Raw genomic sequence first — 52,764 nt, 5'->3', positions numbered from 1 at the left:
GTGCGCGACGCGCGCCGACGAGTTGCGGGTGAACGGACGAATGCGAATTCATAACGGGCCTCCAAAAATTATGTCTGTCGGAAATACGTGGAGGTCCAATGCGCAGTGCCCAAGGCTTTGTCACACTTTGATTCAATTGACGAATTCGGCCGGTTGCTTGCCAAGGTGGCGAAAACGGGCGCCCGCAGGTACGGCTTAGGTTGAAATGGGCTCTATTCTGACCTAGGTGCCGTTGCAGCTAGGCGCCCTGCCCCGCAAATAACTAACACGAACGGCCCATTCCGGACCTTGAGTCAAGGATCGTGATGCCGCGGTGCGCCCGTCATACCGGCCATTCGCTGCGCTTGCGAACTCTGGTCGGCGTCGGAGGTCAGGTGCGCGGACAAAGTTCGCTTTCGCTGCGGTGTTTATGGGCTCGTCAAAGACGCTGTACAACTAATAGAACTAGTGGAGCTACATGGGTGTGGGCTAGCCCTGACCCGTGCGCACGTGCTTGAACATCCGCAAATCCGCACGAACAAAACCTAGTTGGAATTTGATCATCCATTGGCTGGCCGACTGCGGCAGGCAGATGCTGTGGCCCGGTTCTCGAAAACTTCTGCCACGATACAATTTGGTGCCCTCGCTTATGGCGCAGATACCGAATCTGTTCTTGCTGAGTTCGGTGTTACAAAGTGAACCAGCGCCAACGCAAATCATTGAGAGCATCGTAACATACTGAATTAAAACATTTGTTAAGGGGAGTAAAAAAGGGTTGCAATGCTATCTACCTATCGATAGGTAGATAGCACGAAACGCAAACCCCGACGGAGGTACTCAGATGAAGATTTATGATGTCGAAGGGTTCCCGAACCCTGCCCGTGTTCGTATTGCGCTGGCTGAAAAAGGCGCGACAGACAATGTTGAATTCATCCCTGTGGATGTGATGGGCGGCGAGCATCGTACGCCTGAGTTCAAAGCCAAGAACCCCGACGCCGCGGTGCCTTGTCTGGAACTGGAAGATGGTTCGCACATCGCACAATGCAACGCGATTATTGAATATATTGACGCAACCTTCGATGGCCCATCATTGACCGGCGTGACTGCGCAAGAGCGTGCCCGCATCTCGATGATGAACCTGCGCGCGGAAAACGGTCTGTTGAATGCGGTAGGCACCTACTTCCACCACGCTACACCTGGGCTGGGCCCCGATCTTGAAACTTATCAATGCGCCGAATGGGGCAATAAGCAGAAAGAGGTCGCCGGAAACACAATGGCCTATCTGGACTCGGTTCTCGCCGAAAATGAATACTTGGCCGGAGACACATTCTCGATAGCTGATATCACCGCCTTTGCAGGATTGGCGTTCGCCGATTTTGCCAAAGTTGAAATTCCTGAAACCCTGACCAACCTGCAAGTTTGGCGTGCTAAGATGGCGGCCCGTCCATCTATCGCCGCCTAAGCGAGAACTGCCATTTAAGTCGAAAGGACCTCTCCCATGGAGCTCAACTCGGACTTCTCTTCGCGCGTCGTTGTTCACTCTGATCAGCTTGAGTGGCAGGCCTCGCCCATGAAGGGTGTGGACCGGCGCATGCTGGACCGAATTGGTGGCGAAGTCGCCCGCGCCACCACCATTGTGCGTTATGCGCCCGGCAGCAAATTTTTGGCCCACACGCATACAGGCGGTGAAGAGTTCATCGTTCTGGACGGCGTCTTTCAGGATGAGCATGGCGATTTCCCGGAAGGCACTTATGTGCGCAATCCGCCCACAACCGGGCATACGCCCGGCTCGGAACCCGGCTGCACGATCTTCGTCAAACTCTGGCAGTTCGACATGGATGACCGCAATCAGTTCCGCAAAACCATGGCCGACGAACTGGCCGCACCCGTGAACGGGGTCGCCACTGCGATCCTGCACAAGGATGACCGCGAGGTTGTCACTTACAGCCATGTTGATGCAGGCGCCGAGGTTACCTCGGATGCGCCAGGTGGTATCGAGCTGTTGATGATTGGCGGATCGCTGTCCTCAGGTGGTGACGTTCTAAAAAAGAACGACTGGCTACGCCTGCCCGAAGGCGAAGCGCTGTCTGCAGTTGCGGGTCCGGACGGGGCGAAGGTCTGGATGAAAACCGGCCACCTGCCCTTTGCTCAACCACCGGCGGTGTGATTCATGAATTCTGACAAACCTCTGGCGATTGTCGCCGGTGCGGGGACTGGCCTTGGCCAGTCCCTTCTCGCGCGGTTTCAGGCAGGTGGCATGACGGCCATTGGTCTTGGACGGACGCAGCCGCAGGAAACGATCGCGCCGTTTCATCAGGTCGATCTGTCCGATCCGAGTGCGGTTGCGCCAGTGATTTCTGAATTGATCGCTGCGCATGGCCCGCCGAAGATCGTGGTACACAATACGGCTGAACTGGTGATCGCGCCATTCCCCGAAACCACATTGGAGGACTACCAGCGAACGTGGACATCAATGGTGCAATCTCTGGTCGTGCTGGGGCAATTTGTTCTGCTACCGATGGTGCGCGGCGGTGGTGGCGCGCTGATCGTTTCCGGGGCCACAGCGTCGCTGCGCGGCGGCCCACGGTTTTCCGCTTTTGCGTCGGCTAAGTTCGCCTTGCGCGGGCTAACACAATCGCTGGCACGTGAATATCAACCGGCTGGCGTACATGTCTCGCACGTCGTTCTGGACGGGATCATCGATACGCCCCGCTCGCGGGATTTGCACTCGCTGGATCCGTCGAAGATGATGAAACCGGACGAGATTTCCGAGGCCTACTGGCAGTTGGCTCATCAACCGCAATCCACCTGGACCCATGAGCTGGACCTGCGCCCGGCATCTGAGGGGTTCTGATCGATGCAGACGCAAACTGTGATCATTGGCGCAGGCCTTTCTGGCCTCTGCCTTGCGCGACAGCTACAGGCACAAAACCATGACTACCTGCTGGTCGAAGCGCGGGGTCGTCCGGGCGGACGTATCCGGACGGAAAGGCTGGAGGGTGGGTATTTCGACATGGGTCCGGCCTGGTTCTGGCCCGGGCAGCCGCGTATTGCAGCGTTAATAAAGCGGCTCGGACTGGAGTGGTTCGAGCAATATTCAACAGGCGCGCTCAGCTTTGAAAACGAGATCGGCCAGGTCGATCGCGATCGCGGGTTTGCCTCGATGCAAGGGTCTTATCGACTGAAAGGTGGTCTGGGTGCCCTCATTGATGCGCTGGCCGCTGAGATACCGCAGAAGCGGCTTATCTTATCCGCGCCTATCGTCGGGTTAGAGAAGTCTGCGTCTGGGATCACCGCGACCGCTCAAACTGGGCAAGTCATCCATGCTCAGGAAGTCGTGCTGGCCCTCCCTCCTCGCGTGGCGAGCAAGATCGTGTTCTCACCCGCTTTACCAAATGAAGCTTTAGCGGCGATGACCGGGATCGCGACTTGGATGGCCGGACAGGCCAAAGCCATCGCTGTCTATGATACCCCGTTCTGGCGCACGGCCGGGCTGTCCGGTGACGCGATGAGCCGCAGGGGGCCGATGGTGGAAATACACGACGCATCCCCTGCCGAGGGCGGACCTTACGCGTTGTTCGGCTTTATCGGCTTGCCTCCCCGCGCCCGCAGCAACGAAGAACGGCTGCGGCAGGAGCTCAAAGAGCAACTGTCCCGGCTGTACGGCGCCGAAGCTGCGGAGCCAAAGACACTCTTTGTCAAAGACTGGGCCTTTGACCCGTTCACCTCTATCGAAGCGGATCATCAGCCGTTATACGCTCATCCGCAATACGGGCTGCCCCATGCGATGACCCGTCTGTGGGATGGCCGACTAATCTTTGGCGGGACCGAAGTTGCACCACAGTTCGGGGGCTATATAGAAGGCGCTCTGGAGGCTGCGGACAACACGCTGGCCCTGGTCATGACGGAAAAGGTTTAAGCACGTATGACGAGTGATACCAAGACTGCCCTTCTGGATGTTGCCGAACACGCCGCACGGGCGCGCGGATTTGACGGGTTCAGCTATGCCGATCTGGCCGAGGCAGTGGGCATTCGCAAAGCGTCGATCCATTACCATTTCCCGACCAAAGCGGCGCTGTCGGCGGCACTCATGGATCGCTATAGTCTGACCTTGGAGGCAGAGTGCAACCGCATCCGGGTAGAACACAAAACCGGGGCCGAGCAATTGCTGGCCCTGATCGACCTCTACCGGGATGCACTCAATGACGGGAAAACCCTGTGCCTCTGCGTGTCGCTTATCAGCAGCCGTGAAAGCCTGTCGGATGACGTGATCCAAAAGATCCGGAAATTCCGCGCCATGATGGTTGCCCAAATCGAAGAGATCCTGAAGCTTGGCCAAGAAGACAAGTCAATCACCGGCATCACCGATCCGATCTCGGAGGCCCGCGCGACACTGGCCCTTTTGGAAGGCGCGCATCTGACCGCACGCGCAGAAGAGAATGTGAATACCTTCGATGAGGCTTTGGGCGTCTTAAAGTCCCGCTGTTGATCTTCGCCCCGACACATCGGATCGTTGCCGCAAGCAATTCATTTGATATTCGGAGCTTTCCTTATGCCCAAAGTCTTTCTGATCACCGGCACGTCAACCGGCCTTGGTGTTCAAATCGCCGTACAAGCGGCCCTAGCGGGCCATACTGTCTATGCTACTATGCGAAACCTCGCCAAACGCGGCATCTTGGATGTGGCCGCCTCTGACGCTGGCGTCAATTTCAACGTGCTTGAGTTGGACGTGCAGGACAGCGCCAGCGTAAACGCCGCAGTCGACCAGATCATCGCGAACGAGGGCCGGATCGATACGTTGATCAACAATGCGGGTGCTGGATTTGTCCGCACAACCGAACAAGCCAGCGAAGAAGACGTCGCCTGGGTCATGGATGTGAATTTCATGGGTGTCGTGCGCTGCACAAAAGCGGTGATGCCACACATGCGCGCGGCGCGCTCGGGCCACGTCATCACAATCTCATCCGTAGGCGGCCTTGTGGGTCAGCCGTTCAACGAGATCTACTGCGCCACCAAGTTCGCGGTTGAGGGGTACACTGAGGCTCTGGCCAGCTATGTCACGCCCAATTTCGGCGTCCATTTCTCAACGGTTGAACCGGGCGGTATCCAATCCGAGTTTGCCACCAATGTGCTGAAACATGTCGAGGCCACGGGCGGGATGCTTGAGGATGAGTATCTGCCCATTCTCCAGAAGTATATCGGCGGCGCGCAGGCGCGAATGGATGGCAGCGATATCTATCAAACCTCGGAACAAGTGGCATCCGTTGTCATGAGCGTGGTTGACGCCTCTGACCCGCCGATCCGGATTCGCACCTCAAACTGGAGTGAGGCGTTTACACGTCTGAAAACCGAAGCTGACCCGGATGGCAAAAAGCAACAGGCAGCCGTGATCGAGCAGTTCTTAAGCTGAGAGCCTATTCGTGCGATGTTGCTCGGATTGTGGCAACATTGCTTCGGTTGCCGCAAGTTTCCATGCTGCTTCACCGGCGACGTTCGCTTTTTGAGATGTCGCGGAACACCAGCACGCATCGATCAAACGCGCATTCCCTGATCCGTTTCGGATCAGTTTCTGTCAGCAAAGTCGCAAAGCTTTGCGCGGCCAGCGCCATGAACGCCTTAGGCGACATCTCGGTCGTCTGTGCAGTCAGAGCGAACCCCAGAAGGCGACCGGCAATCTGCCCAGCTACAATGGAAGTCGATCTATCATTGTGTGCAGTTGTGCTTCACAGGCATACAGCTCGTCGAGGCACTTAGAGACACAAGGACGGCCCATACCGGTCGTTGACCGTCGGCAACCGATGATATGACGCGGTCCGTCGAACCTGCCGTTCGCTGCGAGCGCAATATCATCGGCTTACTGACGTCACGCAGTGCGGAACTAAGCCGATCTCCTTTAGGTGCGCACCAATCTCGGCCTTGAGTCCAAGTCGACTGGCCATGATCGGATCGCTCTACTAGTATTTGACCAAACTCCCACTTCGAGGTGTAATTTTGACCACCACTTTTTGCAAACGTTTCGGAATTGAGAACCCAATCGTCCTGGCACCTGTCGGTGGAGTTTCGTCGCCTGAGCTTGTCGCCGCCGTAAGCAATGCCGGAGGGCTCGGAATTGCGCCGGTCTGGTACCTGGAGCCCGACGGTCTGAAAACAGAGGTGCAGCGGATCAAATCGCTGACAGATAAGCCCTTTGGCGTCAATCTCAACATGAACTTTCGAAGTGAAGCTCAGCTTGAGACGTGCTTTGAGGAAAACATCGAGATCATTTCGCTATTCTGGGGTGATACAGGCGATTTCGTCCCTCGCGCCAAAGCAGCGGGCTGCAAAGTCATCATAACAGCGAGCACGGCAGAAAAAGCACGTGCGGCGGTCGCTCTCGGGGCCGATGCGATCTGCGCGCAGGGCTACGAAGCTGGCGGTCATGTTGAGGGGACGGTCTCGACGATGGCCTTGGTACCTGCCGTCGTCGACGCAGTCGGTGATATTCCAGTGATTGCGGCAGGTGGGATCGCCGATGGTCGCGGGCTCGCGGCGGCACTGGCGCTTGGAGCTTCGGCCGCATGGGTTGGAACGCGCTTCTTAGCGGCGGAGGAAGCCCCTGTTCACCCAACCTATCGCGCGCAACTGCTGGCGGCCTCGGAGGACGATACGGATCGTTACGATGATCTTTACGATCTGAGCTGGCCGAATGCACCGCATCGGGCTTTGAAAAATACGACCTCAAAAATGTGGGGAGCTGCTGGCAAACCGGCTCTAGGCCAACGCCCTGGTGAAGGCGACGTGTTAGCGCATCGTCAAGATGGGAGTGAAATCGTACGCTATACTAGCGCTTCGCCAAATGCCGCCTTAGAGGGCGACATTGAAGCATTATCAATGTGGTCCGGTCAGGGTGTTGGCCTTGTAACAAAAGTCCAGCCGGCGGCCAAGATCGTTGCGGAGATAGTCGATCAGGCTCGAACAATCGTGCAATTCTGAGACATTCACTAACTCGGCTATCCTAAGCATGCTCTCAAATAGTATCCACTTCCAGTTGGTGTATCGAAGCGGACAATTGTCGAGGACGCAGCATTGGTAAAATGGGCTCTTTGAGACCTCGGTGCAGAAGCAGCACAAGCCCTTGCCCCGTTTTCAGGGACTTATCTAAACGGCCCAATGCAAAGTTGAGACCGGCAGGCCGCTGCGGCGAGCAACGTCTCCGACCGAAAGAAATTTCTATGCCATTGATTTTCTCCTCTTGACCTCAACCATTGTTGAGGTCGTAGCAAAGGGGCTGTCAACACGTTGGAGATAAAGATGGCCGCACCGGGTAGCGACAATAGCGCCGGCAGTTTTGTTCCATGGCGAGAGTTCCTGACGAGCGCTTATGTGCCGTCTCTTGCACTGGTTTGCCTCGCCGTTTGGCTGCACGCCGCTGACGGGCTCATCGTGGCAACCATGCTCCCCTCGATTGTCTCCGACGTTGGCGGGGCTGCGTTGGTCGGATGGTCTGTGTCGCTTTATGAGATCACCTCTGTTGTGGCCGGAGCAGCCAGTGCGCTCTTAACGATGCGACATGGGCTGCGGCGTCCGATGAGCCTTGCGGCAGCCTTGTTTGGGATTGGATGCCTGCTCAGTGCTGTAAGCCCTTCGATGGCCCTGATTCTTGCCGGACGTGCTATGCAGGGGTTGGGCGGCGGCGGGCTTGTCGCCATGGCCTTCGTGGCAGTGGGTTCGATTTTCCCAACACGATACACGGCACGCGCAATAGCTATGGTTTCAACTTTCTGGGGTCTATCCGCGTTTCTTGGCCCGTTGATCGGAGGCTTCTTTGTCGAATATGCGACATGGCGCTGGGGGTTCGGTTTCTTCGCGCTTCAGGCTTTCGGATTGTCCGTCTGGATTGGCCTGCGACCGGATCAGGCGGCATCTAAAAAGACGGAGCCCGGCAAGTTTCCCCTAAGGCGACTGGCGTTACTGTGTCTGGCGGTCCTGTTGGTGTCATCGGGCGGGGTTGAGGTCAAGCCAATACAAACTTCGCTTCTGGTAGCGATGGGTCTGTCGTGTCTGGTGATTTTCCTTCGCCTTGATGGCCGCGCCGGGACAGACAGGTTGTTGCCGAACCACCCGTTCGGCCTGGGCACGACGACGGGAGCCGCGCTTCTGATGATATTGTCACTATCCATCGCTACCGTCGCCCTGACCGCCTTCGGCCCGCTTCTGGTGATCGCCATTCATGGCGTATCCGCCTTGACCGCGGGCTATATCATTGCCTGCTCTTCCATCGGTTGGTCGATTGCGGCGGTGCTTGTGAGTGGCTCACCGGAGCGATTTGATCGTCTGATGATCGCTGCCGGGATCACCCTGGTGGTATTGAGCATTGCAGGCTTTCTTTACGCTGTTCCCAACGGGCCTGTCTGGCTGATCGCGGCATTCGCTGCGATGGATGGAGCCGGGTTTGGCGTGGCCTGGACCTTCATTCTTCGCCGCACCACATCACTTGCCGAACCGGGTGAAGTGCAACGAATCTCAGGTGCGATGCCCACAGTCCAGAGATTGGGATACGCGTTGGGAGCCGCCTACATTGGGATTGTTGCAAATGCCTCAGGTTTCGTTTCCATGAGCACGTCAGAGGCAGCATCAGATGTTGCCAGATGCGTATTTCTTACCTGCTTGCCGTTTGGGCTTTTGGCACTCATGGCGATGTTCACTCTGGTGCGGAAACAACCTGCTTCGCAGGAGGTGTCTGCGTAGACGTCTTTCTAAAAGCGGCATTCCGTCAACGGGCGTTTTTGATGCGCATCTCGCTCGTTGGTCAAAGGATTCACGCAGCGCTTTGAATGATGAAACGGGATTTCCTTGCCGTGAAACACCACTAAACGCACTTGGACACGTTGGGAAAAGCGCTTCGATGAATTCAAAATACTATGGTAAACATCCGGGAGCAGAGGAGATCTACATGCTGACTGAAACGAGATTCACCAAACTCCTCGGCATCAAATACCCGATCGTTCAGGCTCCTATGATCCTTCAAAAGCCACTAGTGCCTCTAGCGGCAGCCGTAAGCAATGCCGGTGGGCTGGGCTCACTTGGTTGCGCAGAGATGCCGATCAGCGAACTGGAACAAAGAATCTCTGAAACGAAGGAGGCGACGGACAAACCGTTCAACCTCAATTTCTTTTTGCATGAGGCACCGACCTTTGATCCTGAACTAGACAAACAAGCGCGTTCGCTCGTTTTGCCGTTTTACCAGCGGCTTGGCTTGGAAGTGCCTGCAGATAACTCAGCAACAGAAGCAGAAACCTTTGATACGGACAAGCTTGCTCTCCTCGTTTCAGAAGCACCTGCCATGGTTAGCTTCCACTTCGGCTGCCCGCCTACCTCGGTGGTCGATGCCTTGAAGGGCGCGGGTGTGGTGGTGGCAGCTACCGCCACGATGGTGAGCGAAGCAGTCGCATTGGAAAATGCCGGGATTGATGTTGTTGTTGCTCAAGGATGGGAGGCCGGAGGTCATAGAGGTTCCTTCGAGACCAATTTCGAAGACGTTGGAGTTGGCACCCTCGCACTTGTTCCGCAGATCTGTGACGTGGTTGATTGTTTGGTTGTTGCCGCCGGAGGGATCGGTGACGGGCGCGGGATCGCGGCCTGTCGAATATTGGGCGCCGATGCAGCGTGGATGGGAACCGCATTTCTAACTTGCACAGAAGCACCTATCACAAAAGTACATCGAGAAGCGTTATTGTCTGCCAAGGATGTGGACACTCACGTGTCTCGCGCCTTTTCCGGACGCCCCTGTCGAGCTCGAAAAACGACGTATTCAATCGAAATGGCAAAAGGGCGACCAATGCTCCCCGCGTTTCCACTGATGTACAACTACAGCGGCCCAATCAAGAAACATGGCATCGCCCATGACGATCTGGACAACCAGTTTTTGCTGTACGGACAAGCCGCTTCCTTGAACAGAGAAATGAAAGCAGCGCAATTGATGGAGAAACTTGTCCAAGAAATGAAAAGCGCTGCGCAAACCAACTGAATCGATGGGCTAGGATTTGGGCCCTTTCCGGACCTTATTCGACCAACACTAGTTTTGAATTTGGCCCACACGCGATCTTAGCCATTGAGAACGTAGGGACGCAGTCTTTACGCTGGCGCTATAGCATTCCGCACTTTTACTTGACATAATCAAGCAACTCCATATTACTTGAATTTGTCAAGTAAGTGAGATTGCATTATGGATCACATCTCGACAATTCGCGCCTTCAATCGGTTCTACACACAGAGGATGGGTTTGTTCTCCCCCGACTACGGCGGTAGTGGAATGAACCTCACAGAACTGCGGGTTTTCTATGAGATCGGAGTGCAAAATGGCTCAACTGCCCGGTTGATCGCCAATGCCCTGGACCTCGACGAAGGCTATGTCAGTCGTATCCTGAAGAACTTTGAGCGATCCGGATGGATTCTAAGAAAACCTTCTGAACATGATGCACGGCAAAAGGAACTTGATCTTACTGAATCTGGGCACCAGAAGTTTAGCGAGCTTGTCGACCGGATGGCGCTTGAGGTCCACAAGCGATTGGATGGGGCTAATGCGGGGCGCGTCGCCCGCGCTTTGGAGCGGGCGATGAGATCATTTGACCTGCCGGGCCCGGTCGAATTTCGCGAATTGACCCCAGGCGACGCCGGATGGGTCGTCAATCGGCACGCCGAGACCTATTACACGGACTATAAATTTGATTATCGCATGGAAATGCTCGTCATGCAGATCCTGGCGGCGTTTTTACCGGTCCAAGGCATTGATGGAAACCGGGCCTTTATTGCTCATTGCGGCGAAATGCGGCTGGGATCAATTTTTTGCATGAATACAGAAGAGCCCGGCGTCGCGAAACTGCGATTATTCTTTCTGGAACCCGAGGCCCGCGGAATGGGCTTGGGCAAGCGTTTAATGACGATCTGTCTGAATCACGCGCGTGCATCAGGGTTCAAACGCATGACGTTAATGACCCACGAGACACAGGTAGTCGCACGCGCGCTCTACGCTCGTGTCGGATTCACTTTGACAGAGCGTATTTCCGGGTATCACTTTGGCAGTGAGAGTGTGCAAGAAACCTGGGACCTAACACTTTGATCTCACAACTGGGCTTACGCTAAGTGCGGCCGCTCATAGACAACGAGACATTCGCCGCACGGCGTCGTATGAGCAAAATGGGCTCACTGCAGACCTCGGTGCAGAAGCAGCACAAGTCCCTGCCCCGTTCTACACAACCTATCCAACGGTCCATAGCGGACATTTACCATACTGAAAGTGCCGCGTCGCAGCGTTATCAAAACGGGCCTCGGTTGGCTGCAGAGAACGTACTGGGATACGTTCCGTATACCTCAATTCCTGACTGTTCAGACGCGAGTTATTCACGTCTTTCAGACCACCCCCTTCTGAATGAAGTTGGCGCTTCGCCGTAGCGTTTCTTGAATCGTACCGTAAGTTGTGTAGCGCTGCTAAATCCTGTGGCTGCCGCGATTTCCGCAACCGCCATCTCGGTTTCGCTGAGCAATGCGTAAGCCCTCGAAACGCGCAGTTCGATATAAAACTGTACAGGCGAAGTTTCGACATACTTTTGAAATAGACGCTCCAACTGGCGACGAGATATCTGCACGGCTTCTGCTATTTCAGAGATATCTAACGGCTCTTCCAGGTTTTCTTGCATGATCTGCATGGCGTTGATCAGGTACTGGTTGCGACTGCCCAAAGCCACCGAAAAGGCTGATTTCTGTAGCGTTTTACTATTGTTGGACCGAAAGTGGATGCACATGTCCGAAACTATGACCGCCAGGTCATTTCCGAAATCGGACTCGATCATATCCAACATCATGTCGGTTGCGGCATTTCCGCCGCCACATGTCATAAGCTCATTGTCGATCTCATACAGGTTTGGCGATGGCCCCAAGTCATCAAAATGTTCGATGAACGCAGGGTGGTTTTCCCAATGCAATGTGAATCTTTTACCTGACAGAACTCCGGCCTTGGCAAGGGCGAAAGCTCCCGTGCAAATACCACCCAGATTACATCCAAAGGTTCTTTGGCGGCTGATCCACGACAGGACTTTGGGGTTAGTACTTTCCGCCGGTTCAATACCCGAGCAAACAAACAGCCGCGACGATCGCGGTAGGTTGTGCAACGCAAAATCCGGCGTAATTTCAATCCCATTCGAACAGGAAACCGGGTTTCCATCTTCGGTGATCAGAAACCATTTATACAGTTCTTTGTTTGAAACCTGATTTGCGATCCTCAGAGGTTCCACTGCGGCACTAAAGGCCAGCATCGTCAGCTTAGGCAGTAGCAGGAAATAGATTTCCTTGGCCGATCCATCGTAGTCTATGCGATAGCTGGCCGCGCCCTTTGGGACAAAGTTTCTCGGGTCCATATGCTCTCCTCCCAGTATCGATCAAGGCGGATGAAGGGCACCAACACCTCATTTGGTGTTGGTGCAGAACGATCAGGTACTCATCTGCGCAACAGGTTCACCACTTTCCTCCCAGGAGCGGATTTCTTCTTCGCTTGCTTTAGGCGAAAAGAGCCCTGTCATGGCATAGAAGATACCGATGACCGGTGACAACCAGCAAGCGAATGCAAGCGGAATATACAGCAGGTTTTCGAAGTTGCCGTCTGCGATACCCAAGCCAAGCGCCGTGATGACAAACGCGCCACCCGCGTTCCACGGGATCAGAGGGGACACCAGAGTTCCGCCTTCCTCGACCGCCCGGGATAGGTTCAGTGGGGAATAGCCCATCGCGCGATAGACCGGTGCATACATCCGCCCTGGCAGTGCAATTGACAGATAGGGGTCACCTGCAACGGTGTTGGTCGCGACAGAGGTCAGGATGGCTGAGGTTTGAATTCCGGCAAACGTTTTCACCTTCGAGATGACAACTTTGATGATGGCCTGAAGGCAGCCTACGCGTTCAAGCGCTCCGCCAAACCCCAAAGCCAGCAGCACCAGTGAAATCGTCCACATCATCGACTGAATACCTCCGCGGTTCAGCAGGGGATCGATCTCCGGAACCCCAGTATCGATCGAATAGCCGCTGTTGGCGAAGGTGAACGTCTCATGCAGTCCAGCCCCCTGACAGAAGATAGCCATGATGCCGCCCGCAACGGCGCCTGCAAACAGTGACGGGATCGGAGGTTGTTTCATGACCGCCAGCACGACGACCAGAACGGCCGGAAACAGCATGATCGGCGAAATCCAGAAAGCGTCGTCCAGCGCGGTGGTGATCGCGTGAATACGGTCAAACGATACCTGGGACGTGTCGATCAGAGTGAAGCCGACGACAAAGTAAATTACCAGTGCAATCAGCATGGAAGGAACAGTGGTTGGAAGCATATTCCGAATGTGATCGAACAGATTAGTCCCCGTCACGGCAGGTGCCAGGTTTGTCGTATCCGATAAAGGCGAGATCTTATCTCCAAAGAATGCACCAGAGACTACCGCCCCCGCTGTCCAATACATTGGAATGCCGAACCCGGCTCCAATCCCCATCAGCGCTAATCCGACTGTGCCTGTCGTTCCCCACGAGGTGCCCAAAGAAACGGAAACAATGGAGCAAAGGACCATTCCTGCAGCGAGGAAAAGCTCGGGCGACAAAATCCTGAGACCATAGTAGATCAGCGTCGGGACGGTGCCGCTTGCGATCCACACACCAATGATCATTCCCACTGTGATCAGAATCGAAACTGAAGGCAGTGAGATATTGATAACGTGGAACACGCCCTCTTCGATGCTGGGCCATTTGTGACCCAGCATGAGGCCAACGATGCCGGTGATTGCGATCCCGAACGCCAGTGGGATGTGTGGAGTAAAGTCACCGAAATAGAAAAGTTGCAACCCAAGCACAAACAGGGTCAGCACTATTGGCACGAGTGCCAGCACCAAACCGGGCTGCCGTATGTTGTCTTCATTCCCAAACATATGGGTCTCCTCCTTTGGAATGGTCCAGAACCGTGATGATCTGCGGAAGAAACCAAGTTTGGCGGTGTGAGACTGTCGGTCAGAGCGCACATCTTGTTAGAATTTGCGACATTGGGGCGTCGGATTTCGGCGTCTTCGAATGAATTGAAAGCCAACCAATGCGATCACGCCAAACAATTTTCCTGCGTTTAGGCCATCTCACCTCCTTTATTGGAGAACCTTAAAAATTTTGCTCGAATTGGAGTAGTTTTGTTGGTCGCGGCCCATAAGCGACATTCGCCACTCAATGTCGATGCTGCGGTCGCAGCCCGCTTTGCTGCCATTCGCTGCAGACGCGAAATCCGATGGTCGTCGAACAAGCAATTTGCGGATATATGTGAGCGGCTCAGGCCAAGTGTCGAAAGCGGCAACGCCTTTGAAAGCGCCAACATGTCCGATGTAAAAACCGACGTTGAAGTAACCTCAATCACTTAAGGTTTTCTGAGATCGCCAGTCCTTCTTTTCAGACCCAGTGAATTCCAGTTCACGTCAGGATGTTGCGTGTTTGCTTGTCGTGCCGGGTCGGCAAGACAACAGGATCAGGACCAGAAAAGACAGGTTCAGTACGACGTTGAAGGGCGCCCCTACCAGAATGGAGCCTGAGCTGTCAGCGCAAAACCAGGACCATGCCGTAATCTGAGCGGTCTTGGTTACGGCAGCCGCCGATACTGGAGCAACATATGTTCCCAGTGCCCACTGCATTCCCCCCAAGCCAACCGTCAGGCCACCGGTGATCACCAGCAGTAAAGGCGACGGAACCATCAGCTCCGCGGGAACATCGTGAATTGGCCAATACGCGATTTGCAGAAAGATATGCGCAACGGGATGAAGAAACTGAAACGCGGCCAGCGCAAAAAGCGCCCCGGTTGCAACAAGAATACCGCCTGAAATTCGCATTGCTGACTGTTGTTGAGTCATGACCTTCTCCTTTCGATATGTGCTCTTCATGCGGCTAACGGCGGACGCAAATCAATTACCTCAGTGGTAAGTGATTTCCGTTCGGACCCTTGTTAAAATCAGGTCATGACACCCTATCCCGGCATGCTGAAAGAGTGGCGAAAACGACGCAGGATGAGCCAGCTGGACCTTGCAGTCGAAGCCGAGGTCAGCGCGCGCCATATCTCCTTTCTTGAAACCGGGCGGTCCCGGCCCAGCCTGGACATGATCCTTCATCTGTCCGAGGTCATGAACCTTCCGGTCGAAACCCGAAATCAGATGATGCGCTCCGAAGGGTTCGCGCCGCGTTTTGCAGCAACGCCGATTGATGACGCGGCGATGTCGCCCATACGGGATGCGGTCGAATGGACACTTCGGCAGCATGCCCCTTACCCAGGAATGGTACTGGACCGGCTCTGGAATGTTGTGATGCTCAACAGCGGCGCCAAAAGGCTGTTCAAGTCACTGGGGATCGGCGAGGGGCAAAGCCTGCTGGATCTGCTGACCAGCCCGCTGATGCCTGAGCTTGTCGAAAACTGGCCCGAGGTCGCGCATCACACGATGTTGCGGCTGCGCTCAGAAAGCGCCAATGCAGGCGGCATACCGGAGTTGGACGCTGCGGCGCGCGCGTTGTCGCGACAGGGGCACGTCCGCAGTGACGCGGTGATCGGACCGACAATTTCTACGATCTACCGCTTTGGGGGTCAGCGGCTTTCCATGTTTGGAACGATTGCGCAATTCAGCACTGTCACGGACGTCACGCTGGACGATTTGAAGATTGAGCTGTTTTTTCCGGCCGACGATCAAAGCGCCAAATTTCTGTGTGACCTTGCCCACGTGGCTGCCAATTAGACGATGGTCTGGCTAGAGCCCACCACGTCCCGGTGAACCCCGCTCATTGCTGACCTTGGCAGGGTTCGCCAAACAGCTGCAATAACTGGAGGTGAGTTCAAAGTGGTTCCGTTACGCAGTAGAAGATATTTAACTTGACCAACGATGTCGCCCATCTGATCTGGGTAGGTATAGACCTTTGAGCTGTTCACAATCTATGCCTCCGTGTTGGAGTACGAAACTGACACCAATGGGGCCGCTGCAATTCGCTGACCAGACGGTGAAATATGCTTACTTCAGGTGTACGTCAGAATAGGTATCGAATTCCGGTGTTTTCAGGCAAGTTATAGTTCGAATTCGAGGCGTGGCAGATATCTTCCAGGTATCGAACCTGATGGCACATTTCCCGCTTCGAGACAGCCCATTGCTTTGTAGAACGGAACAGCGTCGGGATCAGCTTTAACAACCAAACGCATAGCTTGCCGAAGAGGTGTCCAACTTGTGTTTTGGCGGTCCGAAGCGAAACCGCCTGTTTATCACCGCCTCAACCAGCGTTTACGCGGTTCTCCTGCCGACGACCGGAGCACCGATTTTCAAGAGACCAATGCGTTCACGCTAACGGCGCGTGCAGACCAAGCGCTTCGGTTACTACGGGCGACGATGTTAAACATGCGGGCGAGTGTCCGGGATGCAGAAGCGTTGCTCGGGGATCACAGACACTGGCACCAATTCGACAAGCAAACCAGGCGCAACAAGACCGGACACCTGGATCAGGACGCTGGCCGGCGCGCAATGTGGTGCGAACTTCTCGGTTCGGACAGCCTGAATGACAGGTAGATCGGCCGGGTTCACAAAATAAATCGTCAAAGAAACGATATCTTCAAGTTGCCCGCCCGCTTCTTCGAGGATCCTTTCGACACCCTCAAAACAGGTACGAATTTGCACCTCGCAATCGTCTTCTCCAACTATGGTGCCTTTGTTGTTCCAAGCAACCTGCCCGGTCATATGGAGCACCCTGCCTTCAGGTTCGACGACGCCGTGATTGAAGGCTCGACCATTCTGTGGCCAGCAACCATCGGGGTTGAAGCGTTGTGTCATCCAGATGATTCCTTCCAAAAATTCACTTGAGAATTGTCCTTCGTGCGCGCGCAAAAACTTCTGTGTGAGCTAAATAGTTCTGACGGCGTCAATTTTATGGGCCGCTGCGTTTTCACGTTTTCTTCAATAGTTCCGGCTCCATTACTGTGTAGCTTAGCGCCCATTTTATCTTTGCGTCGTTCTGCGACAGCAGACGCTTGCCTTCCGTGAAGTCGGAAATATTCGCGTTGCGAATTTTTAGAGGCACGACGCCATCGACCCCATAAAGCCAGTGTAGTTTTTGGCGTCCTAGCGAGATACGTCACGCGTATCGCTGTTGCCCTTTTTGTCGCACTGCGCCGGGCTTAAAATGCTTCTGCATCCGCGCCACCTGGATGATCACGTCGCCCGGCGCCTTCACTTTGATCCTCTCAACAACTTCGTAGCCGTTAGCGCCATATAACAACTCACCGACTGGGGTGGCGATCAATTCCAAGCGAGATATCCCTGCTAAGCGGGCGGAGGTCTCGCAGAAAGACAGAACGCTCTGGCCCAGTCCCCGCCGCGAATAAGCCGGGTCCGTGTACATCGCCCGAATTCGTGCCGTCCCGGTCTCTTTACTCTGCGCTGGCCGAGATTGAGCGTTGGGGTCGTGGATCAGAGGAGTCCTGCCGCTCCATCCGCCCGAGGCGCGGAGCACCCCGTCGACTTCGAGAACATAGTAAGTACCATCCTCTATCAGCCATGGATCGAGCGGGGTGAAGGTCAATGTTACCTCCCGTTGCTCGGCCGATAGGAATGGGTTGAGCAAATCGCGCGTAGCGCGACGTGCCAAACACTCTATCGCCGCAAGGTCGGCTCCGGTCGCCGGTCTGATGCAGACTGACGCCGGAGCCTGGGGCGTGCTGCGGTTACCAGATCCGAATGGTTTCAAAACCTGACTCCGAGAATGTGACCTCTCGATAAGTTCCGTTCGCATCGCCTCCGATCGTGAATTCAACTGCACTTGCGCCGACATAATCGATCTCGCCACCCTGCGCGAGAATGTGCATGCCTCTCTCAATCTCACCTGGGCCGATCTTGATACCCGGCGTGTTCGCAACACGAAGCATAGCTTCTGATACAGCGTTGCTGTCAGTTGTTCCGGCCGCTTGCATCGCCAAGGTCAGAACCGCCGCAGCGTCATAAGCCTCGGCGCGAAACGGTGCCCGGCTGGTGATATCGTGCGCCTGCAACATGCGCTCAAATCTATCGATGCTTTCATTGTCGCCACCTGGCAAGGTCCCGATCGATCCAACCAACGCTGCGCCAAATTCCTCAATCAAGGAGTCCGAAACCATGCCGTCAGGCAGCACAAACCGATCAAATGCACCTGTATCAAGAGATGCCTTAATGATGGCGCGTCCGCCCTGGTCGGCATATCCAGCGACCAGCAGGATATCGGCACCACTGGCTGCGAGGGTGGCAACTTCAGCCGCGTAGTCCGCTTTGCCATCCACATGAGCAGCTGCCACAAGAACCTCACCACCAAGTTCTTCGAAAGCGGCGGCAAAGGTAGAGGAGAACCCGACGCCGTAGTCGTTGGAAGTATAGGTCACTGCAATCCGCCGAATGCCCTTTTCGATCAGCAATTTGGCAATAACCTCACCCTGCCGTGCGTCAGATGGTGCGGTTCGGAAAAAGAGCCCGTTGTCTTTTACTTCGGTCAATCCGGGTGATGTGGCAGTGGGCGATATCGATAAAACGTTGTGGGGAAGTGCGACATTCGCCAGAACGGCCGCGGCTGCACCGGAACAGCCAGCCCCGATTATCGCGGCGACATTGTCGGCCGTCACCAACCGTTCCGCTGCCGCAACCGCTAAGGACGTATCCACGCAGGTGCTGTCGGCCCGGACGGGGACGATGTCGCGGCCACCTAGAAAGACGTCAGAGTCCGCAGCCTCGCGCAAAGCCAGTTCTGCGGAATCGGCGATAGCAGGCGTCATCGACTCAATCGGCCCGGTAAAGCCAAAGAGAACACCGATATGTACCGGATTTTCTTGGTCTGCGGATGCAACCGAGGCGCTTGCGCATATTGCAGTGGTCAAGAGTAAGTTTTTGGTCATTGAATCCTCGCTTGGGTCGTACGAGAGGAGGCGCGAAGGCCAAAGGAACGCTCTACTCGATGCTGAGCAATCGGAATATTGCCAGTTAATTGGGAGCCGATCGGCTACGGTTCCAAACTAGTCGGAGCAACCATGTGATGCTTGTAGACGATCTGCAGAATTCCGGGAGAAATCGGGGATTTTTGACCAATCAAATAGGCTGATGATTTCCTATCTCGCATCACACACAGACAGAACGGGCAACCATTTGACGCTTCCGCCGCTGCCTGACAGAATCCCGTCAGATCGGCAGAGCAAAAAACTGGGCGACCCCGAGAAAGCGAAACGTGCTCAGACGGAGCGGACCATGATTTATGGGTTTGGCGACTTCGAACTCGACACAGATGCATTTGAACTTCGCAAAAACGGAGACAAGGTTGCGGTAGAACCCCAGGTCTTTGCCGTCATTCAGTTTCTGATCAAAAACAGAGATCGAATGGTTTCGAAATCAGAAATAATGGATGCCATCTGGAATGGGCGGATCGTTTCTGAGGCTGCAATCAGCAGTCGCATTCGCTCCGCGAGGAAAGCGCTGGGAGATACCGGCAAGACGCGGCAAATGATACAGACGATCCACGGCAGAGGTTTTCGGTTCATCGCCCCAGTGACTGAAGCGGTTTCCTCAGCTGCAATTCACTCACAACAAGCCAAACCGACTGCGCATTCCTTGGCATTGCCTGAAAGAAAGGGTCGGCCAGCAATCGCAGTGCTGCCTTTTGAGAATTTTGGCTCCGACCGCGAAGACGATTATTTTGCTGCCGGATTAACAGAGGAGATCATAGCGAACCTCTCTCGGTTCCGCGACCTCTTTGTATTTTCGCGCTCGACCACAGCTGCACTCTCGCGCGAGCAGGCAACCATCAGCGACGTCAGGCAAACGCTTGAAGCAGATTTTGTAATAGAGGGAAGCGTACGAAAGTCAGATACGAAGGTTCGCATTACTTTTCAGCTTATTGACACAGAGACAGACGGGCACATTCTTGTCGAAAAGTATGATCGTGCATGCACGCTCGAGAACATCTTCGATATCCAGGAAAAGATCGCTTTGCTTATCGCGGCTCGAGTCGCAAATCGGCGCGACTTACTGGACGACGCGGCCACACATTCTGGTCGCCATAGCCGACCAGCAACCTGGCAGACGTATCGATCAATCGCCCAGTACTACGAATATGCCAGAATTCGAGATCCCCGGATGCATGCTGCGGTGCAGGACGAATTGCGCAATGTACTTTCAAAGGATCCAACTTCTTCGGATGCTTGTGCAGCCCTTGCCGTCGTGCTGCTCGACGAATACCGATTTCCAGTTAGGGCAAATGACAGTAGCTCCATTTTGGGTGAGGCCTTTAGATACGCCCGACACTCTGTATCGCTCGATCCGGACAATGCATTTGCCCATCAGGCAATCGCGATGGTTCAGTTCTATCGCGGCGAATTCGAGAACTTCCAAAACGCGGTGGAGAAGTCGATTGCTCTCAACCCCGGCAAGTCGGATGCGCTAGCCGAGTTCGGATATTGCTTCTACATGGCTGGCGACATTGATCGCGCGCTTCACTTTCTTGACCGGTCTTCCGAGCTCAACCCACTGGAGGATCGCATCCCTCGCCTTTTCCGCGCTGCATGCTATTTCATGCAGGACAGATATGAGGATGCGATGGTTGAAATCAGCAGGTCGCCGATGGCAGGCGCATACTGGTATCACGCGTACGCGCTCGCCATTTCGCATGCTGCCGGTAACCTCGAAAAAGCAAAGAAAGAAGCCGCAATAATGCAAAAGAACTTCCCAAAGTTCATGACGGAACGGTTGGCAATAAATGCAGCCTTGTGTGTCTCGCGCGATATCGACGAGAAATTCGCGCGAATCTGGCAGCTTTATCTTTGTTGAAAGTAATCAGCTTTCGGTTGAGGTCGCATGCTTCCGGCCCAGAACTGCCGTTGAATCAAGGGTACCGTCGCTGCGGTGCGGCCCATCAGAGGAGATATCCGCTGCAGTAGCGAAGCTTGGCGGCTGCCGAATGCAAACACAATGCAACAATGGATGAGTTCGCCGCGGTTACCAAACCGGCCTTGCGCTGCGAACCCGCCACTCACTTTGAGATATCGAATGGCGGGTACCGGCTTTTGTTCATGATCAGGAATGGACCTCACCCGTGTTGCGAGGTGTCCCACCAATGTGGCTGCATGAACTGCGGGATCGCCGCGGTCTTGCCGCTCAGTTTCTCTACTGACCCATTTGTCAACTCAAGCGCCATCCACGCCTCTGGTGCTGTCATCAGGTTCGGGTATGGCGTCTTCTTGTCCGTCGGTACAAATCCGTACCGAGGATAAAATGTCGGGACGCCCAGCACGAACACCGCATCCGTGCCAATGGAACTGAGATGCTCAATGCTCGCCTCCATGATCTCATTCCCAACCCCGAGGCCCTGATATGCTGGCAGCACTCCGCAAGGTGCCAGCAGGTAACATTTCGCATCTGAATGGTCTACGAAGTTAAACGGAGTGAAAAGCACATTGCCTACGATCTTCCCGTCGCGTTTGGCGCTGATAGATATCGTGTCGGGGTGGTCGAGGAAGCCCTTAGCGAGTTGAGCAATATCGTCTCCTTCTTCTGTTCCAAAGGCTATCCGGTGGACGTCTACAATGGCGTCAATTTCTGTGTGGCTCATGGTTCTTTCCTATCTTTGATTCATTTGGGCGCGCACGGATTTGATCCCCAACGAGGAGGCGCGATAGGGGTTGCCGTTTTTTGAACGGATAAAGCGCTTTTTCAGTAAACGTTGGAAAACGCTGAGGGTGCAGTCAGACAGCACAAAGCCGTCACGCGTATAACAAGTGACGTCATGGACTTTTCCGTTTTCTAAGCGCTCGAAGTGGATCGACCCGCCGAGGGCGAGTTCGTGCAAAACACGTTGCTCGTGCTTTGAGATATTCATTGGGATGTCTCGATTTTACGAAAGCACAACAAACAGCACACTCAGCATCGCGCGTGAGTATGCCGATCAATGTTGATGTTCCTGAATTTGGGTCGCCAGGAACGGGCGTTAGGCCCGGGTCTCTTTCATAAAATCTCCGTTGAGTGAGGCGCACCGCCTCATACGTATGGCGCACATAGGCCTTCAAGCGAGACGGGTCAATATCTCTTAAGTTCCGAGCGCCTTATTTGAGCAGTCGTGCGCACCGCCTCCCGCGCGCGCCAGCACCCAATCGACGCCTCGCAAAAAGTCGTCGATTGTTAATGGGTTGTCTTCGCCGCTTGACGCGGAGAGTACGAATCCATGCGTGTAGTCAATGAGAAGATGCAAAAGCACATCATTCTTGTCACCACCATCTAGCTCCTTCGTACAGGCCCGCAGCCTATCAGTGATTTCCAAGAGGTCTTTGCTGATGAGGGTGACATCTTCCAGAACTGCGCGCAGTAAGTTGGCATTCGGCAAGGCCCGAAAATAGTAGGCACTTAGTATGCTACGCGCATTTGCGCTTGCTCCTTCTTCAACGGTGCCCTGAAGCGTGTTCGCAAAGGCCAGTTCAATTAGGTCAGCCATCAGCTTTCGCTTGCTGCCAGAATGGTAAGTTACCGCCATCGGCGTGACCTTTAGCTTATCCGCCAGTACCCGAAACGAAAGCGCACCGGTTCCCTGCTTTTGAACAATGGGCAGGGCAGTCTGCAGGATAAGCTGTTTCGACAGACGTTCTTTTGATTTTTTAGGCCGTCCGACGGCCAGTGTATTGGTCATGCATTTTGCACCTTGTAGACCAGATCGACCATACCTGATGGAAAGGGTGTGGCGGAGATAAGTTCAAGATCAACATCGCCGTCCGTTTCACCGAAAATGCGAATGCCATCTCCCAGTAGAATAGGAACCAACGTAATCTTCATGTCATGTACAAATCCGGCCTGAAGGAACGACCGTATGATTGCGCCGCCATCGACATACACGCGTTCATAGCCGCGCTTGCGAAAGATCTCCCATAGCTCTTCTGGACTTGCAGTCGAGAATTCTACTTTGTCATGCAAATGTTCAGGTACGTCCTGTTTCGTCATGGAGCGGCTGAGTACCACGACGGGTTTCTCATATGGCCATTCACCAAATCCCAGGACAGTTCGTAACGATCCGGTTCCCATAACAAGAGTATCCACGCTGTCCATAAATTCGAGGAACCCGTGGTCTTCATTGTCAGCGGGCTGCTTGTTCAACCAATCGAGCGAATGGTCTTGTCTGGCGACGAAACCGTCGAGGCTCATGGCCATCATGATGTGTCCGCTAGGCATGGCGTCCTCCGATTAGCAATAATTATATAATGTATAATTATTTAGAACGAAGCTTGCGGATTGATCACTTCAGATGCGACACTTTTGCGAAGAAAGTAGACACTTTCCCACCCAACTACCCTGTTGAGACGCGCTTGGAGTCAGTCTTGGGAGCGGTGCAGCATTGGGCTGTTGCGGTCCTTTTAAGGAGGACAGTCGGCCCAAAGCCGACCTTGAACATGGGGAGACGATGCTGCAGCCGCAGCCCGCATTACCGCTGTTCGCTGCGACGCAAAATCCGGATCAACTCGAACAAACGCATCGAGGATGCAGCGGACACTATATTTCCAGTGCCCGGTTTAAGTATTCAAACCTTTGTCGCCCATTTTGACACGACGGCCCGGCCAACGACATTCGTCCAGCAACAAACGGCGGTCGAGAAAGGCTAAGCCTTTGATTTTGAAACATTCAATTTTTCATTAACGCACAGGTCTTGCCATTTACGACTCAAATGTTTTCCTCTCAGCTATCGATCCCGCTGCTACAGTCCTATTCTGACTGAAAGTGAAATAGGCTGGATCCTAGCGACTTGCAGCAAGGATTGCTAAGCAGTCAATTTTGTAGAACCGGAAAAACATGGCGCTTGAAGAACCTTTCACAGACCTCAAAATAAGAACTCAGCGGACTGGCTTTTACAAAGGATATAGCCTGCCGATTGCTCTAGTCAGCAAACTCTCGGTTTCTCTGCTTGTTCTCTGGGCGCTGGTTTGGCCACTATCAGCGAACCATACACTGCGATCTTGGAAGTCAGGAATGCTGTCCGAGTTCAATACCTTCTACAACCTTTCCGTTGGATTATTTGTACTCTTCCTCTTTCTTGTCGCGCTCATACCATCAACTGGCCGAATAAGGTTGGGCTTAGAAGATGAGAAACCGGAATTTTCGAACTTCTCATGGTTTTCGATGATGTTTGGGGCGGGTCTGGGCGTGGGCCTAATGGTCTATGCAACCGCTGAACCACTTGGCCTTTGGGAAACCAATCCATTGACTATTTCCGGGGAAATCACACCCAAAAGCGAGGAAGCAATTCAAGGAGCCTACCGCTATACATTTTTGCACACCGGATTTCACGCCTGGGCAATATATGTCGTCACCGGCCTTAGCCTTGCCTATTACGCGTTTACAAGAGGCATGCCGCTAACAATCCGCACCGCACTGACCCCATTGCTCGGAGAATACTCAAACGGTGTTGCAGGGCATGTGATCGATGTGCTCGGCGTCGTTGCGACAATACTCGGCGTGGCGGTAACGATCGGATATGGCGTTTCTCAATTAGTGGACGGTGCGTTTCTAATTACTGGTGCGAATTGGCTTGTGGAGAAAGACGTAACCAAAATGGTTCCGTCGACCGCCGGCCTAATTACGGCGTTGATCGTTGTTATGATTATGTCGACACTCTCAGCCGTCTCTGGCGTGGGGCGTGGTGTCAAGTACTTGTCAAACATTAATCTTCTCTTTTCAATGGTATTGCTGGCGGTATTCATTGTTTATGGCTCATTCGCATTTGCGACGACGACCTATGCTACAGCGCTGGTTGACTATATCAAAAACTTTGTCCCTCTGAGTTTCCAGGCTTTTCGACCGATTTCCGAAGTCGAGTTTGCCTCCGTATTGCCAGCAGAGGCGGCCCCCTTCGTCGGAGAGCTCTTCACAGGTGCAACTGATCCTTGGGGAACAAAAGCAACCTTTCTTGAAGGTTTGACCAACGATACTGCCGGCCTTCCCGATGTAACCAAGACTGCAGCTTATGACGCGGGCACACGAGGCAGGTTGTTCGGATGGCAGGCCGGGTGGACTACATTCTACTGGGCATGGTGGATCGCGTTTTCACCCTTTGTCGGCCTATTTCTGGCGCGTATCTCCAGAGGGCGAACCGTTCGCGAGTTTATTCTTGGAGCGGTCATTGCCCCGTCCCTCGTTTGTTTCGCCTGGATGGCCATTCTGGGTGGGGCCGCCATTGATTTAGAACTGAATGGAGATGCCAATGGATCGATCCTTGCCGCATCAACAACGGCAACACTGTTCGTCACCTTGGGGGAAATGATATCGGGTGACTTGCTCACGGTAGTGAGCGTCATGTGTGTTCTGTTAACTATGACATTCCTTGTTACATCCGCCGACTCTGGCATCCTTGTGATGAACACGATCATGTCCGGTGGGTCTGAAGACACAGGCTTGCTTCATCGAATCATCTGGGGCGTTCTTCTGACCCTTGTCATTGGAACTTTGCTTATCGCGGGCGGCGGCGGGTTAGAGGCTTTGACCAATTCCATGATAATCGGCGCGCTGCCGTTCAGTGTCGTCTTGCTGCTCATGTGCATCTCTCTGGCCAAAGCAATGATAAACGACCTGCGCCGATTGAACCACGAGGCGCGAACGGGTTCGTGATTAACCGTAGTCCGCTCCCAATGTTTTCAGTCGCGGTCACATGCGAAACGACTGTGTCACAAAGTGCTTCGGAAACATTGACTGCAATACATACAGACAGATCTTCAAAGCCTCCTCGGGTTTGAAGATTTCTGAGTGCAAATGGTAGTCGGTCCAGAGTCCTTCCAGCAAAGCAATCAAAGCGTCTGTTGCAAGTTTGGCGTCGATGTCTTCGTACTCACCTTCACTCTCAATTTGCTTCAACAGGTCTTGGATCACCGCTCGGAAACCTTTGTCTCGCGAGTCGATGAAAGGAAAAATGTGTGGATTCGAGAGCGCTTCGGCCCGAAACGAAAACCAGATCGCAACGTCCCGCGCATTAAGGACCAACGGGTCGAAATCAGCCTTTATGATAGAGATCAGCTTGTCCGCAGGGCCAAGCTCGGGATTATCTGCGATTGCCTTCCATTGCCTTGCGTAGCGCGCTGATAGCTCCTCTGCCACGGCGAGCAGCAGCTTCTCCTTTGAGCCAAAGTGCAGGTTCACCATTCCCCGTGACAATCCTGACAGTTCCTGAATTCTTGCCGAGGTCGTCCCGCGAATTCCGTACTTATGGATGGCGTCTGCTGCCGCCTGGATCAGCTGCTTTCGGTTCTGCAGCTTACTCAGATCTCGTGCATTGGTTGGGATATCAGTCTCGGCAGAAATGTCTTTTTCCTTTGTTGAAGAACGCGCCTGTTACTTCTCGCATCTAGGGGAGCAGAAGTTCAAGGATTGACATTGAATGAATGTATGTTCATTTTGTGATAAGTGTTTCACACAGGTTCCAAATGACACTCTTGAACTCAGATTTTCAGTCTGTACGTGACTGGGACAACAAACACTTCCTGCACCCGTGGGAGGGGATGTCGTACCTAGGCCAAAATGAACGAACCTTTGCCGAAAGCGGTCTTGGTATCCACGTCGTAACAGAGGACGGAAAGCGCCTGATAGACGGGCCTGCCGGGATGTGGTGCGTTCAACTGGGCTATGGAAACACCGAGATCGCCGATGCGATGGCCCAGCAGGCGAAAGAGATGGCGTATTTTTCGCCGTTCAACAACGCCAATTCCGCACCGGCCCGACTGGCACATGAGATTGCCAAGAGAACGCCGGGCGACCTCAACCACGTGTTCTTCACAACTGGTGGGTCGACGGCGGTGGACAGCGCACTTCGCTTCGTCCAATTCCGAAATAACCTGTTGGGTAAACCTGAAAAGAAGATCGTGATCTCACGGCAGAAGGCCTATCACGGATCGACTTACCTAGCGGCCTCGGTTTCCGGAAAAGAGCGCGACAAAGGTTGGTTGGACCAAGCCTCCCACTTGACGCGTTTCTTGCCGAATGTGAACCCGTATACGCGTCGCCCCGATCAGACGATTGATGACTTTTTGGACGAAAAAATTGCAGATCTGGAGAACACGATCCTGCAGACCGGGGCAGACAAGGCCGCCGCTTTCATCGCTGAACCGATCCTGTGCTCTGGTGGCGTCATTGTGCCTCCGCAGGGGTATCATCAGCGCTGCCTGGAAATCTGCCGGAAATACGATGTCCTGTATATTTCAGACGAGGTCGTAACCGGATTTGGGCGGCTTGGACATTGGTTTGCTTCGGAAGACGTCTTTGGAATTCAACCTGATATCATCACCTGCGCCAAAGGCATGACGTCAGGGTATGTACCCATGGGGGCCTGTATTATCTCTGACCGGCTGATTGCAGATGTGAGCGGAGACAACGGGCAAGATGCCACCTTTTCAAATGGTTTCACGTATTCGGGCCACCCAGTGAGCGCGGCGGCAGGTTTGAAAACCATTGAAATTATGGAGCGTGACGGCGTTCTGGAACATGTCCGCGCGATCACGCCCTTGTTCGAAGAGCGTCTTCAGGCTCTGGCCGACTTGCCGCTGGTCGGCGATGCCCGCGGTATGGGACTGGTTGGTTGCGTTGAGTGCGTTGCGGACGCCGAGGCTAACAATCCATTGGATCTTGATAAGTCCGTTGGTGCGATGATTGATCAATATTGCCAGGAAAACGGCCTGATCTTGCGGCCCATCATCAACATGTGTGTGTTCTCCCCTCCGCTGATCATCACGGAGGGCGAGTTGAACGAGATGTTTGACATCCTTGAAAAAGGAATCCGGCTAACAACCGAAGACCTGTCGCGCCAAGGCGTATTCAAAACTTAGGCACAACCGCGCCCGCCCTACGCTCAGCGGCGCTTACCCAGCGCGCATTGCCTCGGGGGGCAATTTGATCGGGAACCTGGACCGAACCTCTTCGTCCACCTTGCTGCCAAAGTAGTTCGGATAGTGATTGGACAGAATGTCATCCACAACGGATCGGCTCCGTTCGAACATGTCCTGACGACCGGCTTTCTCCCAGGTATCGGTCAGCTCTCGGTCCAAAAGTGTCGGGTAGACATATTCGGTTTCCATGTATTGCAAGGTCTGCGGGTTGCCGAGGAAGTGACCGGGGTCGATTGCACAATCATGGATAACGTCAACCGAAAGCGTGTCATCGCTCACCTCAATCCCGCGAAGCGTTCGCGAGATCATGCCCGCAGCTTCATTGTCGATGACCATTGACTCAAAGCTACAGCCCATCAGGCTCCCAAGCATTCCACCAAACTCGCAGAGCCGATTAGCACCGGCATGTGCCGCCAAAGCGAACGTCAGCGCTTTTTCTAGACCGTATTGCGCATCGGGGATCTTGGAATCCGTCATACCACATCCGACGCTGGTGGGCAGGTTGTAGAAATTGCCCATCTGAATAGCCGCGGCTGAAATCAACGCCTGTTCGCCACTGCCGCCTGTAAACGATCCAGTGCGCAGATCGGTAATAAACGGCCATGCCGCAAAGACCACTGGGGTCCCCGGATTGATCAAATTGGCGATTGCCACACATGACAAGGTTTCTGCCACCGCCTGCGCGAGCGTACCAGCCAAAGGCGCAGGAGACGTAGCCCCAGCTTGCGGTGGGACGGCCAGATCGCATACAAGCCCCATCTTCGCTGTATCAATCAGGATTTCCAGATTTTCCCTCCCGAATCTGAGCGGTGAAACAATGGGGCACCCCCCAAAAATCACCGAGGGTTTCTCAAGGAATTTGCCCTCGCCGCCGGACGCCAGATCGAACAGATGGATCGCGTCCTGAATATGCTCGCGTGTACGGAACGTCAGACAGGATGGCTTTTCGCTACCCGCCAAGATCGCGTAGAGCATGCTCATGTCATGCTCGTAGTCCTGCGGCACATCCGTTGCCAAAACCGTATCACCGGTCATGTGAATGTTGTCGAGCCGGTCAACCAGACGGGTGAAATCGTAGATGTCCTTGAGAGTTGATGGTCGGTAACTGCGCGTTTCCGCATCAAACGTTGTCACTGCCGTGCCCGAATTTGCGTAATACACCTTGTCCTTGGTGCAGTGCATGTCGTCCTTACCGGCTCGCGATCCGCGTGCATGGACATAGAATTCGCTGGCCGCCTTGGCCAACAGGTCTTCCATCAAGGCCCGAGGAAAGCACAACCTGCCATGCTCGTTCACTGTCGCCCCTTTTGGCAACACGAGATCAAGAATTTCCGGCGTGGGATCCCCTACCCCAGTACGTTCCAAAATGCTGAGGGCAGCCTCGTGAATGCGCACCATATCGGCGTCCGACAACGGTTTGTATCGCCCACCCGGGATACCGGGCCAGATTGCCTGCGAGGCGGCGTTGCTGGCCCGCACTGCTGCACGTGCTTCACGCCCGCCCCCGCGCCGTCGTGATCTGCGCTGCGTTAACTCTGTCATGTTTAGTCTCCGAGTTCTGAGCGGGTCAGATCATGCTGAAATAGTTGCGATAGAAACCTGGAATGCTCCATTCCATCTCGGACAGCGGTCCCGGTACGAAATGGTTTGAATTCACGCCTTCCTGATTGTGCCGGATGATACGTTCGTCATCGAGCGATGTGACATGCCAGAGCCATGTCAGAGCGTCCTTATCGTAGTCTCGGCCCTCTTCTGCGTCGCCGCGCACGTACCAAACGATCTGAATATCTGTTTCCTGCAGGGCGCGTGGGACGAACCGATACCCGACCACGAGATCTGCATAGACGAGGAAGTAGTTCAGTGTGCCGATCCCTAGATCAGTTGCTCCGCCATCGTGGGATTTCAGTTCGCCCAAAGGCGGCGCGAGAGGCGCTCCATCCTTGCTACCGGTCACATAACCGGGGAACAAAGGGTAACGCCGCCAATAAACATCTGCGCCCGGCGCGTCCGCATTTTCTCCCGTCAGATCAAGCTCCTCAGTGGGAATTCCGGCTTCGTTCATCCGCTCATGAAGCGCACCGCTGAACTCCAGAACCTGAGCAGGGTCTTTCAGAGAATGGCTACGCGAATAATCCTGATGGGACGGCGCGCAGTGATAGCATTCCAGATAATTCTCCAGCGCCAGTTTCCAGTTTGCCGGAACTGGGTATGACGCCTCATGCGCGACCTTCAGGTTTTCAAAATCGAACGGCTTTGAAAGCGGGGCCAGCCTTTCAAGGGCAGCATCCAGCGGCGGAGCATCTTCTGCGGCGCAGACAAAGATCAGACCCTGAAAAGTCTTCACCTGAACAGGGAACAACCCATACTGGCTTGGGTCAAAGTCCTGTCCCATCGATCGCCCGTTTCGTAGCTTGCCGTTCAGGTCAAATGTCCATGCATGATACGGACATATGAAGTTGCGGGCTTTGCCTTTCTGTTCGATGCAAACCCGCGATCCACGGTGGCGACACACGTTCAGATGCGCGCGCACCTCGCCTTCGCGATCCCGAACGATGATGATGGATTCCGGGCCGTAATCGAACAGGAAGTAGTCACCCGGTTCAGCGACCTGGCTGACATGGCCGACCCAGATCCAGTTGCGGTTCCAGAACGTGCTGATGTCGTTGTCGTATACTGCCTGAGAGGTATAGAAATGGCGCGGCATGGCGAAACCTTCCCGCTGCGCATCCATCAAGTCGCGCATTATTTGCAAGTCATCTTTTGGCATAGCGCACCTCATGCAGATTCAAGGGAAACGATTTCCCGGCGGAAGAATTCACGGTCGATGTCGTCCGCGTTACGTTCGAAATTCCGGGCAGCCATGTGACCCGAATATACAGAATCCGCGATCAAGCCCGGGTTTGCGGCATCTCCGATTAGTTCCAACGTACGCAGCGGACTTTCATTCAACCCGCAAAGCTCGTCGTAAAGGGCGGTTTCTCGCATTCGTTGCGTCACCAGAACGACGGAGCTGCATTCAATGAAATTCTCTCGCCCCGTGTAGACACACTGCAATGTCGCCCGACCTGGCGCGACATCGACCAAGGTCTGGGACAGGTTCAGTTGAACGCCATTTTCCAACAGACTGCGTTGCACTTTAGTCTGCTCCAACGTCAATTCGGTAAACGGCGAAACTATTGAGGCCGGCGTCACAAAGAAAACCTCTCGCCCGGCCTGAGCCAAATGATACGCCAAGACTCCACCGAGATAGGCTTGATCATCATCGTAGACCACAATCGGGCCGCCCTGCGGCATGACCCCAGCCATAACGTCATCCGGAGTGAAAACCTGAGAACCTGAATCGATTGACACACCGTGGAATGCAGATTTTCCGCGCCCGTCTCGTCGCCATTTTGCGCCCGTTGCAACAAAGACGTTCGGAATACCCAGTTCGACGACCTCACTTGCTGACAAACGGCTGTCGGTGAACAGATGAACGTTCCCGCGTTGTTGCAAGTCGTAAATTCTGTGATCTGTCACGCGCTTCCAGGCGGATAGCCCGATCAAGCTAGCTTCCTGCAACACGCGGCCGCCAAGCTCTTGCTTTGCTTCCGCCAGAGTTATCTCGTAACCCCGACGCGCCAATTGCATGGCGCATTCTAGTCCGGCTGGTCCGCTGCCGACGACAAGCGCCGCTTCCTCTTTTACTCGACGCTCAATGATCTCAGGATGCCATTTCCTCCGCCACTCTTCGCCCATAGTCGGGTTTTGGGTGCAGCGTATGGGGACGCCGAGAGAGTCGGATGAAACACAGATATTACAACCGATGCATTCGCGGATTTCTTCGATGCGACCTTCCTTGATCTTGTTGGGCAGAAACGGATCAGCGATGGATGGTCGTGCCGCGCCGATAAAATCGAGGATACCCTTCCTGACCAGTGACGCCATCAGGTCCGGAGACGTTAGACGCCCGACGCCCACAACAGGCTTGGAGGTCACTTGTTTCACGAATTCGATATATGAGGTTTGAAAGCCGTCGCGGGCCTCGAACCGGGTCGTCGCAGAGTCGTTGCTCCAATCCGCCACGTTAACATCCCAAAGGTCTGGAAGCTCGGCCAGCAATTCGACTACCGCACGGCCTTCTTCCTGCGCTTGCATCCCGTCTGACCCGAGCATTTCATCAACCGCAAACCGCAGGGCAATGGCGCAATCATCTCCAATCTCTTCCTTGGTGTCTTCCAGAAGCTCCCGGGTCAGACGCACCCGGTTCTCCAACGAGCCTCCATATTCATCCGTCCGATCATTGAACTGTGGCAGCAGAAAATGATGCGGCAGGGTCATGTGATGCCCGGCATAGACATACACAATATCGAATCCTGCTTCGCGGGAGCGACGAGCCGCAGCGCGATGCCACTTACGGAACTCGCGAATGTCCGCTTTGTCCATCGCCCTGGCCTGCTTGGGATAGGCGGTTTGCAAGGCTAGTTCTGACGGTGCCAACAAAGGAGCCCGGCTCAAATGGTTTTGCGCATGATGGCCGTTGTGAGCCAATTCAATGGCCGCCAAAGAGCCCTTGTCGTGTACCGCCTCGGTCATTAGCCGCAGCGCAGGAATATCCCGTTCGTCCCACAACCGGTTTTCGGCAAAGGGGGACAGGTCGGAAGTCGGATGAATTTCCGTTTCTTGATTGGACACGACAGCCCACCCACCCTCGGCCTTCATTGCCCGCATGGCGGCTTCGCCCTGCGGTCGCAGGTGCCCCATGCCGTTGCAGTGGGGCACCTGATAGAACCGGTTTCGAGCCGTCACTGGCCCAATTTGAACCGGTTCGAAGAGTACAGAGTATCCTTCAGCGCCTGACATTGCCGCGCTTCCTCCAAGAAATTCGGAAATCGTTTCGTGGGAATGGAAGGGTTCCTACGTCCCCACCATTCCCGCTGTGTTTTATAGGCGCCCTTAGAAGCCAGCTTTGATGCGCTCGAACTCCTTCAACATTTTAGCTTCCAGCTCAGGGTTAACCGCGTCAAAGAACAGGCTGCCTTCAAAGAAGCTGTCCACATCCGAAAACCCGTAGGTTTCGATCAGTTCCGGGTCAGCTTGGGCAAACGCATCCTCGTTGGCGTGGGCATATCCCCAGCTTTCGATGATGTATTTACCGCTTGCGGCAGAGCTAAGCGCGTTCAGCATGTCATAGACTTGCTCGTCCGACTGTTTGGCGGATTTAAGGTGCACATAGCCGCAGACCCAGGTAGCGATGCCCTTGTCCACATCACGCATCATGACTGCTGGGGTTTCGTTCCAGATCAGGTTCAGTTCCGATTGGTTCCATCCCCAACCCAGCGTGACCTCACCGCTGGCAATTGCCTGATCCAGTTGGCCGGCGTCAGACCAGTAAAAGCGCACATTTGGATGAATCGCGCGTAGGTAGTCTGCGGCTTTCTGGAATTCTTCATCGCTCATATCGGTATAGCTGGAAGCACCGGTCGCCAGTGCCGCCATGGCGAACGCGCTGGAGGCGGCGTCCGGAATAGCAACCTTGCCCTGATAGGCTGGATCCATCAGCAATTGGAGCGATACATCGTCAGCCGAGATCATATCGGTGCGATAGATCAGGCCGGTGTTGCCCCATTCGAAAGGCACCATGTAGGTCTGCCCGTCGATTGTGATGCCATCGACCTCTTTGATCTTGGGCATCAGCTTGTCCCAATTCTCCAGCTTGCTGGTGTCGATCGGCTTGATCATGTCTGCCGCCACCCATTTCCTGAGGGCGTCCGTGCAAGGGTGGGCCAAATCGGCTTCAAACCCGGACTGAAGCTTGGTGAACGCTTCTTCTACGCTGCCGAAATAAGTGTAGCTGGGCGGGCCGCCGTACTTTTCGACATAGTCGCCGTAAAAGCCCTGATCCTCATATCCCGACCAGTCAAAAACGGTCAGATCAGCTGCGTTAGCCAAAGCCTGGCTGGCCGTAAAGGTGGCAACCACTGCTGCCGTAAGTGATGCTGTTTTATTCATTTGTTCCTCCCACAGATTCATGATTCACGTTTGCCCAAATCGATCACCGAGGCGCTTTGAACACCAAGCCAGACGGTATCGCCCCGGCTGTGATCGACTGTGTGAAAGTAGTTGGGCACTGCGACGGCGATGCTTTCGGGCAATCCGCCGATGCGCACATAATAATGGACGCTCTCACCATAGAAGGCGACGTCCGATACCACGCCTTGAACATAAGCGTCGTAGCCTTCCGGTTTTTCTGCGCTGATCTCCAATTGTTCGGGCCGAACGCCGACCAGCAGTTCTTTGTCATGCATATGAACGTTTGGATTCACCCCAATCGTCATCTGCCCAAACCCCTGAACAGTTACTTCCAGCGTTTCAGAATTTTCCGCCGTTACCTCAGCATCCAGAAAGTTCATTCCACCGATAAAAGAAGCCACTTCCCGATTGCACGGTTGAGAATACAGAACTTCGGGCTTGTCGACCTGCTTGAGCTGCCCAGCAAACATGACACCGATGCGATCGGACATGGTCATCGCCTCGTATTGGTCATGCGTGACCATGACGAAGGTAATTCCAAGCTTTTGCTGCAGACGGCGCATTTCTAGCTGCATGGCTTCGCGCAGATTCTTGTCCAGCGCGGAAAGAGGCTCATCCAACAGCAGCACTTTCGGCCGCATAACCAACGCACGAGCAAGCGCCACGCGTTGACGCTGACCGCCCGACAATTCATTAGCCTTGCGGTCCTGCAAGCCGCCAAGTTCAACCATCTCAAGCGCTTCAGCAACGCGCTCCTTGATTTCCTTGCGCGAGAGCTTTGTCTTGCGCAAACCGAACCCGACATTGTCGCCCACATTGAGATGCGGAAAGATTGCATAACTTTGAAACACCATATTGGTGGGGCGTTTGTTGGCAGGCACCTCGCCCATTACGCGCCCATCAATCCGGATCTCGCCCTCTTCGTGATCCTGAAACCCGGCGATGATGCGGAGGGCCGTGGTCTTGCCGCAGCCCGAAGGTCCAAGCAGCGAAAAAAACTCACCCTCTTTCAAGGTCAGGTTCAGATCAGACACAGCCACAAAGGAGCCAAAGCGTTTTTCAACGCCCTGAATTTCGATGATGTTCTGTTCGCTCATCTTGTTCATTTCCTTTGGCTTCAATCCGAGGACTGGGTGGAACGGCGGCGGAAATACTCGGCAATCAACAACAGCAGGACCGAAGACAGCAAAAGCAACGACCCAAGCGCCAGCGTGTTGGGCAATTTTGCCGGGAAGCGGATCTGGCTCCAGATATAGACCGGCAATGTCGGGCTGTTCCCGGATAGGAAAAAGGCCAGGACAAATTCATCAAACGACACGGTGAATGTCACCAGCAGGCTGGCGATGATGCCGGGCGCAACAATAGGCAGAGTGACACGCCGAAAGGTTCCCACAACGCTTTCGCCGAGGTCGAAGGCAGCCTCTTCCAACGACTGGTCGAAATCGTCAAAGGCCGATTTCATGATCGACACGGAAAAGGGCAAAGCCACGAACACATGCCCAAGAATCACGGTTGTCAGTGAAGGTTTCAACCCGACGCTGATGAACAGTACCAGCATCGAACTGGCGACAATGATACCGGGCACGACCAGCGGGAGCATGACCAGACCTTCGGAGAATTCCCGTCCTTTGAAACGGTACCGGACATAGGCGCGCGCGGCGAACAGGCCCAGAGACGTCGCCATCAAGGCAGTCACACTGCCGACGATCAGCGAATTGACCATCGCTTGCAGCAACGTGTCTTGCTGACCCAACTGCGCGTACCACTTCAACGTGAACCCCTTTAGCGGGAAAGCCACGATGGTTCCGTCATTGAACGAAAACAACGGCAACAGCAGAACTGGCAGGTACAGAAACACCAGATAGGCGATCGCGTAAACAAGCAACCATGGGATACGAATAGCCTTGGTCATCTGATCCTCCGCCCCAGTGCGGTGACGACCACCACAAACAGGATTGCGACGCAGCCGACCGAAAGCATGGCAAGCAGAGACAGGGTTGCACCCAATGGCCAATTATTGGCCGCGCCAAACTGAACCTGGATCAAATTGGCCACCATTTTCCCCTGCGATCCACCGACCAGGGCCGGAGTGACATAGTCGCCCACCGTGGGGATGAAGATGATCAAGCAAGCGGCGATGATCCCTGGCACCGTCAGGGGCAAAGTTACGCGCATAAACCGTTCCAACTTGCTGCACCCTAAATCGGTTGCGGCTTCCAAGAGGCTGCGGTCGATCTTTTGCAGCGACACATAAATTGGCAGGATCGCAAACGGCGCCCAGGCATGTGCAAGTGTGAGGACAACGGCGAATTCATTGTAAAGCAGAAAGGTCAGTGGTTCCTGTATCAGCCCCAGCGAAATCAAAGCCGAGTTCATCACCCCATTAAAGCCAAGGATCAGCTTCCAACTGAACACCCGCAGCAGGTAGCTGCTCCAAAAGGGAATGGTGATCAGCAATAGCCAGAGGGTCTTCTTCTGCGTCCGAAATGCGATGAAGTAAGCAATCGGATAGGCCAGACCGACCGTTGCCAGTGTCACCGCCCCCGCGATCGCAACCGAACGGATCATCAAATGGCGAACCAACGGATCGGTGAACGCCTCTTGGTAATTCGCCCATGTCAGCGTGCGGTCAATCTCGACGTAGGTCTGGGTCCAAAAGCTGTAGGCAACAAGAATGCACAGGGGCACGGCCACAAGCAGACCAACATAGAGCGTCGCAGGCGCGCTCAGTGCCAGGCCCTTGCCCGTTTCACTTCGTAGTACTCCGGCCATGCTTCCCTGCTGAGCTTCGTTTTCGGTGGCACGACAATGTCGATCACAAAATGGACAATCGTCCATTTAAATCTGGAATTTTTGGACTAGCTGTGTCAACTGATAAATTCGCAACTGGGGATGGCCAATTTCACACCGGCCATTAGAAGACACCGCAAGAGACTGAAAACAAACAGAGCCGCCCAATCCAATGACTGGAAGACGACAAGAAATACGCGAACGAAATCGCCTTTCCCTGATCGAGGCAGTACTCGACTCGGTTGCAGAAAAAGGGATTTCCGAGACTTCCGTCAGCGAAATCATTCAACGCGCCGAACTGTCCCGCGGCATGATTCACCTTCATTTTGGCGGCAAAGACAATTTGGTTGACGAAGCCGCCCGCTACTCATCCGAACAATACTACAATGGCATTTACGACCTGTTGGAAACGACCGGGCAAACCGGACAGGAACATATTGAGATGATTGTTCGGGGCGACTTGAGTGAAGCCATTCTCAATAAGAAAAACGTTTCCATTTGGTACGCGTTTCGTGGCGAGGCCCGAAACAGAGCGGCAATCGCTGCGTTTTCAGATACACGCGATGCTAAGCTTCGCAATCTGGTTTTTAACGCTTTCGCTCGAATTGCGAAAGAAGACGGAACCGTACACCCTAATCAGGTTGCTAGGGACGCGACGCACGGCACCCTCGCAATGTTGGAAGGCATGTGGACCGATTACCTACTCCACCCAGATTCCTTTGATCGCAACGAAGCAATGAGAATTGTATTTCGATTTCTGCGCGCAATGTTCCCCAACCATTTTGACCTGAACGGGGCCTTGTTACACGCGTAGAATCTGGGAAGTATCGTTTTGCGTCAAACTCGATGCATAACATCGTCTCATATTGGTTCGAGGCCGTCCGCGCGTCACTCTTCGCTGTCGCGACTGCACTAGAGGCAAAGGACTACGAGGCAGTCGTTTCCGCACATTCCAGTGTCTTTAGTTATCTTCGCACGGTGAAAGGAGCAGCTCAAAGAACTGATTCTGTCGCCTGAGCGCCCGGAAGGATTGTGCCTTTGACTAGGTCCAAACTGTCAAGTACTAAGAACGTAGTACAAGCCTCCTGAAAGTCAGCTTATAGTTGGTTCAAAGTCGGGCTTATGCAACTGCAGCGAAGGTCTGCTTACCGCCCTTCGTGCCGTACTTCAGCCCTCTAACCGTCCCGACCCAGCTTTAACCAATATCGCGTGTATCGGAGTTCACCCGTTCGAGTTAGCGCACCCTTCTCCACCAGATCCTGGAGATCACGTGTCGCAGTGGCGCGCGACGTTCCTGTGATCGAAATATAGTTCTCGGCGCTCAGTCCGCCTGTGAAACCATCCGGCCCAGCCTTGAACAAACGGGCGATGACTTTGCTTTGGCGAGCGTTGAATTGATCTCGATGTCCGTCATAGAAATGCGTCTTGGATATGAAGAACCTAACCCGCTCAAGAGTCACCTGCTGTGCTGTGAGGACTGTCTCGGCAAACCAGTTAAGCCAAGGTGTTACGTCTAGCGTCTTTTGGTGACGTTCGAGTTGGTCGTAGTAGACCTTCCGCTCTCGCTCGATCGTGAAAGCAAGCGCAATAAGGCTTGGCTGACCAATGTTTTGTGCTAAAGACTTTTCAGCCAGCGCCCTGCCCAACCGACCATTGCCGTCTTCAAAGGGGTGAATGCTCTCGAAATACAGATGACTCAATCCAGCCCGGATCAGTGCGCGCAACGGCTCGGGACCATTTGGTGCAGTTCGGTTAAACCAGATGACGAACTGGTCCATTTCAGCCGGAACCTTATGTGAAGGTGGCGCTTCGAAATGCACCGTTGGACGGTCGAGTCGGCCAGAGACGATTTGCATCGCATCTTTGTGGCTCCGGTATGCTCCAATCGTTTCCAGATGCCTGTCATGGGACAGAAGCATATCATGCCACCGAAACAGGGTATCGTGTGACAATGGGTCCGAAAAGTTGGAATAAACATCCACCATCATTTCAGAAACGCCCTGCTCGCGCGGTTTGGATGGATAGCTATCTGGTACCAGTCCCAGATGCCGACGCAAGGAAGATTGCACACTGAGCCGATCCAGCATCTCACCTTCGATCGCGCTGGTCTTCATTGCCTCTTCGCTCAGCAGATCGATACGCAATTGATCTCGATCCGAGGCGCTCACGTGATGAACCGCTCCAAGCACTTCCCCTGAGGACAACAGGAATTGTTGCTCATAAGGTTCAAGTTTTGCGGCTTCGTAACGAAAATTCGGCCAATCAGGGTTCTGCCAGTTCCACATCGTGAGGTATAAGCTTCCTTTCTATTACTCACCAATTATGTAATTGTGATTTATAGAGGTCAATCCTATTGCTCACCTTTTTCAAACTCTTCAGCCCGTTCATCGATTGGATGTGCAATCTGAAGACGGTAAATCTCATCCTGTTTCCCCAAATTTACGTAGCATTGGAGGTCCGCGAGAGCATTACCTTCGGAGACAACTCCCCCTTTTCGATCTTAGTCAGCAATGAAATCAGGTAAGCCCCTGGAGATTATATGTTCTCAGCACGTTGAAAGATGTATCCGAGAACAATGAAGCGAATAGCTGGGCCAAACGTTGATTTCATTGCATACTAGGTTTGGCCAAGCCGTAGATACTCGGCGATATTATCCATAAGCCGTTCACAGTGGTGCTGGCCTTTTGCAAAGCGTAGCTCTGAGCATATCGGACGTAAAAGAAAACCGCGAAAAGGATCACGGCCCTCGGAAACTGTGCGCCTTTGAAAAATTCATGAGCTGGCTTTCGACTTGAAATGGCCGGTGATCATTCACGCGCTAACTCTACCAGCGTCAAAGGTCAAAACTTTGCACCAGAACCCGCCGTATCTACCACTCGACGCTTCGGACATCCGCACCATTTCGCACAGCATGTAGCAAGGCCACGAAACGAGACGGTGGGCCGGCTGTCGCATTACTCGTGCTGTTCAGGCTGCTCCAGTTTTCATTGGCAGATTTCATGCTCCGCTCATGGTTTTTGATCCAAGCCTGACGATATGTGTCTGAAATCGAAAGAGACAGAGTACCATCGACAATTACCCATAATCTCGGGTCGCCGTGGGATTTGGAGCCTTGTGACAAGCAAAATGCACAGAACCCACCAAACACCGGCGCGTACTTATCTGGGTCAGCCTCAAACCGGGCGCGGTTGTCTTCGCTTTCGAAAAGCCATACGGCACCTTGCCATATGCTCCAATGCTCGAATGAACCGCGAGTGGCGGATGCGTCCATATGGTAGGCCACAGTATCGTAACCACCGATCGCCACACCACTCCGATCCGCGCTGATGCTGTTCGAAATACTCTTCTCACCCAGAGACGCAAGTGCGGCCTTGATGCCTTTGACCTCAATTGATGAGGCAAATGTTACATGGTCTTTTGTAGATTGGATCTGCGTCCCGACGGCGAGCGTATCGAGCAGCGGGGCAAGGTGGCTTCTTTCCGTCTGACTAACGGCAGTCTCTTTTTTTGCCATCCATGCACTGCGTGCCTGCACCACGGAAGCTTCCGCAGAGTTTTCCCAGTTCCTCTTATTGATTTGCGAAGAGTGCAGATAGATACGGTCGTTTGCAATTGTCGCAAACTCGGGTTTTCCGGGTACTTTCGCGTTCAAAGAGGCAAGGCAATATGCGCAATATCCACCATACGCAGGAGCATATTTGGCCGGGTCGGCATCAAAAAGTGCCTTGGCATCCGCGGAATTGAACAACCATATGCCACCATCATGAGCGCTCCAATGGTGGGGCGTGCCACGGACAAGTTCACCCCTTTGCAAAAGCACGACCGTGTCGTAACCCTGCAAAGCTACACCGGCCGAGTCCACCGCCACAACTGGTGAAAGACCCTCGCGAGCGCGGATGATGTCCCGGGCACTTTCAATCCCTTCGTTTGTGTGCCCGGGGAAGTACCCAAGTCGGTTCAACCCGGTTTCGATGGCATCCTTAACTGTCGCAGATCCTCGATATTCGCGCGCGAGCAGATAGGCGGCCACCGCTTTGTCATTTGACCCCAGGCGACGATGCGCTTCGGCGACGTGGAACATGATTTCTGCCTGGTCGTCATCACCGATGACAAATGCCTCTTTGATGAAATCCAGACCACGTTCAATCTGACCATTTCGAACATAGGCCCAACCGAGACTGTCCATCGCATAGTGTTGCGTGCCCGAGTTTTCCGGCTCGATTTCTACAGCCCTCTCGAGAAGCGATATGGAAAGAGAGAGCGTGTCGTCCTGTTCGGTCAAAGCATAGCCGACAGCATTCAGCAATTTGTAGTTTGACGGGTCCAAAGACAAAGCCAGCAAATAGTCCTGCAAAGACATTTCTGGCCGCCCTGCCATATCTTGCAGTTCTCCGCGGTTTACAAGAAGTCCCATCTGACGATCTACTGGCAGCACATCGGCATTTTCCAATAAGACGTCGAACATCAGGATTGCCTGATCCGGCAATTTTTCACGGCCCAAAAGCAGCCCGACTTCGATCACGAATTGAAAGAGCTCCGAATAACCGACCTCGGTACGGTTCCGCAACAGATTTGAGAGGGCTTCGGTCAGTTCATCGCGTTTCTTGAGTACAGTATCCTGCCTGTATACGATCACCGCTGCGTCGAAAACTTCGTTCGCCTGGGCCAGTTCTCGCAACCTGAATTCGATTTCGGCGGCCTCCTTTAGTTCGTCCTGCGCCTCGTTACGAACGTCCTGTGAGTAATATCGTACGAATGTTTTTTTTGCCTCGGCAGCCTGCTTCTCCCAGTTTTTCAACCGTGCGATTGACGCCTCGGATATCCGATGTCCCATCAACGCTTCGTTTTCCTGCAATGCAATGTCGATGGCAGAGTCTTTTCCAACTGGTTTGTCGCGGACAAACACTGTGCTGGCCTTTTCTTCGATCTCCTCGGTCCAAAGCTGATCCAAAATGACGGGAATGACCCGCGGCGTCCATTCTCGCGCCGCAAGCATATCCGCCATTTCTTCGGCCAGAGCTGGATTTCGCTGAATTGCACCATCGCCTTTATCAGCCCATGCGAGCAAAAGTTCGATTGCGAAAAAATTCTCCAATTCTACGCCTCGGCGCACGGCCACTTCCGCATCATAGGCACGTCCTGCTTTGTTGTAGAGCTTGGCGAGTTCCACATGCGCCTGTGCCAGCGTGTTCGCCACTTCTGCCGCCATTGGAAACTCTTCAAGATAAGCCTCCAAACGTTCCACCGAGGCCTCGAAGGTCGCTATGGCTTCGGCAGGATCATCGAATGCCGCGCGGTCCTTTGCGCCGGCGGGGAGGTCGGTCGCGATCCAAAACAAGGTACGGTTCGCCGCGACAAGCCCAAGTTCGCCAATCTCGTTAGGATCTAGCGTATCTAAGACTGCCTTGAACTTATCGTATATATCAAGAAGCGTCTCCGCCCCGGCGGGATCACCGTTCTCAAGCTGCTTTTCTGCTACCTGCGCAACAAAAGAGGCGGGCTCAAAACGACAGGCTTCACAGATTTCCATCCCAGCATCGACCATCACCTGGGCATGATTGTACAATTTTCCAGTAACTTCGGCCGCGAGGGCCAGCATGTCGACATTATGCGACCAACCCTCAATATCGTCTATCACAGCATAACTGTCTGAGAGACTGTCGCGGTATGTTTCAGCAAAAGAGGGATCAGTTTCGATTAAGCCTTCGAGAAACTCCAACTCTGAAGTGGATCTCTGCAGATGCGCCAATGCTTCTTCAGATCGTCCAAACAACGAATAATAGTAGCCCAGATCTTCCAATATGCCTGCATTGCGGGCACGGATGCGATTGTTGAAGGGTGCCGATGTAACGAGCTCCTGCGACTTGTCCACCAAATCTTCCAGCAATGTAAGGGCTTCTGAGTGTTCTTCCCTCAGATAGAGCGAATAGGCTGCCTGCCCGCCGAAACTCAGCCATCCAAGCCAATCGCGTAGGTCTCTTTGTTTATCCGAAAGAGCTTCCACATGGGATTGGAGTTCTGCAATAAATTCATCACTTGGGGGGGGCGACGTATTTGCCGTGTTAGCAGCATAAAGGCGAACTATCGCGCAGAAGGCCTTTTGCGCTAAAAGGTCCCTTTGGTTTTCCTCCGGGTTTCCGATGCTCAGACAAGCTTGGGTCTCGTTCGCAGCCTCGTCAAAACGGTCGAGTTCTACAAGCAGGGCCGCACTGCCCCCGTTTATCAAAGCGTTGCCGAGCTGTTGGTCTGCAAGTGTCATTTGCGGACCAAGTGAAGCTAACACGTCGCGAGCCGTGTCAATGCTTTGCAGGCCGGTCTCGTATTGCTCCATGTACCTTCTGTTTCTGGCTGAAAGAGTTTCGATTTCAATCACTACGATCGCATCGTCTGCTGCGGGTACCTCGCCGGTTTCGAACAGTTTGCGAGCCTGATCGAGATAGGCAAGAGACCCGTCATAGTCGCTTTGGTCATTTTTGAACCAAGCGTATTCCAGAAGCAGTTTTCCGCGCATGCGGCGTAGATTGGGGTTTCCAGGCATTTGCCCGTCGAGCTGATCCAGAAAAGCGGTGGCCTCGTCGAGCATCAGCTGCACGTCTTCGGGTTTGACACCGAAGGTTCGGCGCAGGCGCTCGGCCATGTCGACCAAAAAAGTTTCTGAAGCCGAGATTGCCAACGCATTGGCCTGTTGTGCCGATGTCAGCGCTTCGTCAGCGCGATCAAATGCGGCAGTCGCATTTTCACGCGCCTGCCGTTCCTTCAGGGTCGCATTCCAGCCGAAAAAGGCGGCGCCCACCGAAATGAACGTAAGACAAAGAAAAACTGCGGCCCGTGTTCGAAGCTTGCGAATGCGTGCCTTTTCGAATTGGGCCTGCTTTGATTTTTCCAGTTCATCGACCTTGCGACTTTCATCCACAAAGTCATGCACTGCCTCAAAGTCACCACCGTGACGAGAGGCCCATGCATTTGTCGGCTTCGCGCTTGACCACCAAGACAAAGCGTTGGCCAAGTCGAGACCGGATAGTAGATCGCCTTCCCCTCGCTTTCGTGCTGTCTGCGCAGTGACAATGCGTGACCAAGTAGCCGCATCGCGGGTTTCTTTAGTCAGCCATTCACCAAGTTTGGACCACTGACGGATCAGGCTTTCATGACCCAAATCCACGATCGTGTCGTTTTCAAGCGTGACGTTCGGGGGTGGTCGTAGGAAACTACAGCCTTGCGCGCGAAAAGCATCAAGCAATTCCGTAACCGCTGTTTCCCTGCCACCGTCAACTTCGATCAGGTCTTGGAAGCGTCGCGGCTCGCGTACGGCGTTGGTCAAGTTCGTGCCAGTGATCAAAGACCGGAACACAGGCTCAGCCGCCGCATGCGCGTCTTCGCTCAGATTTTCGAGAATTTCCTCAGCATGAGCGTCAATTGCTCCTCTCAACCGCCCAATAGCCTTGTAATCCTCTAGCGTGAGCACGACCTCGCTTTTTTCCTGCCGGGCACGCTCATACAGTCGGTTTAGGACGTGTTGCATCAAAGGTAGCTGATCGGCGCGGCGAGACAGCTGTTCGAGGCTGGTAAGCGCATCATCCCGGTCCCAAGGAGCGAGGCTTGCCATATCATTGAGGATTTCTGAAACAAGCCGCGGTTCGACATCGAAACCGATCACTCTCGCCGGACCTTTGATGGCCTGTTCGCATTCACTTCGGCTCATGCGCCGCGTTAGGTAGAGACCGGAGTTTATCTGTTCCGCTAGGCCCGGCATCATCGCACAGGCTCCCAGGAATTCCGACCGCATAGTGATCACGACATGCAGGCGTGGATCGGATTTCGCGCTTTCCAGCAGTAATGCGACGAAAGCTTCAGCCTCTTCACGTCCTGCGTAGTCGCGATAGCGGAACAACTCTTCAAACTGGTCGACGATCAGGATCAGGCTTTGGTCGTCTTGCAGCCCGAAATCATCACACCATTGGATCAGACTGCGTGGTCCACGTGTGACAAATGACTTCATCAGAGACAGTTCGATCTCGTCGACTTCACCACTGTCCAGCTCAACAAGCGTACGTGCCAGATTGTGCATTGGCCGTCCGCCGGGATGCATGTCCGCCACGACCCAATCGCTGCTGCGACCGGGCAGGAATCCGAGCTCAAGCGCATCGAGCAATCCTGTTCTTACCAAAGAGGATTTGCCGGAGCCAGATGTGCCCAGAACGGCAAGAAAGCTGGTTTCCGCCAGCCTTTCGAGCATGTCATCAACGCAACCTTCCCGACCAAAGAACAGATCGCTTTCGTCGCTCTCATACGAGCGCAGACCAGGATACGGAAAACGATGATCAACGCCCATCAGCCAGAAAATGCCTCTATCAACTCATCAACAGTGTTTTCGTTCCATGCCTCAGTTGAGCCGACCACGCGAAGCCCCGGCATGGAAACGCCCAGGTCTTGAGCCTTGCCGTCGGGTGGGCCCACCAGAACCGCGACCAGTCTTGGTGGTGCATCGCGACTAGCTCGTAGTTTGTTGAAATGGCGCAGATTTCGTGTGGCCCAAATAGGCGATGTGTTGCCGTAGATCATTACCAGGCCATCGCACTCGATCAGATTCTCTCGCAGGTAGCTTTGCAAATCCATTTCCTCTCCACGATCGAGGGGAATGGATGCCATGAATCCGTTGCGGGCAAACTCATCACGAACCTTTCGTGCATATTCAAGGTCAGAGCGGTCAGCGTTGATGAAAACGACAGGAAGGCTACTATCCAAGTTTTCCTCTTTGGGCTGTGCCTTGCGTTTTTCGTCGGCTGCTGCCGTGAGGCGGGCGTTAACCTCGGACTTAAACGCTTCGAAACCGCTGACGATAACCCCGTCACCGGTCAGAGTTTCAAGATGATCAGGGTCTGCCACATTGGAAATGTCTAAATCCATTGACCGCCAGCGCATTGTCGGAACGGCCATTGCTGTTGCTATATTGTTTTGTAACTTGGCATAGGACCCTAACATTCCAGCAGGGGTTCGTCCCGCGAAGGGCCCGAGGAGCTGCACAAATAGCTGCGCATCGTTGAGATGTTGGCGCGTATCCTCTTCGAACCCGCTCTCGTCTTGCCTTATGTCGAGCTCTGGCACGACCTTGTGCCCGAATTGTTCGAGATATCTGCGCAGTTGGTCGTTTTGAAAGGCGAGATCATCCGTTGCCTGAGCAAGAAACACAACCTGTTGGTCAGCCTTGAATGCCGCAGTTTGTTTGGATGGCTGCAGATCCATCTTGGCTGCAAGCGCCTGCACATCTCCGACTGCACGCATGGCATAAAGCTTACTTCGAATTTGCTCCGCCAGATCGTGTACAAGATGGCCAAACCGCAGATCTGTCTGTTCGATAGGAACAGTTGTCCCCTTCAAAGGGTCCGTCTGAGTGAAGAATGGTTCGCGGTGACGGTTTTCCAATTGGTCGTGGTAGGTGTGGCCCACGTCCAGCGGCATGATTTCAATTGCAAAGATCCGCTTGCTGCTGTCGCTTTGACTGGCGAACGCTTCGAGTTCATCGCAGGTCCAGGATCGCTCCGCGTAGCTGCGCGAGCACACGGCCAAAAACAACGCGCTGCGTTTTGCGGCTCGTTTGAGCTCCACGAGCTCATCGTTCGATTTCATTTCGCTTCGGTCGAAGAAAATCTTAAGCTCGTCGGTGCCGCCAAGCCGTTTGCGAAGCGCCGTGGTCAGATAAGCGACAAACGTCGTGACCCAGTTGGTGTCCTCGGGAAAATCCGCCTCATCATCAATACGTGCGTAGGACACAAAAATATCAAACTCGTAGGAATTAACATACGCCATGAATCAAACCTAAACTAGAATTTCAACAGAGCAAGATATCAGTGTGTTGTAAACTCTTTCGTCGATTTGACTCAGGCTACAACTGTCGCAGTTTGCGGTTCTGTTGCAAAGATTTGACCAAGGAGAGCTAATTCAGCGATTTCACCTGCGTTAACATGCCAGTTGAGCAAACGCCTGAAACTGCTCGGCCGACTCAAAGGTCTACGACAAGTCCTGTGGACGCAAATGAAGACCGTGAACAGGAACACATCTTTCGGATACTAAACACTTTTAAAAATACTTAGACCAACACTCAACTGAATAATTCCGTTCGCCACACAGGCGCTAACGCCATCAAGATCAATGGTCTAAACTTTGCAACAGATCCTTTGTCGACGGCCCGATAGAGGTATATCCATTTGCCGTGTCCACGAACATTTGTCTCGTCCATTTTCACCTCTACTTCCGATAAATTACATAAGGCCTCAAAAGATGGTCAAACGTCTATTTTTTAGTCTGTGCATTTTCGGGATTGGCCTATCCCCCAATAATGACCAAAGGCGGATCAGAGCGATCTGACATTCGATGGCTGCGAAAACTCGCCTTGCACGCACAAAACCACGGCTCTGGACAAACAACGCCGAGAAGACAAAAATAGCTGCATTCTCATCAAACTAATTCAGTTCAGGTGCTGCAATTGTCGCAAATTAAAAGGCCCAGCCAGAAGTTGGAATTGCCAGCCAGTGATGCAGACCGTCAAAAGCGTATTCTGGCGCTTTCTGGCGGCGGTGTGCGAGGCGTTGTCGAGGTCGCCTTGCTGGAGGCCGTCGAAAGCGCGCTGAAGGAACGATATGGCGAGACCACCCGAATTTGCGATGTCTTCGATCTGATCGGCGGAACGTCGACCGGAGCCCTGATTGCGGTAGCCCTGTCGCGAGGGGTTTCACTTGAAGAGGTCAAGCATTTCTACCTCACGCGGGCGGCGGCTTTTTTTCAAAAGCGCCGTTGGCTTTCGACACTACGCCACGTCGCTACCTATGACGGGGCAAAACTGGAACAAGAGCTGAAGGCTGTTATTGGGGATGCTACACTGGACGACCCCGGATTTCACACTCATTGCGCGATTGTAACAAAGCGGCTGGACACGGGCAGCCCCTGGATCATCAGCACAATCGACAAAGCTCCTTATTTCAACGAGAAGGAAGACAGCGACCATATTGCCAACCGGCATTTTAAAGTGTCCAGATTATTGCGTGCTGCAACGGCAGCCCCAACTTATTTCCAACAGTCGATGATTGAGATCGGGGGCGGCGTAACGGGCACCTTTGTGGATGGTGGATTGTCCCCGCACAATGATCCCAGCCTGGTTCTGTTAAAGCTGGCGCGTCTGCGGGCCTATGGTCTGGAATGGCCGCCAGGGGCCGACCGGATGTTTATTCTGTCGCTGGGGTCTGGTTACTTCCGCCACAGCCTGGATGCCAGGGTTGCAAAGCGGTTGGGACCTTTACCGCTGGCATATTACGCATTGCGGGGCATGACCTATGATTCCGAGATGCACACCATTGCAATGATGCAATGGTTGGGCACATCTCCGCGCCCGATCCAGATAAACTCAGAAATTGGCAATCTGGCAGAAGATGATCTGTGCGGGGATCCGGCATTTACATATCTCAGACTCGATTTACCGCTTTTGCAGGATGAGCTTGAGAAGGTTGGAATTCATGTCACCCAAAAAAAAATTAAAACGTATCAAAGTATTGACGACCCCACCATCATTTCCCCAATCTATGATCTGACCTGCGACTACATTGACAGGGCATTGGATATCAAAGCACTACTTGCCACTTGTCTGGGAGAGACATGAAAACCCGTTTTCCAATCACAATCATTGTTCTTCTTGCGCTATGCGCCATCACCTGTGTGACCGGTTACGTCGGCTGGGCGCGGTACTATGCGGATCTCGGCGGGTACAATTTCTTCGATGTGGCCTATCACACGCTTCTGGCTTTTGTAGGTGACAGCAGTTTTATCGACGATCCGCATTTGCCACCGCTTAACCCGTGGATCGAGGTTGCGCGGTTCACCGGCCTGTTCACCACTATTTCTGCGCTGATCGGCCTTGCTGCTGTTTACCTTGGCGATCAGGTTGTCCGTCTGCGCGCATTCTTTCGCAAAGACCATATCATCATGATCGGCGTGTCTAACTTTGCCTTAGACATGTATCGTGACAAGGGGCTAATCACTGTGTTCGACAGTGCTGAAAACCTGGAGAAGCTGACCGTGGACCGCCGCTCGGCGCATTTGCTGAAGATCCCGGGGCGGATAACGGAAAAGACTGGCACCTCGGCATTGATCGGATCGCCCGAGACGGTTGTATTCGGAGATGCCGACGCCGTTCTGAATGTCGAGCGCGCCCGCATCTGGCGATCGGAGACGGATCGGGCACCAGATGCCCGATTGGCCCTGCGGATCGAAGACGCGTCAATTCTGCGCGATCTTCAATTGCTTTCGGAAATCTTCAGTCAGGCGACGCTGTTTTCACGCTCAGAGACGATCGCACGAGCACTTGTGACCTCGATTGCGCCGAACGAACTTGCACTGACCAGAGGTCAGAAACGCGTACACGCTGTTCTGGTCGGGCTTGGTAGCATCAATCTGGCTGCCGCCGAAGAGTTGGCCTTGCGGTGCCACCACCCCCGGCTGGGGCCTGCTATTTTGACCATTGTGGACAAAAAACCGGATGAGGCGAAAGCGCGGGTAAGGCGTGAACGACCCGCTTTGTTCAATCCCGATCTGGACGGACATGTTGAAATCAATTTCGTTGGGCTGGATGCTCTGGAATGCCGCGCCGAAGGGCGGGCGGAAAAACTCTTGCAGCACGAAAACGAAAACCCGATCACAGCGGTGATTGTCGCAGCTGGAGAAGATGTCCGTAACGTCGCGATTGCCATGCGTTTGCGTCAGATGCAACAGGAACAGCTTTGCATGCGGGCTCCGATCTTCATGCGCAGTGATTCACTGGCCTCGATTTCCGCCGCTCCTTTCAGCGATCTGACAGGCGGTATTGTGCCTTTCGGAGGGCGCAGCCTTGATGAAGACGACATCGCGCTGAACGCGCTTTATCAAAAACTGGCGCGCACCATACATGAACGTTGGCGTAAATCGCCGGATGTTGTTCCGGACGACGCGAACGACTGGACCAATATGTCGAATGCGCAAAAACGGGCAAGCTATCGCGCTGCGCTGTCTGCCATCGAGATTTTTCTGGCGGCGGGCTTTGTGCCACCGATCGGGTCCAGAGTCGCAGGGCTGCGCTTGCAAGACACCGCTGGGAAGGCGGTCTTGACGGACACAGACCTGATCAGCGCACTGGCGGAAACCGAACACGAGAGATGGAACGTCGAGCGTTTGCTGGAGGCCTGGCAAAAGACCGGTGGTGACCGAGATGATGAGAAAAAACGCCATCGCCTGATACTGCCCTATGGCAAGCTTGTCGCGTTGGGGGAAGGGCACGAAAAGAAGGATGAAAAGAACGTCGAAGAAAGCCTGAACGAAGGGATCGAACAGTATAAGAAAGCAAAGGCTCTTCCGTGCTGGCGTATGCGCTGGCGCGTCGGCGTCATTGGTCCGCTACAAGTGGATGCGACGGAAACGACAAGCGCTGTTGCACAACTGCTGAAAAACCACCTGAGCGCGCTTTCTTCCCCCGAGGCCATTGATCTTGAAATCATAACCCCAGATGCGCCCGGATTTGATCGGGTGGCTGCCGTCGCATTGGCGCAGGCGTGGAAGACCCAGACCGGTCGGCCCGCCAGGATACTGACCATACATGCCGCAGGTGTATCGACAATAGACCAGATTGCGCTGAACAACCTGCGATCCTGTACTGAAACGCAAAAGGGCTTTGACGCGCTTGCGGCCGATGTGGCGGCTCAGCGCAAATCCCTGGAGGCCCTGGCCGCAGAAGGCCATTTGCTTCGCAAGATTGACCAACGTCCGCTGGGCATTTCAGATGCAGAGCTTTCGGGCAATCCGGAACAGTATAATGCGGTCATCAAAGAAGTTCAGAATGCGATCATGGCCCTTGCGGACGACATGATTTTCAAGAACCAGCCCGAAGCCGAATGGACTCAGCGCGGGATTGCTCACTGGAACAGCCTGAACAAAGGACCCGCCCTGCTGATTTAGGGTCTTGGGAGAAGGCTCGAGTTGAAACGGAAACAAAATCCGGCGTCGGTATTTGAAAGAAATTCCGACCTCAGGTGCATAGGTCATAACTGCCTGAAACAAGCAGGAGTGAGCCTATGCAACAAAACAGACTATCCGAAGCACCGAGTTTTTCAGGAGACTTGCCGGAACTGCCCCTGGGCCGGGCCGTTCCTAAGACACCTGAGAAAGCGGCGGGGTTTCTGCGGCCGGGTGAAGCTGAGCATTTTGGGCCACCGCAATGGATCACACCGCATCGTGAAGGGCACATCATCTCGGTCGCTCCAACCGGGTCCGGTAAAGGCGCAAGCCATCTGATCCCTGCATTGCTTAGCTGGCAGGGACCAACCGTAGTGCTTGACATCAAAGGTGAGGCCTGGGCGACAACCGCGCAGGCGAGACGGGAAATGGGGCATGAAACGGTGTTGCTTGACCCTTTCGTAATGTTCCCCGAAGAAGACGCTGGTGCCTTCAATGTGCTTGATCTGATCGACTCCAACCGCCCTGATTTTCAGGAAGAGTGTTATGCATTGGCCAGACGCATTGCACCGGATCGATCAGTCTGCGATCCGTTCTGGGATCAAAGTGCGACCCAGATGATCGCCGATCTCGTCGCATATGTTTGTGGTGAGATGCCGGCCGGGTTAAGGAACCTTTCCGAGATTGCGTATCAAGCAATGCAGCCGGGCAAGGACCTTGACCTGACCATGAAGGATTGCCGGCGGTCGGGAAATACGGTCGTGCGTAGGGCACTGGCGCAGTTGTCGGGGGCTGAGGCAAAGGTAAAGGCCTCGATCGTTTCTACCGCGCAGCGATGGATGCCGGTGTTTTCCAGCGGCCTGCTTCAGAGCGCGATCACCAAAACCACGTTTGATCCCGATGCTCTGGTCCGTGGGGACAATATCTCGATCTACATTGTTGTGCCGCCGCATCGTCTTGCAAATGCCGGGCCTTTGTTGCGGGTTTGGTTGGGGGCGATGATTTCTCTTTTTCAGACCAGAATAGCCTTACCAAAGCGCGAGACGCTTTTTCTGATCGATGAAGCGTGGCATCTGGGTTATCTGCCTGAACTGGAAACGGTCACAACTCTGATGCGCGGGTATGGTGTAAGGCTCTGGAGTTTCTGGCAGGATCTGGAACAGATCGCATCGCGATATCCAAAATCCGGTGCTACAATCCTAAATAACACGGCGACGATCTGCGGTTTCGGATTCCACAACAATGCGGCGCAAAGACAGTTTGCGGATCGTTTGGGGTTCCCCGAATGGGCTCACAAACCTCTGAAGCCCAGGCTTGCATTGCTGCACCTTGCGGGGCGGGAAGGTCAGTTGTTGAATCTGGAACGCTATTTCGAGATTGAAAGGTTTCAGTACCTGTCACGTTTGGCCCCGCTTAGTCCGGCGCGAACAGGGACAATTCATAGCTTCTGATGAATTGACATTTTTGGCAGACCTATCCAGAAATTAATGGGTTATGGTTGAGGTCACTATGCGGCGCGGTCAGGAATTTGCAAATTTCGTTCATGGTTTGCTGGTCACAGATGAACGCGGCCGGACTGCTGAAATCGCCAGTTCGATGGGAATGTCCTACGATGCGCTTTACGCGCGGCTGCGCAACCGGGTGGTGTTCTCGCCGGAAGAGATCAGAAGCCTTATATCGGTTCTGCCGGATGCGCGGATTGCCAGCTGGCTGCTTCTGGGAACCGGTTTTTTCGCGGCTGAACGCGGTGCACTGGACCAGCCCGACCTGGACGCCAGAGAAAGCCTGCGCCACTCTGTCATCCGTATGATTGTTGATGCGTCCGAGGCCGCGGCACAGGTCGAAACAGCCCTTAGCGACGGGCGGATCGACCATCGCGAAGCCGCGCAGATTCAAAAAGATATTCTGGCGGCTGAACGGGCCATTGCAACACTCAAGGCGCATGTCAAAGAATTCGGGACTCAGCAGTCTTGATGCCTAAGGCAAATGACATTCGATCCTGACAATGGCCGAGCGCCATTTATCGACCTCTTCGGGATTGGGAAACTGTCCGGCGGCCGCTTTCTCTTCCACAATTGGTTCAACATCGAACT

The 52,764-nt window shown here is 54.0% G+C and carries 42 protein-coding genes (1 of these 42 cut by a window edge); 19 read left to right on the top strand and 23 right to left on the bottom strand.

Features of this window, described 5'->3' with window-relative positions; translation table 11 throughout:
- Positions 1-820 precede the first annotated feature (820 nt).
- From ACR0LF_RS06820 to ACR0LF_RS06795, 6 genes are all read left to right on the top strand, one after another.
- Positions 821-1,441, top strand: a complete 621-nt coding sequence (locus tag ACR0LF_RS06820) for a glutathione S-transferase family protein (protein ID WP_480583894.1) — start codon at positions 821-823, stop codon at positions 1,439-1,441.
- A 36-nt stretch (positions 1,442-1,477) separates the two neighbouring features.
- Complete coding sequence (locus ACR0LF_RS06815) at positions 1,478-2,146, top strand: cupin domain-containing protein (RefSeq protein WP_480583890.1); 669 nt, start codon at positions 1,478-1,480, stop codon at positions 2,144-2,146.
- 3 nt (positions 2,147-2,149) lie between these two features.
- Positions 2,150-2,833: an SDR family NAD(P)-dependent oxidoreductase gene (locus ACR0LF_RS06810; protein WP_480583886.1), complete on the top strand. Its 684-nt coding sequence runs from the start codon at positions 2,150-2,152 to the stop codon at positions 2,831-2,833.
- Between the two features lie 3 nt (positions 2,834-2,836).
- Complete coding sequence (locus tag ACR0LF_RS06805; protein WP_480583883.1) at positions 2,837-3,898, top strand: flavin monoamine oxidase family protein; 1,062 nt, start codon at positions 2,837-2,839, stop codon at positions 3,896-3,898.
- A 6-nt stretch (positions 3,899-3,904) separates the two neighbouring features.
- Entirely contained in the window at positions 3,905-4,468 is a 564-nt protein-coding gene (locus ACR0LF_RS06800; RefSeq protein ID WP_480583880.1) for a TetR/AcrR family transcriptional regulator, read from the top strand.
- A 63-nt stretch (positions 4,469-4,531) separates the two neighbouring features.
- Entirely contained in the window at positions 4,532-5,389 is an 858-nt protein-coding gene (locus ACR0LF_RS06795) for an SDR family oxidoreductase (RefSeq protein WP_480583878.1), read from the top strand.
- 70 nt (positions 5,390-5,459) lie between these two features.
- Here ACR0LF_RS06795 and ACR0LF_RS06790 read toward each other — a convergent pair whose 3' ends face one another.
- Positions 5,460-5,606 (bottom strand): hypothetical protein, encoded by a 147-nt coding sequence (locus ACR0LF_RS06790; protein WP_480583874.1) that lies wholly within the window; start codon positions 5,604-5,606, stop codon positions 5,460-5,462.
- Positions 5,607-5,970: 364 nt separating this feature from the next.
- On the opposite strand from ACR0LF_RS06790, the gene ACR0LF_RS06785 reads away from it, so the two are divergent.
- The 4 genes from ACR0LF_RS06785 to ACR0LF_RS06770 all read left to right on the top strand — a co-directional run bounded on the left by ACR0LF_RS06785 (position 5,971) and on the right by ACR0LF_RS06770 (position 11,077).
- On the top strand, positions 5,971-6,951 hold the full coding sequence (locus tag ACR0LF_RS06785; protein WP_480583871.1) for an NAD(P)H-dependent flavin oxidoreductase: 981 nt from the start codon (positions 5,971-5,973) through the stop codon (positions 6,949-6,951).
- 318 nt (positions 6,952-7,269) lie between these two features.
- On the top strand, positions 7,270-8,706 hold the full coding sequence (locus ACR0LF_RS06780; RefSeq protein ID WP_480583868.1) for an MFS transporter: 1,437 nt from the start codon (positions 7,270-7,272) through the stop codon (positions 8,704-8,706).
- Between the two features lie 82 nt (positions 8,707-8,788).
- Positions 8,789-9,985 carry an NAD(P)H-dependent flavin oxidoreductase gene (locus tag ACR0LF_RS06775; RefSeq protein ID WP_480627662.1) on the top strand — a complete coding sequence of 399 codons (1,197 nt, stop codon included), beginning with the start codon at positions 8,789-8,791 and terminating at the stop codon, positions 9,983-9,985.
- Positions 9,986-10,240: 255 nt separating this feature from the next.
- Positions 10,241-11,077 carry a GNAT family N-acetyltransferase gene (locus tag ACR0LF_RS06770; RefSeq protein ID WP_480627661.1) on the top strand — a complete coding sequence of 279 codons (837 nt, stop codon included), beginning with the start codon at positions 10,241-10,243 and terminating at the stop codon, positions 11,075-11,077.
- A gap of 277 nt (positions 11,078-11,354) precedes the next feature.
- On the opposite strand, the gene ACR0LF_RS06765 is transcribed toward ACR0LF_RS06770, so the two are convergent.
- The 3 genes from ACR0LF_RS06765 to ACR0LF_RS06755 form a co-directional block, all read right to left on the bottom strand.
- A complete protein-coding gene (locus ACR0LF_RS06765) occupies positions 11,355-12,371 on the bottom strand; it encodes a GlxA family transcriptional regulator (RefSeq protein ID WP_480583860.1) in 1,017 nt (338 codons plus the stop codon).
- 72 nt (positions 12,372-12,443) lie between these two features.
- Positions 12,444-13,916: a Na+/H+ antiporter NhaC gene (gene nhaC / locus ACR0LF_RS06760; protein ID WP_480583858.1), complete on the bottom strand. Its 1,473-nt coding sequence runs from the start codon at positions 13,914-13,916 to the stop codon at positions 12,444-12,446.
- A 528-nt stretch (positions 13,917-14,444) separates the two neighbouring features.
- The gene (locus tag ACR0LF_RS06755) at positions 14,445-14,873 is read right to left on the bottom strand and encodes a hypothetical protein (protein WP_480584063.1); all 429 of its coding nucleotides are present in this window, start codon (positions 14,871-14,873) and stop codon (positions 14,445-14,447) included.
- Positions 14,874-14,978: 105 nt separating this feature from the next.
- Between ACR0LF_RS06755 and ACR0LF_RS06750 the strand changes: the two genes are divergently transcribed.
- Positions 14,979-15,743 (top strand): MmyB family transcriptional regulator, encoded by a 765-nt coding sequence (locus ACR0LF_RS06750; RefSeq protein WP_480584066.1) that lies wholly within the window; start codon positions 14,979-14,981, stop codon positions 15,741-15,743.
- A gap of 642 nt (positions 15,744-16,385) precedes the next feature.
- Here the strand turns inward: ACR0LF_RS06750 and ACR0LF_RS06745 are convergent.
- From ACR0LF_RS06745 to ACR0LF_RS06735, 3 genes are all read right to left on the bottom strand, one after another.
- Positions 16,386-16,820, bottom strand: a complete 435-nt coding sequence (locus ACR0LF_RS06745) for a RidA family protein (RefSeq protein WP_480580380.1) — start codon at positions 16,818-16,820, stop codon at positions 16,386-16,388.
- 301 nt (positions 16,821-17,121) lie between these two features.
- On the bottom strand, positions 17,122-17,568 hold the full coding sequence (locus tag ACR0LF_RS06740) for a GNAT family N-acetyltransferase (protein WP_480580383.1): 447 nt from the start codon (positions 17,566-17,568) through the stop codon (positions 17,122-17,124).
- A gap of 142 nt (positions 17,569-17,710) precedes the next feature.
- Positions 17,711-18,904, bottom strand: coding sequence for an ABC transporter substrate-binding protein (locus ACR0LF_RS06735; RefSeq protein ID WP_480580386.1), 1,194 nt, complete (start codon positions 18,902-18,904; stop codon positions 17,711-17,713).
- 202 nt (positions 18,905-19,106) lie between these two features.
- Between ACR0LF_RS06735 and ACR0LF_RS06730 the strand changes: the two genes are divergently transcribed.
- Positions 19,107-20,825 carry a winged helix-turn-helix domain-containing tetratricopeptide repeat protein gene (locus tag ACR0LF_RS06730; RefSeq protein ID WP_480580389.1) on the top strand — a complete coding sequence of 573 codons (1,719 nt, stop codon included), beginning with the start codon at positions 19,107-19,109 and terminating at the stop codon, positions 20,823-20,825.
- A 259-nt stretch (positions 20,826-21,084) separates the two neighbouring features.
- Here the strand turns inward: ACR0LF_RS06730 and ACR0LF_RS06725 are convergent, their stop codons facing one another.
- The 4 genes from ACR0LF_RS06725 to ACR0LF_RS06710 all read right to left on the bottom strand — a co-directional run bounded on the left by ACR0LF_RS06725 (position 21,085) and on the right by ACR0LF_RS06710 (position 23,210).
- Positions 21,085-21,606: a GNAT family N-acetyltransferase gene (locus tag ACR0LF_RS06725; RefSeq protein WP_480580392.1), complete on the bottom strand. Its 522-nt coding sequence runs from the start codon at positions 21,604-21,606 to the stop codon at positions 21,085-21,087.
- Positions 21,607-21,615: 9 nt separating this feature from the next.
- On the bottom strand, positions 21,616-21,873 hold the full coding sequence (locus tag ACR0LF_RS06720; RefSeq protein WP_480580395.1) for a YjhX family toxin: 258 nt from the start codon (positions 21,871-21,873) through the stop codon (positions 21,616-21,618).
- A gap of 207 nt (positions 21,874-22,080) precedes the next feature.
- Complete coding sequence (locus tag ACR0LF_RS06715; RefSeq protein ID WP_480580398.1) at positions 22,081-22,674, bottom strand: TetR/AcrR family transcriptional regulator; 594 nt, start codon at positions 22,672-22,674, stop codon at positions 22,081-22,083.
- Entirely contained in the window at positions 22,671-23,210 is a 540-nt protein-coding gene (locus tag ACR0LF_RS06710; protein WP_480580401.1) for a dihydrofolate reductase family protein, read from the bottom strand. The genes ACR0LF_RS06715 and ACR0LF_RS06710 overlap by 4 nt, the downstream gene beginning before the upstream one ends.
- A 615-nt stretch (positions 23,211-23,825) precedes the next feature.
- Here ACR0LF_RS06710 and ACR0LF_RS06705 point away from each other — a divergent pair.
- Positions 23,826-25,637 (top strand): BCCT family transporter, encoded by a 1,812-nt coding sequence (locus ACR0LF_RS06705; protein ID WP_480580403.1) that lies wholly within the window; start codon positions 23,826-23,828, stop codon positions 25,635-25,637.
- Positions 25,638-25,673: 36 nt separating this feature from the next.
- On the opposite strand, the gene ACR0LF_RS06700 is transcribed toward ACR0LF_RS06705, so the two are convergent.
- Positions 25,674-26,255 (bottom strand): TetR/AcrR family transcriptional regulator, encoded by a 582-nt coding sequence (locus ACR0LF_RS06700; protein WP_480627530.1) that lies wholly within the window; start codon positions 26,253-26,255, stop codon positions 25,674-25,676.
- A gap of 191 nt (positions 26,256-26,446) precedes the next feature.
- Here ACR0LF_RS06700 and ACR0LF_RS06695 point away from each other — a divergent pair, with 191 nt between their 5' ends.
- Positions 26,447-27,841, top strand: coding sequence for an aminotransferase (locus ACR0LF_RS06695; protein WP_480580406.1), 1,395 nt, complete (start codon positions 26,447-26,449; stop codon positions 27,839-27,841).
- A gap of 33 nt (positions 27,842-27,874) precedes the next feature.
- On the opposite strand, the gene ACR0LF_RS06690 is transcribed toward ACR0LF_RS06695, so the two are convergent.
- The 7 genes from ACR0LF_RS06690 to ACR0LF_RS06660 all read right to left on the bottom strand — a co-directional run bounded on the left by ACR0LF_RS06690 (position 27,875) and on the right by ACR0LF_RS06660 (position 36,685).
- Positions 27,875-29,443: a trimethylamine methyltransferase family protein gene (locus tag ACR0LF_RS06690; RefSeq protein ID WP_480580409.1), complete on the bottom strand. Its 1,569-nt coding sequence runs from the start codon at positions 29,441-29,443 to the stop codon at positions 27,875-27,877.
- Positions 29,444-29,468: 25 nt separating this feature from the next.
- Positions 29,469-30,668 carry an aromatic ring-hydroxylating oxygenase subunit alpha gene (locus tag ACR0LF_RS06685; protein ID WP_480627528.1) on the bottom strand — a complete coding sequence of 400 codons (1,200 nt, stop codon included), beginning with the start codon at positions 30,666-30,668 and terminating at the stop codon, positions 29,469-29,471.
- An 8-nt stretch (positions 30,669-30,676) separates the two neighbouring features.
- Positions 30,677-32,743 (bottom strand): oxidoreductase, encoded by a 2,067-nt coding sequence (locus tag ACR0LF_RS06680; RefSeq protein WP_480580415.1) that lies wholly within the window; start codon positions 32,741-32,743, stop codon positions 30,677-30,679.
- A gap of 93 nt (positions 32,744-32,836) precedes the next feature.
- Complete coding sequence (locus ACR0LF_RS06675; RefSeq protein WP_480580417.1) at positions 32,837-33,892, bottom strand: ABC transporter substrate-binding protein; 1,056 nt, start codon at positions 33,890-33,892, stop codon at positions 32,837-32,839.
- 17 nt (positions 33,893-33,909) lie between these two features.
- Entirely contained in the window at positions 33,910-35,010 is a 1,101-nt protein-coding gene (locus tag ACR0LF_RS06670) for an ABC transporter ATP-binding protein (protein ID WP_480580420.1), read from the bottom strand.
- A gap of 20 nt (positions 35,011-35,030) precedes the next feature.
- Positions 35,031-35,825, bottom strand: coding sequence for an ABC transporter permease (locus ACR0LF_RS06665; RefSeq protein WP_480562615.1), 795 nt, complete (start codon positions 35,823-35,825; stop codon positions 35,031-35,033).
- Entirely contained in the window at positions 35,822-36,685 is an 864-nt protein-coding gene (locus tag ACR0LF_RS06660; RefSeq protein WP_480580423.1) for an ABC transporter permease, read from the bottom strand. Before ACR0LF_RS06660 ends, ACR0LF_RS06665 begins: the two co-directional genes overlap by 4 nt.
- A gap of 190 nt (positions 36,686-36,875) precedes the next feature.
- Between ACR0LF_RS06660 and ACR0LF_RS06655 the strand changes: the two genes are divergently transcribed.
- Complete coding sequence (locus ACR0LF_RS06655; protein WP_480580426.1) at positions 36,876-37,517, top strand: TetR family transcriptional regulator C-terminal domain-containing protein; 642 nt, start codon at positions 36,876-36,878, stop codon at positions 37,515-37,517.
- A 361-nt stretch (positions 37,518-37,878) separates the two neighbouring features.
- Here ACR0LF_RS06655 and ACR0LF_RS06650 read toward each other — a convergent pair whose 3' ends face one another.
- From ACR0LF_RS06650 to ACR0LF_RS06640, 3 genes are all read right to left on the bottom strand, one after another.
- Positions 37,879-38,988, bottom strand: coding sequence for a DUF4172 domain-containing protein (locus tag ACR0LF_RS06650; protein WP_480580429.1), 1,110 nt, complete (start codon positions 38,986-38,988; stop codon positions 37,879-37,881).
- A 584-nt stretch (positions 38,989-39,572) separates the two neighbouring features.
- Positions 39,573-45,032, bottom strand: a complete 5,460-nt coding sequence (locus tag ACR0LF_RS06645) for a YHS domain-containing (seleno)protein (protein ID WP_480580432.1) — start codon at positions 45,030-45,032, stop codon at positions 39,573-39,575.
- Entirely contained in the window at positions 45,032-46,507 is a 1,476-nt protein-coding gene (locus ACR0LF_RS06640; protein ID WP_480580435.1) for a toll/interleukin-1 receptor domain-containing protein, read from the bottom strand. Before ACR0LF_RS06640 ends, ACR0LF_RS06645 begins: the two co-directional genes overlap by 1 nt.
- A 667-nt stretch (positions 46,508-47,174) precedes the next feature.
- Here ACR0LF_RS06640 and ACR0LF_RS06635 point away from each other — a divergent pair.
- From ACR0LF_RS06635 to ACR0LF_RS06620, 4 genes are all read left to right on the top strand, one after another.
- Complete coding sequence (locus ACR0LF_RS06635; RefSeq protein WP_480580437.1) at positions 47,175-48,350, top strand: patatin-like phospholipase family protein; 1,176 nt, start codon at positions 47,175-47,177, stop codon at positions 48,348-48,350.
- A complete protein-coding gene (locus tag ACR0LF_RS06630) occupies positions 48,347-50,674 on the top strand; it encodes a hypothetical protein (protein ID WP_480580439.1) in 2,328 nt (775 codons plus the stop codon). The genes ACR0LF_RS06635 and ACR0LF_RS06630 overlap by 4 nt, the downstream gene beginning before the upstream one ends.
- 116 nt (positions 50,675-50,790) lie before the next feature.
- Positions 50,791-52,122, top strand: a complete 1,332-nt coding sequence (locus ACR0LF_RS06625) for a type IV secretory system conjugative DNA transfer family protein (RefSeq protein WP_480580441.1) — start codon at positions 50,791-50,793, stop codon at positions 52,120-52,122.
- Between the two features lie 43 nt (positions 52,123-52,165).
- Positions 52,166-52,645 (top strand): phage regulatory CII family protein, encoded by a 480-nt coding sequence (locus ACR0LF_RS06620; protein WP_480580443.1) that lies wholly within the window; start codon positions 52,166-52,168, stop codon positions 52,643-52,645.
- A gap of 3 nt (positions 52,646-52,648) precedes the next feature.
- Here the strand turns inward: ACR0LF_RS06620 and ACR0LF_RS06615 are convergent, their stop codons facing one another.
- Positions 52,649-52,764 carry the 3' portion of a trypsin-like peptidase domain-containing protein gene (locus tag ACR0LF_RS06615; RefSeq protein ID WP_480580445.1) on the bottom strand. The gene runs 1,330 nt beyond the window's last position, so 116 of the gene's 1,446 nt are visible here — the last part of the coding sequence; its start codon lies off the right edge, out of view — the gene reads right to left on this strand; its stop codon occupies positions 52,649-52,651.

It is taken from the genome of Ruegeria sp. E8, assembly GCF_056533985.1.
This window is presented reverse-complemented; position numbering and strand designations above follow the sequence as displayed.

What these genes read in the sequence shown, in the direction of transcription:
- ACR0LF_RS06650 (WP_480580429.1), bottom strand. Translation starts at nt 38,988, where the DNA reads ATGTGGAACTGGCAGAACCCTGATTGGCCGAATTTTCGTTACGAAGCC.
- ACR0LF_RS06630 (WP_480580439.1), top strand. Translation starts at nt 48,347, where the DNA reads ATGAAAACCCGTTTTCCAATCACAATCATTGTTCTTCTTGCGCTATGC.
- ACR0LF_RS06800 (WP_480583880.1), top strand. Translation starts at nt 3,905, where the DNA reads ATGACGAGTGATACCAAGACTGCCCTTCTGGATGTTGCCGAACACGCC.
- ACR0LF_RS06815 (WP_480583890.1), top strand. Translation starts at nt 1,478, where the DNA reads ATGGAGCTCAACTCGGACTTCTCTTCGCGCGTCGTTGTTCACTCTGAT.
- ACR0LF_RS06620 (WP_480580443.1), top strand. Translation starts at nt 52,166, where the DNA reads ATGGTTGAGGTCACTATGCGGCGCGGTCAGGAATTTGCAAATTTCGTT.
- ACR0LF_RS06680 (WP_480580415.1), bottom strand. Translation starts at nt 32,743, where the DNA reads ATGTCAGGCGCTGAAGGATACTCTGTACTCTTCGAACCGGTTCAAATT.
- ACR0LF_RS06705 (WP_480580403.1), top strand. Translation starts at nt 23,826, where the DNA reads ATGGCGCTTGAAGAACCTTTCACAGACCTCAAAATAAGAACTCAGCGG.
- ACR0LF_RS06805 (WP_480583883.1), top strand. Translation starts at nt 2,837, where the DNA reads ATGCAGACGCAAACTGTGATCATTGGCGCAGGCCTTTCTGGCCTCTGC.
- ACR0LF_RS06820 (WP_480583894.1), top strand. Translation starts at nt 821, where the DNA reads ATGAAGATTTATGATGTCGAAGGGTTCCCGAACCCTGCCCGTGTTCGT.
- ACR0LF_RS06735 (WP_480580386.1), bottom strand. Translation starts at nt 18,904, where the DNA reads ATGACCAAAAACTTACTCTTGACCACTGCAATATGCGCAAGCGCCTCG.
- ACR0LF_RS06795 (WP_480583878.1), top strand. Translation starts at nt 4,532, where the DNA reads ATGCCCAAAGTCTTTCTGATCACCGGCACGTCAACCGGCCTTGGTGTT.
- ACR0LF_RS06655 (WP_480580426.1), top strand. Translation starts at nt 36,876, where the DNA reads ATGACTGGAAGACGACAAGAAATACGCGAACGAAATCGCCTTTCCCTG.
- ACR0LF_RS06745 (WP_480580380.1), bottom strand. Translation starts at nt 16,820, where the DNA reads ATGACACAACGCTTCAACCCCGATGGTTGCTGGCCACAGAATGGTCGA.
- ACR0LF_RS06625 (WP_480580441.1), top strand. Translation starts at nt 50,791, where the DNA reads ATGCAACAAAACAGACTATCCGAAGCACCGAGTTTTTCAGGAGACTTG.
- ACR0LF_RS06810 (WP_480583886.1), top strand. Translation starts at nt 2,150, where the DNA reads ATGAATTCTGACAAACCTCTGGCGATTGTCGCCGGTGCGGGGACTGGC.
- ACR0LF_RS06660 (WP_480580423.1), bottom strand. Translation starts at nt 36,685, where the DNA reads ATGGCCGGAGTACTACGAAGTGAAACGGGCAAGGGCCTGGCACTGAGC.
- ACR0LF_RS06670 (WP_480580420.1), bottom strand. Translation starts at nt 35,010, where the DNA reads ATGAGCGAACAGAACATCATCGAAATTCAGGGCGTTGAAAAACGCTTT.
- ACR0LF_RS06780 (WP_480583868.1), top strand. Translation starts at nt 7,270, where the DNA reads ATGGCCGCACCGGGTAGCGACAATAGCGCCGGCAGTTTTGTTCCATGG.
- ACR0LF_RS06730 (WP_480580389.1), top strand. Translation starts at nt 19,107, where the DNA reads ATGATTTCCTATCTCGCATCACACACAGACAGAACGGGCAACCATTTG.
- ACR0LF_RS06720 (WP_480580395.1), bottom strand. Translation starts at nt 21,873, where the DNA reads ATGAATATCTCAAAGCACGAGCAACGTGTTTTGCACGAACTCGCCCTC.
- ACR0LF_RS06690 (WP_480580409.1), bottom strand. Translation starts at nt 29,443, where the DNA reads ATGACAGAGTTAACGCAGCGCAGATCACGACGGCGCGGGGGCGGGCGT.
- ACR0LF_RS06675 (WP_480580417.1), bottom strand. Translation starts at nt 33,892, where the DNA reads ATGAATAAAACAGCATCACTTACGGCAGCAGTGGTTGCCACCTTTACG.
- nhaC (WP_480583858.1), bottom strand. Translation starts at nt 13,916, where the DNA reads ATGTTTGGGAATGAAGACAACATACGGCAGCCCGGTTTGGTGCTGGCA.
- ACR0LF_RS06665 (WP_480562615.1), bottom strand. Translation starts at nt 35,825, where the DNA reads ATGACCAAGGCTATTCGTATCCCATGGTTGCTTGTTTACGCGATCGCC.
- ACR0LF_RS06695 (WP_480580406.1), top strand. Translation starts at nt 26,447, where the DNA reads ATGACACTCTTGAACTCAGATTTTCAGTCTGTACGTGACTGGGACAAC.
- ACR0LF_RS06640 (WP_480580435.1), bottom strand. Translation starts at nt 46,507, where the DNA reads ATGGCGTATGTTAATTCCTACGAGTTTGATATTTTTGTGTCCTACGCA.
- ACR0LF_RS06645 (WP_480580432.1), bottom strand. Translation starts at nt 45,032, where the DNA reads ATGGGCGTTGATCATCGTTTTCCGTATCCTGGTCTGCGCTCGTATGAG.
- ACR0LF_RS06715 (WP_480580398.1), bottom strand. Translation starts at nt 22,674, where the DNA reads ATGACCAATACACTGGCCGTCGGACGGCCTAAAAAATCAAAAGAACGT.
- ACR0LF_RS06725 (WP_480580392.1), bottom strand. Translation starts at nt 21,606, where the DNA reads ATGAGCCACACAGAAATTGACGCCATTGTAGACGTCCACCGGATAGCC.
- ACR0LF_RS06710 (WP_480580401.1), bottom strand. Translation starts at nt 23,210, where the DNA reads ATGCCTAGCGGACACATCATGATGGCCATGAGCCTCGACGGTTTCGTC.
- ACR0LF_RS06790 (WP_480583874.1), bottom strand. Translation starts at nt 5,606, where the DNA reads ATGTCGCCTAAGGCGTTCATGGCGCTGGCCGCGCAAAGCTTTGCGACT.
- ACR0LF_RS06755 (WP_480584063.1), bottom strand. Translation starts at nt 14,873, where the DNA reads ATGACTCAACAACAGTCAGCAATGCGAATTTCAGGCGGTATTCTTGTT.
- ACR0LF_RS06750 (WP_480584066.1), top strand. Translation starts at nt 14,979, where the DNA reads ATGACACCCTATCCCGGCATGCTGAAAGAGTGGCGAAAACGACGCAGG.
- ACR0LF_RS06765 (WP_480583860.1), bottom strand. Translation starts at nt 12,371, where the DNA reads ATGGACCCGAGAAACTTTGTCCCAAAGGGCGCGGCCAGCTATCGCATA.
- ACR0LF_RS06685 (WP_480627528.1), bottom strand. Translation starts at nt 30,668, where the DNA reads ATGCCAAAAGATGACTTGCAAATAATGCGCGACTTGATGGATGCGCAG.